Source organism: Ruegeria sp. PrR005 (genome assembly GCF_010500245.1).
GTDB lineage: Bacteria > Pseudomonadota > Alphaproteobacteria > Rhodobacterales > Rhodobacteraceae > Ruegeria_B > Ruegeria_B marisflavi.
On record NZ_JAAGOX010000015.1, the window covers coordinates 1 to 57,671 of the forward strand.

Annotated in this window: 51 protein-coding genes (1 of these 51 running past the window's edge); 35 read left to right on the forward strand and 16 right to left on the reverse strand. The window is 60.3% G+C overall.

Annotation, left to right across the window (positions count from 1 at the left end; all coding sequences use genetic code 11):
- Nucleotides 1–50 precede the first annotated feature (50 nt).
- Together G0P99_RS11100 and G0P99_RS11105 are read left to right on the forward strand one after the other, a co-directional pair.
- Nucleotides 51–458 (forward strand): aspartate dehydrogenase domain-containing protein, encoded by a 408-nt coding sequence (locus G0P99_RS11100; RefSeq protein WP_370462758.1) that lies wholly within the window; start codon nucleotides 51–53, stop codon nucleotides 456–458.
- Nucleotides 459–469: 11 nt separating this feature from the next.
- Nucleotides 470–1,951: an aldehyde dehydrogenase gene (locus G0P99_RS11105; protein ID WP_164129751.1), complete on the forward strand. Its 1,482-nt coding sequence runs from the start codon at nucleotides 470–472 to the stop codon at nucleotides 1,949–1,951.
- Between the two features lie 332 nt (nucleotides 1,952–2,283).
- Here the strand turns inward: G0P99_RS11105 and G0P99_RS11115 are convergent, their stop codons facing one another.
- Entirely contained in the window at nucleotides 2,284–2,553 is a 270-nt protein-coding gene (locus G0P99_RS11115; protein WP_164129755.1) for a hypothetical protein, read from the reverse strand.
- A 351-nt stretch (nucleotides 2,554–2,904) separates the two neighbouring features.
- Between G0P99_RS11115 and G0P99_RS11120 the strand changes: the two genes are divergently transcribed.
- Complete coding sequence (locus tag G0P99_RS11120; RefSeq protein WP_370462759.1) at nucleotides 2,905–5,091, forward strand: heavy metal translocating P-type ATPase; 2,187 nt, start codon at nucleotides 2,905–2,907, stop codon at nucleotides 5,089–5,091.
- Nucleotides 5,092–5,125: 34 nt separating this feature from the next.
- Nucleotides 5,126–5,422 carry a zf-TFIIB domain-containing protein gene (locus G0P99_RS11125; protein ID WP_164129845.1) on the forward strand — a complete coding sequence of 99 codons (297 nt, stop codon included), beginning with the start codon at nucleotides 5,126–5,128 and terminating at the stop codon, nucleotides 5,420–5,422.
- Nucleotides 5,423–5,582: 160 nt separating this feature from the next.
- Here the strand turns inward: G0P99_RS11125 and lspA are convergent, their stop codons facing one another.
- The 4 genes from lspA to G0P99_RS11145 are packed head-to-tail and all read right to left on the reverse strand — an operon-like array spanning nucleotide 5,583 to nucleotide 8,702.
- The gene (gene lspA / locus G0P99_RS11130; protein ID WP_164129759.1) at nucleotides 5,583–6,056 is read right to left on the reverse strand and encodes a signal peptidase II; all 474 of its coding nucleotides are present in this window, start codon (nucleotides 6,054–6,056) and stop codon (nucleotides 5,583–5,585) included.
- Nucleotides 6,057–6,060: 4 nt separating this feature from the next.
- On the reverse strand, nucleotides 6,061–6,843 hold the full coding sequence (locus G0P99_RS11135; RefSeq protein WP_164129761.1) for a ZIP family metal transporter: 783 nt from the start codon (nucleotides 6,841–6,843) through the stop codon (nucleotides 6,061–6,063).
- A gap of 23 nt (nucleotides 6,844–6,866) precedes the next feature.
- Nucleotides 6,867–7,325 carry a DUF411 domain-containing protein gene (locus G0P99_RS11140; RefSeq protein ID WP_164129763.1) on the reverse strand — a complete coding sequence of 153 codons (459 nt, stop codon included), beginning with the start codon at nucleotides 7,323–7,325 and terminating at the stop codon, nucleotides 6,867–6,869.
- Nucleotides 7,326–7,328: 3 nt separating this feature from the next.
- Nucleotides 7,329–8,702 (reverse strand): M23 family metallopeptidase, encoded by a 1,374-nt coding sequence (locus G0P99_RS11145; RefSeq protein ID WP_164129765.1) that lies wholly within the window; start codon nucleotides 8,700–8,702, stop codon nucleotides 7,329–7,331.
- Nucleotides 8,703–9,109: 407 nt separating this feature from the next.
- Here G0P99_RS11145 and G0P99_RS11150 point away from each other — a divergent pair, with 407 nt between their 5' ends.
- Entirely contained in the window at nucleotides 9,110–9,538 is a 429-nt protein-coding gene (locus tag G0P99_RS11150) for a helix-turn-helix domain-containing protein (RefSeq protein ID WP_164129766.1), read from the forward strand.
- A gap of 330 nt (nucleotides 9,539–9,868) precedes the next feature.
- Nucleotides 9,869–11,197 (forward strand): adenylate/guanylate cyclase domain-containing protein, encoded by a 1,329-nt coding sequence (locus G0P99_RS11155; RefSeq protein ID WP_164129769.1) that lies wholly within the window; start codon nucleotides 9,869–9,871, stop codon nucleotides 11,195–11,197.
- 103 nt (nucleotides 11,198–11,300) lie between these two features.
- Here G0P99_RS11155 and G0P99_RS11160 read toward each other — a convergent pair whose 3' ends face one another.
- Complete coding sequence (locus G0P99_RS11160) at nucleotides 11,301–11,948, reverse strand: TetR family transcriptional regulator C-terminal domain-containing protein (protein WP_164129771.1); 648 nt, start codon at nucleotides 11,946–11,948, stop codon at nucleotides 11,301–11,303.
- 144 nt (nucleotides 11,949–12,092) lie between these two features.
- Between G0P99_RS11160 and G0P99_RS11165 the strand changes: the two genes are divergently transcribed.
- The 5 genes from G0P99_RS11165 (at nucleotide 12,093) to G0P99_RS11185 (ending at nucleotide 19,107) form a co-directional block, all read left to right on the forward strand.
- Entirely contained in the window at nucleotides 12,093–13,730 is a 1,638-nt protein-coding gene (locus G0P99_RS11165) for an NAD(P)/FAD-dependent oxidoreductase (protein ID WP_164129773.1), read from the forward strand.
- An 11-nt stretch (nucleotides 13,731–13,741) separates the two neighbouring features.
- Nucleotides 13,742–15,280, forward strand: a complete 1,539-nt coding sequence (locus G0P99_RS11170; protein ID WP_164129775.1) for an NAD(P)/FAD-dependent oxidoreductase — start codon at nucleotides 13,742–13,744, stop codon at nucleotides 15,278–15,280.
- Nucleotides 15,277–16,476, forward strand: coding sequence for an aminomethyltransferase family protein (locus G0P99_RS11175; protein WP_164129776.1), 1,200 nt, complete (start codon nucleotides 15,277–15,279; stop codon nucleotides 16,474–16,476). The genes G0P99_RS11170 and G0P99_RS11175 overlap by 4 nt, the downstream gene beginning before the upstream one ends.
- Nucleotides 16,477–16,496: 20 nt before the next feature.
- Nucleotides 16,497–17,891 (forward strand): aminotransferase, encoded by a 1,395-nt coding sequence (locus G0P99_RS11180; RefSeq protein ID WP_164129778.1) that lies wholly within the window; start codon nucleotides 16,497–16,499, stop codon nucleotides 17,889–17,891.
- Between the two features lie 160 nt (nucleotides 17,892–18,051).
- Nucleotides 18,052–19,107: an ABC transporter substrate-binding protein gene (locus G0P99_RS11185; RefSeq protein WP_164129779.1), complete on the forward strand. Its 1,056-nt coding sequence runs from the start codon at nucleotides 18,052–18,054 to the stop codon at nucleotides 19,105–19,107.
- 51 nt (nucleotides 19,108–19,158) lie between these two features.
- Here the strand turns inward: G0P99_RS11185 and G0P99_RS11190 are convergent, their stop codons facing one another.
- The 5 genes from G0P99_RS11190 to G0P99_RS11210 form a co-directional block, all read right to left on the reverse strand.
- The gene (locus G0P99_RS11190) at nucleotides 19,159–20,385 is read right to left on the reverse strand and encodes an aromatic ring-hydroxylating dioxygenase subunit alpha (protein WP_164129780.1); all 1,227 of its coding nucleotides are present in this window, start codon (nucleotides 20,383–20,385) and stop codon (nucleotides 19,159–19,161) included.
- A gap of 44 nt (nucleotides 20,386–20,429) precedes the next feature.
- On the reverse strand, nucleotides 20,430–21,542 hold the full coding sequence (locus G0P99_RS11195) for an ABC transporter ATP-binding protein (protein ID WP_164129781.1): 1,113 nt from the start codon (nucleotides 21,540–21,542) through the stop codon (nucleotides 20,430–20,432).
- 2 nt (nucleotides 21,543–21,544) lie between these two features.
- On the reverse strand, nucleotides 21,545–22,372 hold the full coding sequence (locus tag G0P99_RS11200) for an ABC transporter permease (RefSeq protein ID WP_164129782.1): 828 nt from the start codon (nucleotides 22,370–22,372) through the stop codon (nucleotides 21,545–21,547).
- A gap of 2 nt (nucleotides 22,373–22,374) precedes the next feature.
- Nucleotides 22,375–23,148: an ABC transporter permease gene (locus G0P99_RS11205; protein ID WP_164129783.1), complete on the reverse strand. Its 774-nt coding sequence runs from the start codon at nucleotides 23,146–23,148 to the stop codon at nucleotides 22,375–22,377.
- 156 nt (nucleotides 23,149–23,304) lie between these two features.
- Nucleotides 23,305–24,537, reverse strand: a complete 1,233-nt coding sequence (locus G0P99_RS11210) for an SRPBCC family protein (protein WP_164129784.1) — start codon at nucleotides 24,535–24,537, stop codon at nucleotides 23,305–23,307.
- A 131-nt stretch (nucleotides 24,538–24,668) separates the two neighbouring features.
- On the opposite strand from G0P99_RS11210, the gene G0P99_RS11215 reads away from it, so the two are divergent.
- Nucleotides 24,669–25,463: a class I SAM-dependent methyltransferase gene (locus G0P99_RS11215; protein WP_164129786.1), complete on the forward strand. Its 795-nt coding sequence runs from the start codon at nucleotides 24,669–24,671 to the stop codon at nucleotides 25,461–25,463.
- Between the two features lie 255 nt (nucleotides 25,464–25,718).
- Here G0P99_RS11215 and G0P99_RS11220 read toward each other — a convergent pair whose 3' ends face one another.
- Nucleotides 25,719–26,843 carry an aromatic ring-hydroxylating dioxygenase subunit alpha gene (locus G0P99_RS11220; RefSeq protein WP_164129788.1) on the reverse strand — a complete coding sequence of 375 codons (1,125 nt, stop codon included), beginning with the start codon at nucleotides 26,841–26,843 and terminating at the stop codon, nucleotides 25,719–25,721.
- An 81-nt stretch (nucleotides 26,844–26,924) separates the two neighbouring features.
- Nucleotides 26,925–29,015, reverse strand: a complete 2,091-nt coding sequence (locus tag G0P99_RS11225) for a serine/threonine protein kinase (protein ID WP_164129790.1) — start codon at nucleotides 29,013–29,015, stop codon at nucleotides 26,925–26,927.
- A gap of 145 nt (nucleotides 29,016–29,160) precedes the next feature.
- On the opposite strand from G0P99_RS11225, the gene tssH reads away from it, so the two are divergent.
- Genes tssH through G0P99_RS11250 form a run of 5 tightly spaced genes read left to right on the forward strand, consistent with a single transcriptional unit; the run spans nucleotide 29,161 to nucleotide 35,887 of the window.
- A complete protein-coding gene (gene tssH / locus G0P99_RS11230; RefSeq protein WP_164129792.1) occupies nucleotides 29,161–31,890 on the forward strand; it encodes a type VI secretion system ATPase TssH in 2,730 nt (909 codons plus the stop codon).
- Nucleotides 31,891–31,910: 20 nt separating this feature from the next.
- On the forward strand, nucleotides 31,911–32,963 hold the full coding sequence (locus tag G0P99_RS11235) for a DUF2169 domain-containing protein (RefSeq protein ID WP_164129795.1): 1,053 nt from the start codon (nucleotides 31,911–31,913) through the stop codon (nucleotides 32,961–32,963).
- Nucleotides 32,963–34,024, forward strand: coding sequence for a beta-ketoacyl synthase N-terminal-like domain-containing protein (locus G0P99_RS11240; protein WP_164129847.1), 1,062 nt, complete (start codon nucleotides 32,963–32,965; stop codon nucleotides 34,022–34,024). Before G0P99_RS11235 ends, G0P99_RS11240 begins: the two co-directional genes overlap by 1 nt.
- A complete protein-coding gene (locus G0P99_RS11245; RefSeq protein WP_164129797.1) occupies nucleotides 34,017–34,952 on the forward strand; it encodes a DUF4150 domain-containing protein in 936 nt (311 codons plus the stop codon). The genes G0P99_RS11240 and G0P99_RS11245 overlap by 8 nt, the downstream gene beginning before the upstream one ends.
- Complete coding sequence (locus G0P99_RS11250; protein WP_164129800.1) at nucleotides 34,949–35,887, forward strand: type VI immunity family protein; 939 nt, start codon at nucleotides 34,949–34,951, stop codon at nucleotides 35,885–35,887. Before G0P99_RS11245 ends, G0P99_RS11250 begins: the two co-directional genes overlap by 4 nt.
- A 5-nt stretch (nucleotides 35,888–35,892) precedes the next feature.
- Here the strand turns inward: G0P99_RS11250 and G0P99_RS25050 are convergent, their stop codons facing one another.
- Together G0P99_RS25050 and G0P99_RS11260 are read right to left on the reverse strand one after the other, a co-directional pair.
- Nucleotides 35,893–36,930 carry a HEAT repeat domain-containing protein gene (locus G0P99_RS25050; RefSeq protein ID WP_164129802.1) on the reverse strand — a complete coding sequence of 346 codons (1,038 nt, stop codon included), beginning with the start codon at nucleotides 36,928–36,930 and terminating at the stop codon, nucleotides 35,893–35,895.
- A gap of 9 nt (nucleotides 36,931–36,939) precedes the next feature.
- Nucleotides 36,940–37,362 carry a DUF6484 domain-containing protein gene (locus G0P99_RS11260; protein WP_164129804.1) on the reverse strand — a complete coding sequence of 141 codons (423 nt, stop codon included), beginning with the start codon at nucleotides 37,360–37,362 and terminating at the stop codon, nucleotides 36,940–36,942.
- Between the two features lie 127 nt (nucleotides 37,363–37,489).
- Here G0P99_RS11260 and G0P99_RS11265 point away from each other — a divergent pair, with 127 nt between their 5' ends.
- From G0P99_RS11265 to tagF, 18 genes are all read left to right on the forward strand, one after another.
- Complete coding sequence (locus G0P99_RS11265) at nucleotides 37,490–37,903, forward strand: hypothetical protein (protein ID WP_164129806.1); 414 nt, start codon at nucleotides 37,490–37,492, stop codon at nucleotides 37,901–37,903.
- 2 nt (nucleotides 37,904–37,905) lie between these two features.
- Nucleotides 37,906–38,520 carry a MotA/TolQ/ExbB proton channel family protein gene (locus G0P99_RS11270; RefSeq protein WP_164129808.1) on the forward strand — a complete coding sequence of 205 codons (615 nt, stop codon included), beginning with the start codon at nucleotides 37,906–37,908 and terminating at the stop codon, nucleotides 38,518–38,520.
- Nucleotides 38,517–38,924, forward strand: a complete 408-nt coding sequence (locus G0P99_RS11275; RefSeq protein ID WP_164129809.1) for a biopolymer transporter ExbD — start codon at nucleotides 38,517–38,519, stop codon at nucleotides 38,922–38,924. Before G0P99_RS11270 ends, G0P99_RS11275 begins: the two co-directional genes overlap by 4 nt.
- 41 nt (nucleotides 38,925–38,965) lie before the next feature.
- Entirely contained in the window at nucleotides 38,966–39,325 is a 360-nt protein-coding gene (locus G0P99_RS11280; protein ID WP_370462761.1) for an ExbD/TolR family protein, read from the forward strand.
- Nucleotides 39,322–40,839, forward strand: coding sequence for a DUF4384 domain-containing protein (locus G0P99_RS25055; RefSeq protein ID WP_164129813.1), 1,518 nt, complete (start codon nucleotides 39,322–39,324; stop codon nucleotides 40,837–40,839). Before G0P99_RS11280 ends, G0P99_RS25055 begins: the two co-directional genes overlap by 4 nt.
- Before the next feature lie 74 nt (nucleotides 40,840–40,913).
- The gene (locus G0P99_RS11290; protein WP_164129815.1) at nucleotides 40,914–42,050 is read left to right on the forward strand and encodes an ImpA family type VI secretion system protein; all 1,137 of its coding nucleotides are present in this window, start codon (nucleotides 40,914–40,916) and stop codon (nucleotides 42,048–42,050) included.
- A 23-nt stretch (nucleotides 42,051–42,073) separates the two neighbouring features.
- Complete coding sequence (gene tssB, locus G0P99_RS11295) at nucleotides 42,074–42,613, forward strand: type VI secretion system contractile sheath small subunit (RefSeq protein WP_164129817.1); 540 nt, start codon at nucleotides 42,074–42,076, stop codon at nucleotides 42,611–42,613.
- A gap of 1 nt (nucleotide 42,614) precedes the next feature.
- Nucleotides 42,615–44,123, forward strand: coding sequence for a type VI secretion system contractile sheath large subunit (gene tssC, locus G0P99_RS11300; RefSeq protein ID WP_164129819.1), 1,509 nt, complete (start codon nucleotides 42,615–42,617; stop codon nucleotides 44,121–44,123).
- 37 nt (nucleotides 44,124–44,160) lie between these two features.
- Nucleotides 44,161–44,646, forward strand: a complete 486-nt coding sequence (locus G0P99_RS11305) for a type VI secretion system tube protein Hcp (protein WP_164129821.1) — start codon at nucleotides 44,161–44,163, stop codon at nucleotides 44,644–44,646.
- A gap of 23 nt (nucleotides 44,647–44,669) precedes the next feature.
- Nucleotides 44,670–45,392, forward strand: a complete 723-nt coding sequence (tssE, locus tag G0P99_RS11310) for a type VI secretion system baseplate subunit TssE (protein ID WP_203583073.1) — start codon at nucleotides 44,670–44,672, stop codon at nucleotides 45,390–45,392.
- Nucleotides 45,392–47,272, forward strand: coding sequence for a type VI secretion system baseplate subunit TssF (gene tssF, locus G0P99_RS11315; RefSeq protein ID WP_164129823.1), 1,881 nt, complete (start codon nucleotides 45,392–45,394; stop codon nucleotides 47,270–47,272). Before tssE ends, tssF begins: the two co-directional genes overlap by 1 nt.
- Entirely contained in the window at nucleotides 47,236–48,285 is a 1,050-nt protein-coding gene (gene tssG / locus G0P99_RS11320) for a type VI secretion system baseplate subunit TssG (RefSeq protein ID WP_164129825.1), read from the forward strand. The genes tssF and tssG overlap by 37 nt, the downstream gene beginning before the upstream one ends.
- Nucleotides 48,282–49,586, forward strand: a complete 1,305-nt coding sequence (gene tagH, locus G0P99_RS11325; RefSeq protein WP_164129826.1) for a type VI secretion system-associated FHA domain protein TagH — start codon at nucleotides 48,282–48,284, stop codon at nucleotides 49,584–49,586. The genes tssG and tagH overlap by 4 nt, the downstream gene beginning before the upstream one ends.
- Before the next feature lies 1 nt (nucleotide 49,587).
- Nucleotides 49,588–50,040 (forward strand): type VI secretion system lipoprotein TssJ, encoded by a 453-nt coding sequence (tssJ, locus tag G0P99_RS11330; RefSeq protein WP_164129827.1) that lies wholly within the window; start codon nucleotides 49,588–49,590, stop codon nucleotides 50,038–50,040.
- A gap of 23 nt (nucleotides 50,041–50,063) precedes the next feature.
- Complete coding sequence (gene tssK / locus G0P99_RS11335; protein WP_164129828.1) at nucleotides 50,064–51,398, forward strand: type VI secretion system baseplate subunit TssK; 1,335 nt, start codon at nucleotides 50,064–50,066, stop codon at nucleotides 51,396–51,398.
- Between the two features lie 4 nt (nucleotides 51,399–51,402).
- Complete coding sequence (gene icmH / locus G0P99_RS11340; protein ID WP_164129829.1) at nucleotides 51,403–52,773, forward strand: type IVB secretion system protein IcmH/DotU; 1,371 nt, start codon at nucleotides 51,403–51,405, stop codon at nucleotides 52,771–52,773.
- 3 nt (nucleotides 52,774–52,776) lie between these two features.
- Nucleotides 52,777–56,319: a type VI secretion system membrane subunit TssM gene (gene tssM / locus G0P99_RS11345; RefSeq protein ID WP_164129831.1), complete on the forward strand. Its 3,543-nt coding sequence runs from the start codon at nucleotides 52,777–52,779 to the stop codon at nucleotides 56,317–56,319.
- Nucleotide 56,320: 1 nt separating this feature from the next.
- Nucleotides 56,321–56,782 (forward strand): type VI secretion system-associated protein TagF, encoded by a 462-nt coding sequence (tagF, locus tag G0P99_RS25060; RefSeq protein WP_164129833.1) that lies wholly within the window; start codon nucleotides 56,321–56,323, stop codon nucleotides 56,780–56,782.
- Here the strand turns inward: tagF and G0P99_RS11355 are convergent.
- Nucleotides 56,779–57,671: the end of a type VI secretion system Vgr family protein gene (locus G0P99_RS11355; RefSeq protein WP_164129835.1), read on the reverse strand. 1,366 nt of this gene lie beyond the right edge of the window; 893 of the gene's 2,259 nt are visible here — the last part of the coding sequence; its start codon lies beyond the right edge, outside the window — the gene reads right to left on this strand; the stop codon is at nucleotides 56,779–56,781. The genes tagF and G0P99_RS11355 overlap by 4 nt on opposite strands.

Genomic DNA, 57,671 nt, shown 5'->3' on the forward strand with positions numbered 1-57,671 from the left:
CTTGTGCCGCTTGTTTGCCATTCTCTGTCCTCCGTTCCCTATACATAACGGTGGACCAATTCAGATGGGGCATTTCAGTGGTCTATACCGGTCGCAAACCGGCCGGGGCCTGGGTTGGCACCCCGGCAGAGAAAAAGCTGGACCTGGATACACTGACCGAACCAACCGTCATATTCGAAGGGTCGGCGCGCGAGGCCGCACAGGCCTATCCCAAGAACGCAAATGTCGCCGCCACGCTAGCGCTGGCGGGTATCGGCATGAATGAAACCCAGGTGCGTCTGATCGCCGATCCGTCAGCAACCCGGAACACGCATGAATATTCGGTCGTGTCCGAAGCGACGGAGTATTCGATGTGCCTGACCGGGAAAGCCTCGGCCTTGAACCCCAAGACCTCGATGACGACAGTCTACAGCCTGGCGCGCGCCGTTCTGAATAAATCCTCAGCGATCGTAATCTAAGGACCATTTCGATGTGTCAGGACTTCCCAGAAAACAAGATCTATGTCGGTGGCGAATGGCAAAAGGGCCGCGGCGCCGAAATCCGGTCGATTTTCGCCGCCGAGAACGCCGAGAACACGGTGATCAACGGCGCCTCGCAAGAGGACGTCCTTGTTGCGCTGGACCGCGCAAAAGCCGCGCAGGCCGATCCGGCCTGGGCAAAGCTGAAGCCGCATGAGCGCGCCACATATCTGTACAGAATTGCGGACGGGATAACCCGGAACATCGAGGAAATCTCGTGGCTACAGTCGCGCGATACCTCCAAAAGCCGGGGCGAAGCGCGGGCCTTGGCCGCGTCCGCGGCGGCCACGTTCCGATACTTCGGCGCCGTGCTCGAGACGTCGGACGACTTGCTGACAACGCCCCGGGGCGAATACCTGTCCGCCTCCGTCCACGAGCCCTTGGGATTGGTCGGCGCGATCACACCCTGGAACTCTCCGATTGCATCGGATGCGCAAAAACTGGCCCCGGCACTGGCGGGCGGCAATGCCGTCTTGCTGAAACCCGCAAGCTGGTCGCCGCTGGTCTCTCTGTATCTCGCCCGTATCGCAGAGGAGGCGGGCCTGCCAAAAGGTCTCTTGTCCGTTCTTCCCGGCTCTGGCCGGGACGTCGGCAACCTGCTGGTCGAACATCCTGATATCGACAAGGTAAGCTTTACCGGCGGAACCGCGACCGGGCGCAAGCTGGCGCATATAGCGGCCGAAAAACTGATGCCGATTTCTCTGGAACTTGGCGGAAAATCACCGACCATCGTGTTCGAGGACTGCGACATCGACCAGGCCATTGCGGGCATCATGTTCGGCATCTTCTCGTCGTCGGGCCAGTCCTGCATCGCGGGGTCGCGTCTTTTCGTTCAGCGTTCGATCTACGACGAATTCACCGCCCGTCTGGTTGCGGCGACCGGGGCGCTCAAAGTCGGTCATCCCTTTGACCCAGACACCCAAGTGTCGTCGCTGGTGCATCACGAACACCGCGCCTCGGTCGAGGATTATGTTGCGCTGGCCAGGGCCGAAGGCGGGGAAATCCTGACCGGAGGCACGCGGCCAGAGGATGCCGCGCTGGCAAAGGGGGCGTATTTGCTGCCGACGATCATTGCCGGTCTCGACAATACGGCACGAACCTGTCGGGAAGAGATCTTTGGTCCGGTTCTTGTGGTCATGCCGTTCGACGACGAGGCCGATGTCATCGCGCAGGGCAATGACAACGACTACGGGCTGGCCTGCGGAATATGGTCAAAGGATGCGCCGAAATGCTGGCGTGTCGCACGGGCCATTCGCGCAGGTACCGTCTGGATCAACACCTACAAGGTCTTTTCAATCTCCACCCCGTTCGGCGGCGACGGCGCCAGCGGTATGGGGCGCGAGAAAGGGCGCGACGGTTTGCGGGCCTATCAGCGGCAGAAGTCGATCTATCAGGACCTGACCGGGCTTCCACACCCCTGGGCGCGCATATAGGGGTACTGCAACCGGCTTCGGGTCAGGTCGGCAAATGCCGCAGCCAGGGCCGGATCGCTGTCATGTACCAATATACCAGACCGGTTTCCGCGGTTTTGTCACAGCGGATGGCGCCCCGGTGGGCTTTGTTCGGTTTGTTGAAACCGCCTTCGATCAGGTTGCGCTGCCGGTAAAGCGCGGCCCCCTGCCGGATCCTTCCGGCAGGGGGCGCCATGGGGCACCGGTGCGGTGATCCGGTAAACCCCATCGGAAACAAGGCTGTGGTCGGTGGGTTTGTTCTGTTCGTCGCGCGGACTGTCAGGATGACCTGCTCACGGCACGTCCGTTCCCTGTCAGGTCTTGCGCGAGACGCAGATGGGGTTGCCGCCTGTCGAGCGCAGCGGGAGCAGTGTAACCTCCACCGGGCCGCTGTGCTCGTACCAATAGCAGTTGTCTTCGGGAAGAAGGCGGGCCGTGGCGAGATCCTGGTTCGGCGCGGCGAGGGCAGCGACAGCTTCCGGAACAGCGCCGATTCCGGTCTGATTGCTGTCTTCCCTTGCAGGCACGCTGCATCCTGCAAGAGCCAGTATTGCGACCAGGATCACGGCGGGTCGTTGAAGCATGTCCATCTCACTTTTTAGCGGGTCAGCCGCGTTGTCCGGCGGTGGCGCCGCGTTTCAGGTTGCCGCAGGCCGGTTTCCCGGCCGGGCAAAGTTTCGGTTTTTCCCCCCTTGAAGCTCTAGTTGCTGTAGGGGCTATGTGAATGTGGAATCATTGAACCTTGAGGTCAATCCATGTCTTCCAATGGCCCTTGCCACGATCACAAACACGCTCACGACCAGTCAGACGGACATAAACACTCTCATGCAGACAGTGGCGCGTGCTGCGGTGCCGGGGCGAACACGGGGCCGGCTCTGCCCATTCCCACGAACGGGCGCAGCTTCCAGGTTTCCGGTCTGGACTGCGCCGAAGAGGTGGCAATCCTGAACAGGGTCATCGGCCCAAAGGTCGGCGGAACCGAGCATCTGGCGTTCGATGTCATAAACGGACGGATGACGATCCTCGACACCGCCGACAAGGTTGCGGATGACGAGGTTTTGCAGCTCGTGAAAAGCACGGGCATGAGCGCGAAACCGTGGGATGCCGGAAATGCAGCCGAGGACCAGGCGGCGCATCTGGCACGGCAGAAACGGTTTACCGCGCTGAGCGGCGGTTTCTGGGCGGCGGGTTTTCTCTATCATATCATCGAAACCGGATTGGCGGGCGCGCTCGGTCTGTTCGCGGGTCATGAAGAAACGGCCATGCCCCTGGCGGAAGCCGGGCTGTTCGCGGTTGCGATCCTCTTTGGTGTCTGGCTGGTTGCGCCCAAGGCCTGGTCCTCTGCGCGACGGCTGTCCCCCGACATGAACCTGTTGATGGTGGTGGCCGTGGCCGGTGCCATCGGGCTTGGCGAATTCTTCGAGGCCGCGACCGTCGCGTTCTTCTTCTCTCTCTCCCTCTATCTGGAAAGCTGGAGCGTCGGGCGGGCGCGCAACGCGGTTTCGGCCCTGCTGGACCTGGCGCCGCCCACGGCACGGGTGATCCGGCCAGACGGGACCGAGGCGGATGTTCCGGCGGCAGAGGTTGCCGTGGGCGACCGCTTTGTCGTGCGTGGCGGCGACCGCATCCCCCTCGACGGCGAGGTTGTCGAGGGGGCAGGGGCCGTCGATCAGGCCCCGATCACCGGCGAAAGCGCATTGGTACCCAAGGAAGCGGGCGACACGGTCTATGCCGGTACGATCAATGGCGAGGGCACGCTGACGATCCGCGCCACAAAGGCCGCATCGGACACGGTGCTGGCGAAAATCATCCGCATGGTCGGCGACGCCCACGCGCGCCGCGCGCCGGTCGAACAGTGGGTTGCCAAATTCGCGCGCATCTACACACCCATCGTCATGGTGCTGGCGATCGCCATAGCCTTGCTGCCCCCCCTCCTTCTGGGCGGGGACTGGGATTATTGGTTCTACAATGCGCTCGTGCTGCTGGTCATCGCCTGCCCCTGTGCGCTTGTCATCTCGACCCCGGTCTCCATCGTTGCCGCACTCACCGCGTCGGCACGCGCGGGGGTTCTGATCAAGGGGGGCGCCTATGTCGAAGCGCCGGGCCACACCACGGCGCTTGCAATGGATAAGACCGGAACGATCACCATGGGCGAACCCGAAGTGGCTGCGGTCTACCCGCTGGGCGATGCTTCGGCCACAGACCTGATCCGGCGTGCGGCGGCACTGGAGGCGCGGTCCTCGCACCCGCTGGCCCGTGCCATCCTGGCGCGCGCCGAAGCCGAGGGCGTCGACCTGTCCGCGGCCGACGACACACGCACGGTGCCCGGGCGGGGGTTGGAAGGGCGTGCTGACGGGCGCTCCATCTGGCTCGGCTCAGACCGGTTCGCCGAGGAAAAGGGCTTTGGCGGCGCCATCCCGGCGGATCTGCGTGACCGGATCGAAGGGGCCGGCAGCACGCTCGTTGTCGTCGGGGACGAAACCGGCGTGACCGGCATTCTGGAGCTGCGCGACCGTATCCGACCGGATGCCAAATGCATCGTGGCAGACCTGCATGCGAAAGGTGTCAAGACAATCGTCATGCTGACCGGCGACAATGAACGCACCGCCCGTGCGGTGGCCGCCGAGGTGGGCATCGATGAGGTGCGCGCCGAACTGCTGCCCGAGGACAAGGTTGCCGCCATCGAAGAGCTGGTCGCGACACATGACATGGTGGCCATGATCGGTGACGGCGTGAACGACGCGCCCGCGATGGCGCGGGCACATTACGGCATCGCGATGGGGGCCGTCGGGTCGGACGCCGCCATCGAGACGGCCGACATCGCGCTGATGACCGATGACATCGGTCGTGTGCCGTGGCTCATTGGCCATTCCCGCCGCGCCATGTCGATCATCCGCCAGAACATCGCCATCTCATTGGCCACCAAGGCGGCATTCGTCGGTCTGACCGCGTTTGGCATGGCCTCGATGTGGGGCGCGATCGCCGCCGATGTCGGCGTGTCCCTGCTGGTGGTGGCCAATGCGCTGCGGCTTCTGAACGGTCACCGGGTCAAGACTGGGCGTTCGGGCGGAGAGCCGGCAGGTCAGCACAGCAATAAAGGAGCTTTGGCGCATGGTCATTGAACTGAAAGAACCCGGAAAGGAGCCGCGAGAGAACATGAACAAGAAAGGCAGGATGATGTGCCCGGTCTGCGAGGTGCCGCTGAGCATGGCGGACCGGCAGGGCGTTGAGATAGACTTTTGCCCCGATTGCCGGGGGGTCTGGCTGGATCGGGGCGAACTGGACAAGATCATCGAACGGAGCGTCGATACTCTGGCGCCCAAAGCCCCCGAACGGCCCGGCTATCCCGATGACCGGTATGCCGAACAAGGACGGCACGGCGGCAAGCACGGCGGGTACGGCAAGCATGGCGGCTACCGCCGCAAATCCTGGCTGCAAGAGCTGTTCGATTAGGGCTGGCACCCCAGGTGTTAGCTCAAATGGCAGGCGGTCTTTCGGTCAAGGACCGCCTGCAAAAGATTTGGGGGTCTGCTGCGTTGATCGCAGTGCGCCATGGCTGCGGCAAGGGTGCGAACCCGCACGGTCGAGGTAATCCGTTGCGGTAAACCCGTGGTCAGGAGCGGGTCTGAAGCTTCGCGTCCAACCATGGCGCAACCAGCAACAGACATACGCCAGCGAACACAAACACATCGGCCATGTTGAAGACCGGCCAATGTGTCGACCCGATATAGACATCGAGGAAGTCCGTCACCGCACGGTGACGGATACGATCCAGGACATTGCCAAGCGCGCCGCCGATGATCGCGCCATAGGCAAGCGCCTCGACCCGGCACGTGGTGCGGGCCATCATGAGCGCCAACCAGACGCACACAGCCAGAGCCAGCACGACAAGGCTCCACCATGGCGCACCCCCAAGCAGCCCGAAGGACACTCCGTCATTGCGCAGGTAGATGAGATTGAAACCGGGAAAGACCGGAATGCCCGAGCTCAAGGCGGTCGCATTGGCGACGACCGCCGCCTTTGTCGCCTGATCGGCAGCAAAGGCGGTTCCGGCCGCGATGATACCCTGGACGAGGGATCGTTTCATCCGGTCATCCCAGCCACACGTCGAGGAACAACATGATGACCAGGCCAACGGCCAGGCCGAGCGTCGCCCTGTTCTGATGGCCGGACCGGTGCGTCTCGGGTATGATTTCGTGGCTGATGACATAAAGCATCGCACCGGCAGCAAAGGCGAGACCCCAGGGCAACAGCGGCTGCGAGATGCTGATGATCCCCGCACCCAGAAGCCCGCCCACCGGCTCGACAAGGCCGGTCAGGGCGGCGATGCCCCAGGCGCGGTGCCTGGAATAACCCTCACCAAGCAGCGAGACCGCCACCGCCAGGCCCTCGGGGGCGTTTTGCAGTCCGATGCCGATCGCAAGCGGCAAACCGCCCGAGAAGCCGTTGGCCCCGAACCCGACACCGACGGCCAGCCCTTCGGGGAAATTGTGGATGGTGATCGCGATGATGAAGAGCCAGACGCGGCGCAGCGACGCCGCGTCTGGCCCCTCCCGGCCCGTCTTGAAATGCTCATGCGGCAGCTTCTCGTTCATCAAAGCCACCGCGCCCATGCCCAGCAGGATCGAAACACAGACGATCGCCGCCGGAAGAGCGCCGTTGTCGAACTGCCCTTCGGCGGCGTCCAGGGCCGGGATGATCAGCGAGAAGAACGAGGCCGCCAGCATGACACCGGCCGCAAAGCCCAGCAGCAGATCGCGCGTGGCCCGCGACGGGATGCGCCCGAACAGAACCGGGATCGATCCGACTGCGGTCAGCGATCCGGCGGCCAGGCTTCCAAGGAAGCCAAGGGCGATGGGGGAAAGAGATTCCAATGCTCAGGTCCTTGCCATATTTGCTATATGGCTGCCGGATAGCTTGTGAAAATCTCGGTCGACCCATCTTTGAGGATGAGGAAGACGTCATAGGCTTCACGGTTTTCTTCCGGCCCCATGCCGGGCGATCCATAGGGCATTCCCGGAACCGCAAGGCCCACCGCCTCCGGGCGTTCCTCCAGCAGCCGCCGGATGTCGGCCGCTGGGACATGGCCCTCGATCACATAGCCCTCGATCAACGCCGTATGGCACGACATCATGCGCTGCGGCACGCCATTATCGAGTTTGAAGCGCGTCAGCGCCCCGCCGAACAGGTCCTCGGATATCGGCGAAAAACCATTCTCCTCCAGGTTCTTCATCCAGGACAGGCAGCACCCGCAACTATTGGTTTTTCGGACGTCAATCGGTGTCGCCTCGGCAAGGGCCTGCGCCGCAGGCAGTAGAGCGAACACGAGCGCAAGGGTGGAAGCTAGTCGTTTCATGGATCAAAGCCTTTCGGTTGTTGGTTGTTCAAGTTCGCTGGCAAAGCGTTCTGCCAAAAGCGCACGCGCCTCGCTCAGTCGCTCATGTGCGGCGGTGTCATCCGCTTCCCGATTGGCCGCTTGCGCAAGCCGGTCGTTCGAGAGCGGGTCGGTGGGGCGCCCGTCCACCAGCACTTCGTAATGCAGGTTGGGGCCGGTTGCGGTTCCGCTCGCGCCGACGCGGCCGATCACGTCGCCGGCCATCACGCGCTGCCCCGGTTCAAGCCCCTTCGGCACGGCGCTGAGATGCGCATAGCGTGTCAGCGTGTCAGACCCATGCGCGATCTCGACCACCCGTCCATAACCGCCGCGACGGCCGATGAAGCGGACGCGGCCAGGTGCGGTTGCTTGCACAGGCGTGCCGCGCGCCGCCGCGAAATCGACACCCGTGTGCATCCGCACATTGCCATAGACCGGGTGCGTGCGACGGCCGAAGACGGAACTCAGCCGCGCCCCTTCGACCGGTTGCGCAAAGACGCGCAACACCTCGCCGTCGACATAGATCGTTGCCTGACCGCTGCCGTCCTCCGGCCAGACGATCTCGTAGACCGATCCGCCAAGGTCCAGCGCGGCAAAGGCAAGCTCGGGCTGCCCGATTATCTCACCCCCGTCTCGTGCCTCGCGCCACAAGAGGCGCAGTGTCTCGCCGCCGGTAAGGTCGCGGCGAAAATCTACCGTTCCGCCCAGCATCTGTGCCAGATCGACCGCAAAGCGTGCGGGGATGTCCGCCCTTTCCAGCGCGGCGAAGATCGAGCTTTCGATCACCGCCTCTCCCGCCAGAGTTATCAGTTCGGGGTCTGGCTGCACCACGCGGGCGACAAGCTCCTCGCCAAAGATCGCTTCGATCCGCACGCCGTCGTCAACGGCCAGCTGCACACGCCGTGGTTTCCCGTCGGGTTGCGCGATCAAGGTTACCGCATGACCCGGGCGCAACCGGCGCAGGTCGTATTCCGCCCCAAACGCCAGTGCGATTTCGGCCCGATCGGGGGTAGCAATACCAGCGTCCGCCAGGACCGCATCCAGTGTCTCTCCCGCCGCGATTTCGCGCGACCAGCGGATCAGGGGCGGTTCCACCGCGGGCAAAGAGGTTTCGGTGAACGCTATCTGCAAGAGGGGGACGGGGCGCAGGGCCGGACCCCGGTTGACTTGTATCGCCTTGGGCGGGGTCACGTCGTCAGCGGCAAGTTGCGGTGCCGCGAGCGGATCGGGAATCCAGCGCATGGCTTCGGTTATCGCCGGGGGCGCCGGTTCCTTGGGCATACCTCCAGAGAGGGTGAGGCCGACAACCGATAATGCGCCTGCGACTGTCATGGCCGCCAGGGCGGATCCTCTCTTCATGTTACCCTCCTTGGCCCTTCGGTCAGTGCGCGCCGGATCAGCGGCATTTTGAAATCCGCTTCGCTTCGGATCGTTCGCGTCTGATCTGTCAGCGCAAACCTGGCCACAACCGCCGGACCACCCATGTTCCGCGCTCGCTTCGTCAGACCGTGGCAACAGCCAGGTGAAAACCAGCGCCGCCGCGCCCGCCAACACCCGCACTACGTTCTGAAAACCCGAATGCTTCACGCCGCTCCGCTCGATTTTGATTCGTTGTTTTCTCGGCGTATACGACCTCCAGCTACTGTAGGTTCAAGACGTTTTTTGACCGCGGAATAGGTGGCGGCAGATCTCCGCGCCGCTGGGCCAAAAACTTGTGTTATAAGATGATCAAAGCTACAGGTGATGTAGGTTAAGTGGAGACGGGCATGCTGACGATCGGCACCTTGGCTAAGAAGACGGGAACGAAGGTACAGACGATCCGCTACTATGAGCAGATTGGCCTCTTGCCCGAGCCTGGGCGTTCGTCTGGCGGTCAGCGACGCTATGGTGACGCCGAACTTGATCGATTGTCCTTTGTCCGGCACGCGCGGCAACTCGGGTTTTCGCTCGAAGCGATCCGCGAGCTTCTCGACCTCAGCGATCACCCGGACAAGTCCTGTGCCGAGGCCGATGCCATCGCCCGACGGCAGCTCAAGCAGGTCGAGCAACGCATTGCCCGGCTTGAAGCCCTTCAGACGGAATTGAAGAGGATGGTTCATGAATGCAGCGGCGGTCACACCGCCGATTGCCGCGTGCTGGAGGTGTTGCGCGACCACTCAGAGTGCTTGACCAACCACGAAGAAATCGGCGGCTGAAACAACTGTGGTCCATGCAGGACCACCCGCAATTCTAGCCGCACTCGCGGGCGGTTCGCCATTTGGCGGTGATGACGCCACGGGGCCGGTCTTCGCGCCCATCCCGGCCGGACGCTCCTTCAGAACGCTGCTGATCTGCTTTTGCTGAACCGGTTTCATTTCATCCCCTGTCTCCTCGATAGGTGAACAGGCAAACCTCAACACAAGAACATTTCAGACAAGCACACCCAAGGTGCCAGCCGCCGCTGATTATCTCGCCAAATCCAAAGGAAAACCTTATTGTGGGCCAACGCCACAACAGCTTTCGCAAAGGGCGACAAGGAAAGAGATGTGAGACCCGACACCCGGTACGCGCTCAGCGGAGATCTTAGCATCGCCTACCAGGTCTTTGGCGATGGCGACGAGGATCTTGTCGTCGTTCCGGGTTGGGTCTCCAATGTCGATCTGTTCTGGGATGAGCCGGTCGTTGCGCGCTTTCTCACCGAACTCTCAAGCTTTTGTCGCGTCATTCTGTTCGACAAACGCGGCACTGGTCTCTCGGACCGGGGCACCGGCGCCGCCACCCTCGAAGAGCGGATGGATGATGTCCGGGCCGTCATGGATGCGGTCGGTTCGCAAAGCGCCACGATCTTCGGCTATTCCGAAGGCGGGCCGATGAGCGTGTTGTTCGCCGCCACCTATCCGGACCGCACCCGCGCCCTTGTTCTGGCGGGCAGTTACGCCAACCGGCGCGCGCGCGCGAATTACCCCCACGGCTTGTCCGAGGCCGATGTCGACAGGCTGGTCGAAAGGGTGCGCGCCGATTGGGGCACCCCGCTGGACATCGAGCGGCGCATTCCCAGCCTTGCGGATAACCCCAGGTTCCGGAATTGGTGGGCCCGGTTTCTGCGCGGCGGCGCTTCGCCCGCGGCGGCCCTGGCTTTGCTACGGATGAACCTTGATATCGACGTGCGGCCTATCCTTGCTTCGGTGCAGGCGCCCAGTTTGATTCTGCACGCGGTACGGGATCGGGTCGTTGCCTGTTCGAACGGGCGCTATCTGGCCGCGAACATCCCGAATGCCCGGATGGTCGAGATCGACGCCGACGATCATGTTCCCTTTACCGAGACCTCGGAATGCGTCTTGTCCGAGATCCGGCAATTCGTCACCGGGCAGGCGAGACGCCAGATCGAGGAACGGGTTCTGGGAACCATCATGTTCACCGACATCGTCGGGTCGACCAGCCTCGCGCACAAGGTCGGAGACAGGGCCTGGACCGACACGTTGGCAGCGCATCATGACGAGATCAGAAACCAGCTTGAGATTTTTGGCGGGCGCGAGGTCAAGACCACCGGCGACGGGTTTCTTGCGATGTTCGACGGCCCGGCACGGGCGGTCCGCTGCGGGCATTCCATTCAATCCGCCGTGGAGGCGATCGGCCTCAAGGTCCGCATCGGCCTGCATACCGGCGAGTGCACCATCTCCGGCGATGACGTCGCCGGAATAGCGGTTCACATCGCGGCCCGCATCGGTGGCATGGCCGAATCCGGACAGGTCCTTGTGTCACAAACCGTGCGCGATCTGGTGGCCGGGTCCGGCCTGATCTTCGACAATCTGGGCGTGCAGGAATTGCGGGGCGTTGACGGCCAGTGGTCGATCTGCGCCGCAAGATCGAAGTAGGCCCGAACCGGGCAACCGGTGCGGAATGGGCTCTCAGGGCCTGTACAAAACGGTCAATCCCCCCTTGGACCCCGGTACAAAACGGTCAAAACAACGGTTTGCCTCAGTCCGCGAAGGTGGTCTTGTGGGCAGGAAAGACCATGCGCAGATGCGCCATGGTCAGGCGCAACCCTTCCTCGATCGAGAAGCTTTCGGGGGTCAGGTACAATTTTTGCCAGAACCCGTCGGTCAGTGAATCGATGCAGAACGCCACGTCGCGGGCCTCTGTTTCCGAGGCATTCGGTAACAGTTCGCGGCACAATTCATAGAGCGCCGCGCCTCTCTGGACATCGAAATCCCGCGCACTTTCGGCATAGCGAGGGCGGAAACTCGCCTCGCCCCAGAACGAGAACCAGACCGCCAGCGCCTCGCGGTTGCACACCACCGGCGAGAAGTCGGCGCGGATCAGTGCCGCCAGCCGTTCCGCCGGCTCGGCTCCGGCCTCTGCCACCGCGTTGCGCCAGGTGTCGGCATAGATCGAATACTGGTACTCCAGCGCGGCGGCTAACAACATGTCTTTGCTTTTAAAGTAAAAAACAGCGACACCCTGGGACAGCCCGGCCGCATTCGCAACCGTTGCCAGCGTGGTCCGGGACAACCCGTTCTCAACGACCGAGCGCAGCGTCGCCTCGATCAGCTGCTTCCGGCGGCGGTCGGCATTGTCCTTGCGTTCCTTGCGTTGCCGGGGCGGCGGCGGGGCTTTTGTGGTCATCCTGGCGGCTCCCGGTTTTCCATGTCGCATCTCTATCCTGTCCGTTCGCATGAATAAAGTAGCCTAAAATTTATTTGAGCGCTCAAAAAACTTTACGAAACCCGCGCGCCGGGGTATTCCTTGATCAACAAGAGGGAGCACGCGATGGGGCGTCACGACCGATATGATGCAATAATCGCCGGGGCAGGCCACAATGGCCTGACCACGGCCTGCTACCTGGCCAAGGCCGGGCTCAAGGTTCTGGTGGTCGAGAAAAACGACTGGATCGGCGGCGCTGCCGTCAGCCGCTCGCTGCATCCCGGCTGGACCTATTCGAACTGTTCCTATGTCTGTTCTCTGTTGCGGCGCGAGATCGTGCGCGACCTTGAATTGCCGCGCTTCGGGCTTCAGGTCATCCCTTACGAGGGCGGCGCGACCTTTACCCCCGACGGCGACTATTTCGCCTATTATTCCGACCACGATGCCCTACGGCGCGAGATCGCCCGGCACGAACCGCGCGATGTAGATGCCTATGAGCGGTTCAGCCAGACGGTGATGCGGCAATGCCGGTTCATCCGGCCGTTCCTGCTCAGAACCGCGCCCGATCCGGTGCGGATGCGTCCGCGTGATGTTTCAGAGCTGGCCTATCTGGTGCGCAAGGTACACGGGCTGGGCGCGCGCGAGATCGGCGAGACGCTGCGGTTCTGGACCATGTCGATCGGCGATTTCCTGGACGAGCATTTCGAGAATGACCTGATCAAGGCGCATCTGGCCGGATCGGGGATCATAGGAACCGGGCTGGGTGTCTATTCGCCAGGGTCCGCCTATGTGCTGCTGCATCATTATATGGGGGATGTCGACGGAACCATCGGCGCCTGGGGGTTTGCCCGGGGTGGCATGGGGTCGATCAGCCGCGCGCTGGGATTGGCGTTTGAAGAGGCGGGCGGCACCATCGTGACCGGCTCAGGTATCGACAAGTTCCTGACCAAGGGCGGCAAGGTAACCGGTGTCGCGCTGGAGAACGGCGATACCTACGAGGCGCCGGTTGTCGCCTCGAACATGGATGTCAAACGGACCTTTCTGGAACACACCGACCGCGATGACTTGCCGGGCGATTTCCTGCGTGCGGTCGAGCGGTTCAAGATCCGCGGTTCGTCGGGCAAGCTGAACATCGCGCTGGATCGCATGCCCGAGTTTCCGGCCGCACCCGCCGGTGCGCCGTTCCTGCGGGGCGACATGCATTGTTCGACCTCACTGGCCGAGCTTGAGCGTGCCTATGACGACTGGAAGGACGGCCGCTGGTCGCAAAGCCCCTATTTCGACATGCTGATCCCCAGTCAGATCGACCCGACCATTGCGCCGCCGGGCAGCCATATGATGACCGTCTTTGTACAATACGCGCCCTATGATCTTGAGGTCGACGGCGTGCGCGACGCCGCCAACTGGACCGAGGAACGCCGCCGCGCCTTTGCCGATTGCGTGCTGGACAAGATGTCGATTGCCTGCCCCGACATCAAAGAGCGCGTGCAGCACGTGGAAATCCGCTCGCCGCTGGAGATCGAAAACGAGGTCGGGCTGACCGAGGGCAATATCTTCCAGGGCGAGTTGACCTTTGACCAGTTGCTCTTCAACCGGCCGGTGCCGGGCTATGCCGACTATCGCTCGCCGATCCGGGGTCTCTATCTGGTGGGATCGTCCGCGCATCCCGGTGGTGGGGTCATGGCCGCACCCGGGGCGAATGCCGCGCGCGAAATCCTGATCGACCTGGGCCGCCGCAGCGGGCTGCCGGCCGAAGCCGCGTGAGGAGACGAGCGATGGAACAGTTCGATGCGATCGTGATCGGGGCGGGGCACAATGGCCTGACGGCGGCGGCGGTTCTGGCGGGCAAGGGCAAAAAGGTCCTTGTGCTGGAGCGCAGTACCTCGCTGGGCGGCATGATGGCGACAGGAATGCTGAACGGAGTTCAGCTGCCCCGTCTGGCCCATCTTCTTTACAACCTGAATCCGGCCGTGGTCAGGGATCTGGGTCTGAAACTGGATGCAAAACCTATGCCCACGGTTGCCTTGTCCGAGGATGGTCGGCACGTGGTGATGAAAGGGGCCGAGGCCCGGTTCGCCGATGGCACAGCACACCCGGATGCCGCGGCCTTTGCGACCTTGTACCAAAGGCTCGTGCGGTTTGGTACCTTGCTGGGCCAGCTTGCACAGGCAGCGCCGCCGGACCTGTCCGGGTCGCTGAGTCTGGCACAGGCGGGTGAACTGGGCGCGCTGGCGCGTCTTGGTTTGCGGTTGCGTCTGATGGGCAAGGCCGAGATGCGCGAGTTCCTGCGGATCGTACTGTCCAACGCGCAGGATCTGATCCTGGACGAATTGGCTGACGGGCCACTGGCCGGTGCGCTGGCAGCGGATGCAGTGCGCGGGGCCTGGGCGGGGCCGTCGGCGCCGGGAACGGTGTTTTCGTTGATCTACCGTTTGGCGCAGGGCGGTGGCGCCGCCCTACCGGCGGGCGGAATGGTCGCGGTGATTTCCGCGTTTGCCAAGGCAGCAGAGGTCCGGGGCGCAACGATCCGGACCGGGGCCGCCGTCCAGCGGATCGTTATCGAAGGGGATCGGGTTACGGGCGTCGAGTTGGCCGATGGCACGCGGGTATCGGCGGCGACGGTGCTGTCGACGGCGGGTGCGGCGCAAAGCATGATGCTGGCCGGTCACGAGAGCTACGACATCGAAGCTGTCCGCAGGTTGCGCAATTTCCGCACCAAGGGCACCGCAGCCAAGGTGAACCTGGTTCTGAGCGGCGCGCCCGAGTTCAACGGCCTCTCGCGTGAACAGGCGTCCGGGCGACTGTTGATTGCACCGTCCGTGCGCGCGGTTGAAAGGGCCTTTAATCCGGTAAAATACGGCGAGATTACTCAGATGCCGATCATCGAGGCGGTGGTTCCGACGCTGACCGCGCCGGATGCGTCCGGCAAACATGTGGTATCGGCGGTTGTTCAATATGTCCCTTATGCCCCCGACGGTGGCTGGACCGGTACCGCGCGCCAGATTGTGATCGATCAAGTCGTCGGCGCCCTGGACCGGTTCGCGCCGGGACTTGCCGGTATGGTCACGGCCAGCGAATTGCTGACACCTGGCGATATCGAGTCTGAGACCGGTGCGCCGGGTGGGCATTGGCATCATGGCGAGATGAGTTTCGACCAACTCATGTCGGTGCGCCCCGCCAATGGGCTGGCCCACTACGGATTCGGGCCGGCGGGACTGTACCTTGCGGGGGCTGCGGCGCATCCGGGTGGCGATGTCACAGGCGCACCGGGCCGGAACGCCGCGCTGAAGGCATTGAAGGAGATGGCGGCATGAAGGATACACGCCACGATTTGCCCCCCGAACATATCCCGCTGGGCCTGATCCCGACACCGTTCCAACCCCGGCTGGAGCTGTTAAGTCGGACCAAGGACTGGATGAACTGGGCGGGTTACATCTCGCCCGCCGTGCTGGACACGATGGAGTTCGAGTATTTCGCGATCCGAAATCAAGCGACGCTGTTCGATATCTCGCCCATGCACAAATACCGGATCTCGGGTCCCGAGGCGCTGGCGATGCTCAACCGGCTTGTGACCCGAGATGTGCGGAAACTGGCGCCGGGGCGCGTCGCCTATGTGATGTGGTGCGACGAGGATGGCATGGTGATCGACGACGGAACACTCTTCCGGCTGTCGGAAACCGAGTTCCGCCTGTGTTGCCAGGAACCGCAGTTCTCGTGGCTGTTGGATGCGGCCTGGGGCTATGATGCTCAGATCGAGGACGAGTCTCACAATGTTGCGGGTCTGTCGTTACAAGGGCCGACCTCGGCCTCGGTGTTGCGCGGCGCCGGGTTCGAGATCGACACTCTCCGCCCGTTTGACCTGGCCGAGGTCGAGCCGGGGTTGGTGATCTCGCGTACCGGGTTTACCGGCGATCTTGGATATGAACTGTGGATCTCGCCAGACCGCGCATTGGCGCTGTGGGATCGGCTGTGGGATGCGGGGCAGATCTGGGGCATTCGCGCCATTGGCTACCATGCGCTGAACATGGCCCGGATCGAAGCCGGCTTCATTGCCGCCGGCGTCGAGTTTCAACCGATCCATCATACATTGCGGCTGCATCGTGGGCGGACCCCCTTGGAACTGGGTTTTGCCTGGCTGGTCGATTTCGACAAGGGGCATTTCAACGGTCGCCGTGCGCTGGCGGCCCACGCGAAACGCGGCCCACGTTCCATGATCGTCAAGCTCGACATCGGCGGGTTCAAACCAGCTGCGGATGCGCTGATCTATCACCGAAAGAAACGCGAAGTCGGGCACGTCACCTCGGCCATGTGGTCGCCGACGCTCAAGCGCAATATCGCGCTGGCCGAGATCCGTGCGCCCTTTGGTACCGACAGAACCAGTGACCTCTGGGTCGAAATCTATCTCAATCAGGAAGGCGTCTGGCAGCGCCGCATGGCGCGCGCGACTGTTTTGTCGCAGCCGTTCTTCCGCAACCCCCGCGCCCGGGCGACGCCGCCGGCCGCATTTTGAAGAAGCAAGAAGATCAAATCATGTCTGGAGCTCATTTGAAACCCATCAGCAACAGCCCCTCTGTAGAAGAGCTGCACGAGTGGGACCGCCTGCACAATCTCAAACCCTGGTCGATGATGAACACCTGGCGCGAGGAAGACGGGCAGATCATCGACCGCGGTGATGGCATCTATATGTGGGACAGCCACGGCCGCCGGATGATTGACGGCCCTGGTGGCATGTGGTGCGTGCAGATCGGTCATGGCAGGCACGAAATGGCGGATGCCATCGCCGATCAGGTGATGAAACTGGCCTATTCCTCGCCTTTTTCGACGGGGACAGAGCCGGCCGCGATCCTGGCGCGCAAACTGGCTGAATTCGCGCCGGGTGATCTGAACACCGTATTCTTTACCACCGGCGGGTCGACGGCGGTCGATACGGCGCTGCGCGCGATGCATTTCCTGAACAACCGGCGCGGCATGCCGGACAAGAAGATCGTGATATCCCGCGAACGCGCCTATCACGGTTCGACCTATCTGTCGGCGACCGTTTCCGGCAAGGAACGCAACCGCACCCGGTTCGACAAGGAGAACCGGCTGGTGCATTTTCTGCCAGACGTCGACCCTTATCGCCGCCCAGAAGGCATGAGCATCGAGACGTTCTGCGATCAGAAGGTCGACGATCTGGAACAGGCAATCCTGGAGCTTGGCCCCGAGAACGTCGGCGCGTTCATCGCTGAACCTATCCTGTGTTCCGGCGGCGTGATCGTACCGCCGCCGGGGTATCACAAGCGCACGCTGGAAATCTGCCGCAAGCATGACGTGCTCTATATCTCTGACGAGGTGGTGACCGGTTTCGGGCGGCTGGGGCACTGGTTCGCTTCGGAACCCGTGTTTGACATCGTGCCCGACATGATCACCTGCGCCAAGGGGCTGACCTCAGGCTACCTGCCGCTTGGCGCCTGCATCATTTCGGATCGGATCATGGAACAGATGACCGGTCCCGAGGAGGTTCTGTTCTCGAACGGGTATACCTATTCGGCGCATCCCGTTAGCTGCGCCGCCGCGCTGAAGAATATCGAGATCATGGAGCGCGAGGATATCCTGGGCCACGTGCGCGAGGTCACGCCCTATTTCCAGGAACGGCTGCGCAGTTTCGAGAAATTCCCGATCGTGGGCGACCTGCGTGGTATGGGGCTGTTGGGATGTATCGAGGGAAAGGTGACCGAAGGCCGGTCTTCGTTGGCTCAGGACAGCGATTTCGGCACCCGGTTAGACACGATCTGTGAAGAGAACGGTCTGCTGCTGCGACCGCTTATCAACATGGCTGTATTCTCGCCGCCATTGATCATCTCGAAACCTCAGATTGACACCATGTTCGACATCATCGAGGGCGCGCTGGAACAGGTTTCGCGAGAAATGGGGATTGATGGTTGATCCGCTTGGATTTCGCTTTTGCTCGGACTGCTCAAAAAGCTTGTCTGGGCGCCGCGCCACCCCGTTAAATCGGGGCTGCGGGTCCTTGATACGCGATTCGGGAAACACTCGAATGAGGCAATACAGACTATAACAAAAGGACCAAACAGGGAGATAATGGATGAAACACCTCAGAAATGCGTTGCTGATTTCGGCCAGTCTGGTGGCGGGTGCCGCTTTTGCCGAAGACGCCGAACTGGTCGTGTTCGACTGGGCCGGTTATGAAGATCCCGAGTTCTACGTCGACTTCACCGAGAAACATGGTGACGGCCCGACCTTCGCCTTTTTCTCGGATGAAGAGGAAGCCTTTCAGAAGCTGCGTGCAGGTTTCAAGGCGGATGCCGTACATCCCTGCTCGCAATCGGTTCCGAAATGGATAGAAGCCGGACTGCTTGCGCCGCTCGATACTTCGAAAATCACCGAGTGGGACAATCTTGAGCCCGGGTTCCGCGATATCAAGGCCTATTGGCAAGACGGCAAGCCGTACTTCGTGCCTGTGGATTGGGGCAATACTGCGCTGACCTACAACACCGAACTGCTGAAACCCGAGGACGTGCAATCGCTCAAGGCGTTTATCGACCCTAAGCACGCCGGTCGGGTATCGATTCCGGACAACGTCGATGACGCCTATGCGCTTGGCTTCCTGGCGACGGGTGTGCGGGATTGGACCAACGTGACGGACGAGCAGGTTCAGGCGGCCTCTGATTTCCTGCGGCAGGTTCACCAGAACATGCGGGCCTATTGGACCGATGGCGCCTCGTTGGCGCAGATGATGCAGAGCGGCGAGGTCTACCTGGCCTGGGCCTGGAACGAGACCTTCTCGACGATGAGCGCCGAAGGTCATCCGATCGCAATGAAGCGGGACACCGACGAAGGGTCGTCGAGCTGGGTCTGCGGCTATTCGAAACTGGCCGACGCGCCGGGCAACGAAGACAAGTTCTATGATTTCGTGAACGCCTGGCTGGCGCCGCGAACCGCCGACTATATCGTTTCTGCCTGGGGCTATGGCCATTCAAACGCAGCAGCGATGAGCAAGATGAGCGCCGAAGATCTGGCGGCCGTGGGTCTGGAAACCTCGGACAAACTGCGTGCCGGTACCCTGTGGCAGGCACCGACCAGTTCCGATCTGCGCGAGAAACTGATCGCCGATTTCGAGAAGATCAAGGCCGGGTTCTGACCCGTTCGAAATTTGAAAAGGCCGCCCGGACACGTTCCGGGCGGCCTTGTTTCATGCAATCGACCGAAGGTAGGTTTCAACGAACCACTGGGTATAGCTTTCCATCGGGGCAAAGGGACCGGGTTCGTAGAACCGCGAATTCACCCCTTCCTGGTTCTTTTCGATGATCAGCTTGTCGCTTTCGGTGGTCACATCCCACAGCCAGGTCAGGCGATCCTTGTCATAATCGCGCCCTTCGACCGCGTCCTCGTGCACCAGCCAGATGATCTCCTGAATCGAGTTGTCCTTGTCCACGGGAACAAAGCGATAGAGAACGGCGTGATCGGCATAGACCAGCATCGGGTTCAGGATGCCGACATAGATGTCCGACGCCGCGTCATCCCACCCGGTGAGATCCCCCAGCAAGGGAGCCAGGGGTTTGCCGTCTTCGCTACCGGTTTGGTATCCGTCGAACAAGGCATACCGGCGATAGTAGGTGTCGATCGACCCTTTCGGTTTGTTCGGCCCGGTCGCGTCAAGCAGTTCCGCCGGGGCACCTGTTTCCGCCGCTCTTGCGCCGACCTCGGCATTAAGCGGTTCGTGCAATCGGTCGGGCAGATGGATCACGTGGCTGCGCGAGAACTCGGGATGGGCCGATGTGCAGTGGTAGCACTCGTTGTAATTCTCAACGAGCAGCTTCCAGTTGGCGGCCACCGGATAAGAGGCCCGCGCCGCGATCTTTGTTTGGGCCAGACCAAAGGGAGCAACCATCGGTTCCAGCAACGTGCGGGTGGTCGAGAAATCCTCGGGCGTGTCCGACAAGGACACGTAGATCAGCCCGTGGAAGACCTCGACCGAGAACCGCTTCAACCCCAGATCGGCCTTCTTCGTCTCGGCCCCCATCAGGCGGGCTGAAAACAGGCTGCCATCCAGGTTATAGACCCAGGCATGATAAGGGCACGAAAAGCGGCTGACATTCCCGCGGGGCTCCAGACAGACGCGCGATCCGCGATGGCGGCAGACGTTTGCAAGGGCGTGGAACGCCCCTTCGCGGTCACGAACCACGATCACGCTTTCACCCAATAGGTCGAACAACAGATAGTCGCCCGGATCCGGCAATTCGCTGATGTGCCCGGCAAGATGCCATTCCAGCAAAAAGACGCGTTCGACATCACGCTGGAAGACGGCGTCAGAGGTGTAAAAGGGCTGCTCCAGTGCGTAGCCGGGCCTGTATGCCGCGATCAGATCGGTGACCTCATCCTGCCACGGAGTAAGATGCAGTGAGGGTTTTCCAGTCATGCTGAACCTCCTTTGTAGCGGGACGTTGGAAATCTGCCATCGTTTCAGCGAAAAACGATGATGGAGTCGGTAGCGAAACCGACGCGTGCGGTCTCGCCCGGGCGAAGGACCGCCCGGCCTGCCGTGTTGCGCATGGAAATCGTGACCGGCGTTTCCAGACCGTTCAGCCTGACCGAATAATAGGTCATGTCACCGTAATAGGATGTCTCGGTCACTTCGCCCTCGACGATGCGCTCGGCGCTTGGGGCGCCGTCGATCAGGATGGTCATCATCTCGGGCCGCACGCCCACGCGGTGTATATCCTCGGGTTTCATGCCCTTGGGCAGGCCCGAGTGGGGAATGTCGATCTTTCCCAATGCCTGGACGTCGAGCGAAACATGGGTATCGGTCGATCCTGTGGCCTGTGCCCCGAGAAAGTTCATCACTCCGATAAAGGACGCAACCCTTTGGTTTACGGGGCGGCGGTAGAGCTCTTCGGGCGTGGCCAGCTGTTCGATCTGCCCGTCAAACATCACGGCGATACGGTCAGACATGATCAGGGCCTCCTCCTGGTCATGGGTCACCAGGATAAAGGTGATGCCGACCGAGCGCTGCAACTGCCGCAGTTCCAGCTGCATCTGATCGCGCAGTTTCTTGTCCAGCGCGGATAGCGGCTCGTCCAGCAGAACGACCTTGGGTTTCATGATCAGGGCGCGGGCGAGGGCGACCCGCTGGCGTTGACCACCCGAGAGCGTATGGGCTGCGCGCGGGCCGTATCCACCAAGATCGACCATCGCGAGCGCCTGTTCCACCTCGCGCTTGTAATCGGCCTTTGGTAGGCGGCGTTTCTTCAGCCCGTAGCCGACATTGTCGGCCACGCTGAGATGCGGGAAGATCGCATAACTCTGGAACACCATGTTGGTGGGCCGGTGGTTGGCGGCGATCCCGGCCATCGGTTTGTCATCTATGGTGATGGTTCCGGTCGTTGGGTCCTCGAACCCCGCGATCATCCGGAGAAGGGTCGTCTTGCCGCAGCCCGAGGGACCCAACAGCGAGAAGAACTCGCCCTCGCGAATGGTTGCCGTGATCCCCTTGAGGGCCTGGACGGAACCGAAACTCTTTGTGACGCCGTCCAGGTCGATGATCGTGCGTGCGTGCGGTTTTTCAGTATCGAGCATTTTCAGATCAGCCCTTCGGTTGTCGAGGCATCAAGACCGCGGCGTGTGGCCGAACGGCGGCGGAAGAATTCGGCAAGGATGAGCAGGACCACGGTCAGAGCCAGAAGGATGGTCCCCAGCGCCATGATGCTGGGCAGTTTTGCCGGAAAGCGCAGCTGGCTCCAGATGTACACGGGCAGGGTGACATCGGTGCCGGTCAGGAAGAAGGCGATGATGAACTCGTCCAGCGAGATCGTGAAAGTGATCAGCAGGCTCGAGATTACACCTGGCATGACCAGTGGAAAGGTCACGCGGCGGAAGGTGCCCCAATGTGTCTCGCCAAGATCGAAAGACGCCTCTTCCATACTTGGATCAAGGCCGCGAAAGGCGGAACTGAGGACCGCGATCGAGAACGGCGTGCAGATCAGGACATGCCCCAGAACGACCGTCCACAATGACAGGCTGAGGCCAAGCTGGATAAGAACGATCAGCAGGGACACAGCGATGATGATTTCGGGCAGGACGAGGGGAAGCATGACCAGCCCCATGATCCCCCGTTGAAAAGGGAACGTGTACCGGGCGACGGCACGGGCGGCGAAAAGCCCCAGAACCGTACTGATGATCGCGGTTGAGACCGAAACCAGCATACTGTTCCGAACCGCATTGTGCAGCGCCTCGGTCGTCCACAGGACCCCGAACCATTCGGTCGTGAAACCGCTGAGCGGAAAGGCGATGATGGTAGAGCTGTTGAAGGCGAAAATTGGCAGCAGAACGACCGGTGCATAAAGAAACACCATATAGACGACCGCGTAGACATTCAGCCAGTTCAATTTGTTCCGACGGTTCGACATGGTCAGTCTGCGCCTCCGCGCCCGATTTTGCGTGTCGCGAAGAAGATCAGCAGGCTGATCCCGCCAACGATGAACATCGAGGATACGGCAAGCGCTGCTCCGAGCGGGGCGTTGTTTGCCTTGCCGAACTGCACCTGGATCATGTTCGAGATCATCAGCCCCTCGGTTCCGCCAACGAGGCGCGGGGTGATGTAATCGCCCACGGTCGGGATCAGGACGATGATGGTGGCCGCGACGACACCGGGCATCGCCAGCGGCAATGTCACGCGAAAGAAGCTGCGTACCGGTCCGTCGCCAAGATCCTTGGCCGCCTCCAGCAACGAACGGTCGATCCGCTCCAACGCCACAAAGATCGGCAGGATCGCAAAAGGAGCCCAGGCATGGGCGAGCGTGATCACCACGGCGTTCGCGTTGTAGAGGATGAAGGAAAGCGGCTCGTCGATCAGGCCAAGCCCAAGCAGCGCCGAATTCAGAACCCCGTTGTACCCCAGGATCACCTTCCACAAGAATACCCGCAGCAGATAGCTGGTCCAGAACGGCACGGTGATCAGGAAAAGCCACAGCGCCTTGCGCTGATGTACGTGAAACGAGACGTGATAGGCGATGGGAAAGGCCAGCAGCACTGTCACAATGGTGACGATCAGCGATATCCTGAGTGACCGCAGCATGAGTTCGCGATACAGCGGATCGGTCCAGGCTTCGCGGTAGTTGGCGAGGGTAAAGGACGTGTCGAGATCCAGATAGTTCTGGGTCCAAAAGCTGAAGGTTACCACCATCGCCAGCGGAGCGGCGAGGAGCAGAAGAGCGTAGGCAAATGGTGGGCCGACGAGTATCAGGCCTTGCCTTTGGTCACGGTCGATCAGTTGCGCAACTCCCTGTTTGTCAGTCCGGCCTTGTTCCGGGGCACGGTTCCGACAGATTATCGTGTTTACTTATGTCGGCAATTCCCAGGATTGCCCGGCCTTCGCCCGCAAGACATCATTGCGTTCCTTTAATGTCCCGGGCTCGGGCTCTGCCTCTGTCAGCACGGGAAAGACGTCTCGCAACTGGTCATGATAACTCATGACCCCAAGCTCGAGATCCGACAAAAGAACGCCGTCATACGCAGATGAAAACGCGGCCTCCCAGGTCCATTTCGTCAGCATCTCGTCCTCGCGAGATGTGATGCGGTCGATCCGGCCAGAGAGATACCGTGCCGCTCGCATGCGGCGGTCTTCTTCCGGATGGCGATAGACAGCGCCGCGCTGGATGGTACGGCCAACCGCAACAGGGATCTCCTGATAGAAATAGATCGAGTCCGGATAGAGCCCGAAAACGAAGTTCGGGAATACGCCGATATAGAGCCAGGCTCGCTTGTGGTCGGCATCCAGCTCCGGAACATCCGGCAGGATCTTCTTGTAGTTCCGAACGCTCCAGAGACGGCCGTCACCCGCCCGGAAGCCAGAAAAGGAGCGTGACGTCCCATCTCGGAAAGGCTCGTCGAAGTAGTTTCGGCCGAACAGGTCATCGAGCCCGGGATGCGCCATCGGAACATGATAGCCTTCGTTGTCCACGTCTCGAATGCACTTCCAGTTCACTTCGACTTCGGTCGACCAGGCGCCATTTCCATCTGGCACCATCCGGTCCATCCTGTATTGGGCCAGTTCCTGCTCCCACCGGCCAAGCAGCTCTGCCACCGAGGGCTGCGGACCTGGTTGAAAACGGACAAAGACAAAGCCGTTCCAGATTTCGAACTCCAAGGGTTTCAGGCCCCATTCGACCGGGTCCAAGTCGGGCAGGCTGTCGGGTTGCGCAGGGCTTCTAAGGGTGCCGTCCAGATTGTAGACCCAGCCGTGAAACGGACAGACAATCGAATTGCGGCAGTTTCCATGTTCGTCACCCAATACCCGACTGCCGCGATGGCGGCACAGATTGTGGAAGGCGCGAACAGTACCCTGGGAATCGCGAACTATAAGCGCGCGGTCGCCAACGATATCACAGGTAAAGAAGTCGCCCGGTTCGGGTATGTCGTTGACATGGCAGATCACCTGCCAATGGCGTCGGAAAAGGTCTTCTTTTTCCTGCTCCAACAGATCCTGGCTGAAGTATCCCCATGCCGGCAAACCACCGCGATCCCAGGTGGTCTCGGCACTTTGCGGCCGGTTCTCACTACGCTCCGTTGTCATGTTCCTGTCCAATATTTTTTTGAGCGGTCAAATAAATTTTAGTCTAGACTCGCGACGCAAGCAAGATGAAAGCTGGCGTGAAGTGATGAGCCGCGGCTAGCATTGCCGCAGGTCAGCAAAGGATCAGAGCCATGGCCCAGACAGCGGAAGAAGCGCAAAAACCCGATTACGACGAACACGCGATCACATTCCTTGAGCTTCTATGGGGCAAAGGACATTTGTCCCCGGGCGGCACCGACGAGGTGGATCGGATTGTTGCAGATATCGATTTTGCCGGTCTGCGGGTGCTGGATATCGGGTGCGGATCAGGCGGCAACGCCTTGCATCTGGCACGAACGAGGTCCCTGAAAACCATCGTAGGCTTTGATGTCGAGGGGACTGTGGTCGAGGTCGCGACCCGCCGCGCGAGAGAGGAGGGGTTTGGCGATCGCGCCAGTTTCGTCCGGGCCGATCCCGGGCGTTTGCCGTTCGATGACGGTGTTTTCGATCTGGTCTTCTCCAAGGACTCTTTGCTGCACGTTCCCGACAAGGATGCGCTTGCTGCCGAGATCTATCGTGTCCTTGCCCCTTGCGGGCAGGTTGCTGTTGGCGACTGGATGATCGGCCATGATGGCCCCATGTCGCCTGAGATGGCAGCCTATGTCGCGGCCGAGGATCTGGGTTTCGCGATGGGGTCGCCGGACCGCTATCGTACCGCCATGGAAGGCGCTGGGTTCACCGACGTCCGGGTCATTTCCCGCAACCCGTGGTATCTGGAGCGCGCAAGGGCCGAGTTGAAGGAGTTGAAACATACTCGGTACGCCGAGTTCTGTGCCGCCTGTGGCAAGGATTACATCGACTATCAGATCAACACCTGGACATTGATGATCAGCGTTCTCGAAACTGGCGAGCATTGCCCATCGCATCTGTTTGCGCGGAAACCATGATGCGCTTTGAGGATCTTTCCGAATTGTAGGACTAACTGACCCGTCATCCGCAGACGTGTTATCTTGACACGTTTGTGATCGACCAGGGCGGGAATGCGATCGGTAAGAGACTGCCGGTTGCGCAATTGGCCGGAATCCTTGAACGGGGCACTCTGGTATTTGGCGCAATGCAACTGGTCGATGTCATGGGCACCACGACCGATCCGATGGGGCATGTCAGCGACTCGCAGGCCGGACATAAGGCCCGGCCAATGTTCAATCGCCCAACCTAGCCAGAACCCAGTCGTGAAACCGCTTGATGTCAAACTCTTGCGGCATCAGGCGGCCGCCCTGGAATCGGGAAACACGAAGCCCCCTTTGGTTCATCTCGCAGGCGGCACCGTCCTCTTCCAACACGGCGGCCGCAAAATCGACGACATTGTCCAGATCGAAGCCGGGAGCGGCCAGGGTCTCGGGCAAGAAAAGCCATTCCGCCTTCAGCCGCGTGCGTTCGGGTGAAACCGGCGTCAGCGAGACGATGCGCACGTAATCGACGTGCGCGACGATGAACGCGGTTGGATAGATCGTGACAAAGGTGTGTCCGGCCGCGCGTTCCACCGCGGACAGGTCGGGAAACACAGGCCCGCAGGGTTGACCATTGATCGTCCAGGTTTCTGTGCCGGGCTCCAGAATCGGACCGTCGTAGGGTGTTCCGCTGGCTTCCTCGGCGGACATTATTCCTTGCTTGTAGACCGGAACCCGCTTGCTGAGCGAAGGGTGAATGCCTGGGCAATGCAGGCATTCATTGTAGTTTTCCCAAAAGACTTTCCAGTTGCAGGCCAGTTCGATGTCTCGGGAATGACCGGTTCCCAGCTGCTCCATTGGCCAGTTGTCCAGGGCGGCAAGGCCCAGATCCGGTGCGAATTCGGGTGGTGTTTCGTCAAGGCACAGGAACAGGCAACCGTTCCAGACCTTGTGCGAGACCGGGATCAACCCGTGTGCGTCCCTGTCGAAATCATCCGTAGGGGTTGCATATGCGGTCGACCTGAGGCGGCCCTCCATGTCAAAGGACCAGGCGTGATAGGGGCAGGAGATGAGCTTGCCGTTATAGGCCCTGTCCTGCACTCCGCAAAGCTCTGACCCGCGATGAGGACAGACGTTCAGAAACGCGGAAATATCGTTGCCTTGACCGCGCGCGACCATGACCGGCTGACCGGCGATCTCGACCCGGCGCAGAGTGTTTTCCGGAAGGTCTGAAAGACGCCCGGCATAGGCCCATTCCCTGTGCCAGATCTTCTCCCGTTCTCTCTCAAACCAGGTCTGTTCGTAATACGCGGTCGGAGGCAGCGAAGCCGGGCAATTCTTTAGCAATGGTGATGAGAACACGGGCGGATGAGACATGGTTTACCCCTAGATTGCTCTCCACAGCGTAAGACCCTGCGCCATTCGGCGGCAAGAAAAACCGTGCCTAATCTGTCCGGCCTACTGCCGCGCCTCGATGATCCGGCTGGCAAAGCCAATGATATCAGTTTCGCGACCTTGCAACGCTTCGGCCAAGGCTTCGGACACAGAAGAAACGCTTTCATCTCTTGGACGGCGCATGTCGAAGAGAGGCGTCCGGCTGAGGATGGCGATGACTTCGCTCTTGCCATAGTCCCCTTCGGTGACTTGCATGGCCAGGCGGCTGTTGTCCTGTTGAAACTCGGGGATAGACCAAAGAACACGGATGTCTCTCAGCCCATTGTTGATCGTTCCAAGCCCGCTCAGATCGTGTTCGGTTCGCGATATGTTGGGTAACACGTGAAAGACCTTGCCTGTGTTGTCCACCACCATCACCCACAGCGAGCCCTCGGTTGAGGCGGGGATCCGAATGTCGACCACGGGGTTCTCGCCGGTATGAAAAACCCCGGACAAGGATGTCTCCCCGCTGGCCCCATCGGCGAGGCGAATTGACAAGGCTTCGGCCGGAGTCGGAGGAAGAACCGCGCGGATGGCGCACAGGTCGGGATTGAGAACGGTGATGTCCAGACGCAAATCCCGGTCCCCGATCTGGGGTTTCAGGAACTCTCGGATGATAGTGCTATCCTCTGGCTGTTCCACATCGCCGGAAAGAGTAATCGGGTCGCCCAGCTTATATGTGGCCTCCAGGCCGGCCGCTTGGTTCAGCGGGCCACAAGTGGTCAGGGGTGCGATCAGTTCCTGTATCTGTTGCGCAGTCAGGGTCACTGGGCCGGCTGTCAAATCGGTGCGGACCGAAAAACCCGACATCTGCTGCCATTCATTGATCCGCGTTTGCAGGTCGTCCCGGAGCGATGTATTGGGCGCAAGGCCCGTCAGCGATGCCTGGGTGTCTTCGACCTTGAGCTGCCATTCCTCAAGACGGGCGGAAAGCGCCAGCAACTCTTCGATTTTCCCGGGCCAGTCCGGTGAAGGCATCCCTTGGGCCAATTCGATTTCGCTGGTTTTGAGCGCTGTCCCGGCGATCCGACTGGCCGCTGTGTTGAGGGCGTTTCCCGTTTCGGCATCCGGGGCGTTCGCCGCAAGGGTCAACTCGCCACCCGTGAAACTGGCGGCCACGCTGTAGGGCGAGGCAATCGGCAATGGCGGCGGGAACAGACGATCCTTGTACAAAATGTATCCCACTGCCACCGCACCCGCGGTCAGGCCCAGTACAAGGGTGGTGATCAGCCCTTTGGCGCGCTTGCCGCCGTTTTCGTCACGGTCCTTTCTGGCCTTGGTTTCCGGCTTCAGAACCGCATCCAGGCGCTTGAGTGCGTCGCGGGCCGAGGCAGGGCGGTCCTCCAGCTTCGGAGCGCTCAGCCAGTCGATCACCCCCTTGAGCGGCTCTTGCAGCCGCGAGGTGTCCAGCGGTTGCTGCTTGCGTCTGATGATCTCGCCCGGAGTCGTGCCGACATCGGGGATTTCACCTTTGGCCGCTGCCAGGATCGAGGCTCCCAGGGCATAGAAATCGGTCCGGAATTCGGACCTCCCGTCCAATTGTTCCGGAGCCGCAAACTCGTATTTTCCGGCGAAGTCGTTGCCGACGATGGTGCGGGCGTCGGCAGAGGTGTCCTTGGCAATCCCGAAGTCGATAATGGTGGCACGTTCGGCTTCACCGCCGCGCAGGATGATGTTGTCCGGTGACAGGTCTCGATGAACGATGCCCTGCGCGTGCGTGGCTTCGAGCCCTTCCAGAACCCGATGCACGATGATCATCAATTCGCGATCAGTGGGGCGGCGTTCGAACATCACATCATTCAGCGACGGTCCGTCAATGTAGTCCATCACCAAGAAGACCTGGCCAGTGTCCGCCTTTGAACAATCGGCATAACGAACCACCGCGTCATTCACGATGCTGCGCATCTCTTCTTCGCGCTTCATCAGTTCCAGATAATCGTCATTGCCCGAAAACCGGGCATTCAGCGCCTTGATGGCGAAACTGCGTCCGGTGATCTGGTTCCGAGCAAGATAGACCTCGCCCGTTCCGCCACGCCCCAGGACGCCCTGGATCTCGTAAGTATTGTTCAGAACCTGCCCTGGGCGGAACATGTCGGAGGGCAGCGGATCGATCATCTGAGAGACTCCGTAAGCTGAGGCAGGTTCCAAGAAAAAATGTCGATTCAATCGGAAATCCGGCTTACACTTACCGGAATAGCAATGTGTCGATTATTTCACCGGAACTTGGTTCCAACAACATTTTTCAGAAACGAGGTCTGGCATGGCGGCACGCGCTGCGCAGGGGACAGTCAAGCGCAAGGAACTTGTGGGCAAACTTAACCCGGTTTGTCTGAAAGCGTTTTCAGCTGCGGCACAAGCGGCCAAGAGACGCGGCAATCCCTATGTCGAACTGGTGCATTTTGTTACCGCGCTGGCCGATAGCGAAAGATCCGATTTTGCCCTGTTGCTGGAAGCGGCGGGTGTGGACCGTGGCAAGCTCGAAGGCGATATGCTGCGGGCAACAGATGCGCTGCCGCATGGTGCGGGATCGGTCGAAGAATTTTCCGATCATATCTTCCGCGCCATTCAAGAGGCCTGGAACTTTGGCTCGCTGGAGTTCGGAGACGACCAGATTCGCTCTGCCTACATCCTGCTCGCGGCCTTGCAGACGCCCGTCCTCGAAGGGTTGCTGTTCAAGATCAGTCTGGAGTTCGATAAGCTGGATGCCAGCGCCATGTCCGGGCAACTCGACGATCTGCTGGCGGCGTCATTGGAAAGAACCGGCGATGCCGCAGGCGATGCACCCAAGGCGAAACCAAAACCGGGCGGGCAGACGGCGTTGTCGCAATATGCTGTCAACCTGACAGAGCGCGCGCGCGGCGGCAAGATGGACCCGGTGGTGGGCCGAGACGCCGAAATTCGCCAGATCATCGACATCCTGATGCGGCGCAAGCAGAACAACCCGATCCTGACCGGCGAGGCGGGGGTGGGCAAGACCGCTGTGGTCGAAGGATTCGCCCAGCGTCTGGCCAAGGGTGACGTGCCGCCGCAATTGAAAAACGTCGAATTGCAGATGCTGGATATAGGGCTGATGCAGGCCGGTGCCTCGGTCAAGGGCGAATTCGAAAAGCGTCTGAAATCGGTTATTGAAGAGGTGCAGAGTTCAGACGTCCCGATCATCCTGTTCATCGACGAGGCGCATACGCTGATCGGGGCAGGTGGGGCGGCTGGTACCGGGGATGCTGCCAACCTGCTGAAACCGCCGCTGGCACGGGGCGAGTTGCGGACCATCGCGGCAACCACTTGGGCCGAGTACAAGCAACATATCGAACCTGATCCGGCCTTGACCCGTCGTTTCCAGGTCGTGAAGGTCGAAGAGCCTTCCGAGGCCAATGCGGTGCTGATGTGTCGGGGTGTGGCGGGTGTTCTGGAAAAACACCATCAGGTCGAGGTTCTGGACGAGGCGATCGAGGCCGCCGTTGCCATGTCGCATCGCTACATCCCAAGCCGACAATTGCCGGACAAGGCGATCAGCCTGCTCGATACCGCCTGTGCCCGGGTTGCGGTTTCGCAGCATGCGACACCGGCCGAGGTTGAGGATATCGACCGCCGGCTTGCCGCGCTGGAGATCGAACAGGGCATTATCGAACGCGAAGAGGCCATCGGGATTGACGTGAGCGAACGCAAGTCGGATGTCGAAGCCGCGCTCGAAGCCGCACGGGCGGACATGGATGCCGCGAATGCGCGCTGGGAGGCGGAAAAGGGGTTGGTTGCCGATATCCTCGACCTGCGCGCCCAACTGCGTCGGGCTGGTGCGGCATTGGATGACACCGGCGTGGTTGGCGATGCGCCGGTTGTTGAGGCATCGGGACCCGAGGCCGAAGACGAAGTGACGGAAGCAACGGAAGAAACCCCATTCGACCGCGAGGAAACGCTGACCACCTTGCGGGAACGGATGGTCGAGCTTGCCAAGGCGCAGGGTGAAAACCCGTTGATCCTGCCTTCGGTAGACAGGATGGCGGTTGCCTCGGTGGTGCAGGATTGGACCGGCATTCCGATGGGTCGGATGCTGGCCAGCCAGGCCGAGCGCGCTCTGAATCTGGCTGCGGCCCTGACCGAACGGGTCGTCGGGCAGGATCACGCGATGGAGATGATCGCAAACCGCATCCAGACCTCCTCTGCCGGGCTGAAGGCGCCCGAAAAACCGGTTGGCGTGTTCCTGCTGTGCGGGCCGTCGGGTGTGGGCAAGACCGAGACCGCGCTGGCAATTGCCGAGCAAATGTTTGGCGGAGAAGACAACCTTATCTCGATCAACATGAGCGAGTATCAGGAGGCGCATACTGTCAGCACCCTGAAAGGGGCGCCGCCGGGATATGTCGGATATGGAAAAGGCGGGGTGTTGACCGAAGCAGTGCGTCGCAGACCCTATTCCGTCGTTTTGCTGGATGAGGTTGAGAAAGCGCATCCGGATGTGCACGAGATCTTTTTCCAGGTCTTCGACAAGGGGATGATGGACGACAGCGAGGGTCGCCGGATCGACTTCAAAAACACCCTGATCCTTTTGACTTCGAATGTCGGGTCTGAAGAGATCATGGCGATGACAGAGGATGGGGCCAAGACCGCAGATCAAGAGGAGTTGACCGCCTCCTTGCGGGCGCCCTTGCTCAAGGTTTTCCCGGCGGCTTTGCTGGGGCGGGTCGTCACAATCCCCTATTATCCACTGTCGGATGCGATGATCGAGGCAATCGCAGGACACAAGCTGCGCTCGATCGCTAATCGGCTCGAGGCGGGCTACGATGCCGAACTTGTGCTAGGCGAGGGCGCAATGGATCTGATCAAGGCACGCTGTACCGAGATTGAAAGTGGCGGCCGGATGATCGACGCCATCCTGACCAATACGTTGATGCCGGAATTGAGCCGTCGCTTGTTGCAGGGACGGTTGAGCGGCGAGAGCTTTTCCAAGGTCACGGTCACCGGAGGTGAAAACGGTTTCGATTACGTTTTCGAATAGGATTGGGTGCTGAGACCCTCATGTGGTTGTTGTTCAACAATACCCCGTTTGCAGCCGACCGTGGCTGGACCCGCGATGAAAGCGGAGCTGAAACTTGGCTGGTGGTGATCAAGGGGACTTTTGAGGTAGCGCCGGACGGCGTGCAGTTTCCCGCAAACGACCAGCGTCAGGTCGCGTTATCCCCGGTCTATGAGGGGTCAGGCCCCACCGCGGAGTTGATAGAGGAAACCGATCTGAACATCTTCAAACCGCGCACGGACGTCTTTGTTGCAGGGCATGCTTATGCCCCCGGCGGCAGGGCGAAAGAGAGCGAATTGCGGTTGAAAGTTGCCGATATCGACAAGCGGGTCCGGGTGCTGGGCGATCGCAGCATGGGTGTCGGGCCAGTCGGATTGGCAATGAGTGCGCCACGGGAATTCGACAAGATTCCGCTTAGCTGGCGGCGGGCCTATGGCGGTTGGGACCAGGACCCCGATAATCCGGGTTGGGAACCGGCGAATACCATTGGTACCGGGTTCGCAACCGACGTAAACCGTCTGGCCGGAGGGAACGCGCCGAATTTTGAATACCCTGATGCGCCGTATACTGGACCTGAACGCGGCCGACCCGCCGGATTTGGCCCTGTTGCGCGGCACTGGATACCCAGGCTGAAATATGCCGGGACTTATGATGCGGTCTGGGAAAAAACCCGCGATCCGCTTCCGCCGGTTGATTTCGACCGGCAGTTCTATCAGGCGGCCCCGCGCGATCAGCAAAGCGAACAACCACTCGTTGGCTACGAACATGTTCGCATGGGGAACTTCACCTCGGACGGTTTCTGGCAATTTCTGTTGCCGCGCCTCAGTTTTGACATCGTGACCGAGTTCTACAATCGGCCCACCCGGCGCAGCGACGTCCAGATACATACTGTATGGCTTTACCCCGACGAACGGCGTTTCTCTGTAGTTTGGTTATCTGCACTACCGGTTCCCTATGATGAGGAACGGTTGAAATCGACAACGGTATCCTTGCGCACCCGAGTCGGCGTTCCCGACTCGATCCGGCGGACCGGCGTCTGGCTGGGGGCGGCATGATGGCCGGCGAAGTCGTCATCATCTCGGCCGGGGCGCGGACACCATTGGGGTTTTCACTGCCGGCCAGCGCTGCGGCTGTCCGGGCCGGTATCTCGGTGATTGGCGACCATCCGTTCATGATAGACCGGTTCGGCCAGCCGATGAAGGTGACGCGGGATACCGCGCTCGAACCTTTCGCGTCGGGAATTGACCGTGAAGTTGAACTGGCCTGCTCGGCAGCTCTGGAGGCTCTGAAACCGGTTCTTGAAAACCCAAGTAAGCCCGATATGACGATCATGATGTCGACCGGGGAAAACCGACCTGGAAAATCGCTTTCCCATACGGATTTGGTTTACAAAGGTTTGTGTGACCGACTTACCGCATATGTCGGACCGTCCCGCGGCGGTTCCATCGACGAAGGGCATTCCGGAGGTCTGATCGCGATGCATCACGCTGCACACGCCTTGGCTTCACGACAAGCGGAACTTTGTCTGGTCGGTGGAATTGACAGCTATCTGGTTCCGGAAACGCTGGAATGGTTGGATGAAGGCGAGCGGCTGCATTCCGAAGGGAACAAATATGGGTTTTGCCCGGGCGAGGGGGCCGGTTTCTGCTTGATGGCGCGAAAGGACACCGCAGACAGGTTGGGGTTGCGTCCAATGTTGACGGTCGTGGCAACGGCAACAGCCAAGGAGGAAAACCTGGTCGGCACCGAAACCATCTGCCTGGGCGAAGGGCTTGGGTCCGTGCTGGCCGCGCTTCGGACATCTTTGCCAGACCCAGAGCAACCGGTTGATCGCATTCTCTGCGACATGAACGGCGAACGCTACAGGGGCAATGAATACGGTTTTGCGGTGATGCGGAGTTCAGGGCTGTTCCGTGATGCGGCCGGGTTCGAAACCCCAGCGGATTGCTGGGGTGATCTTGGGGCGGCAACCGGGCCAGCCTGCGTCGGGTTGGTCATGCAGGCGCACCAGCGAGGCTATGCTGGTGGGCCGCTGTCCGTGGTCTGGGGCAGTTCCGACAATGGCAGCCGGGCGGCTGTCATGCTGGCTTCGACGACGGGAGGGGCCAATGCCTAGCCATGTGTTAGTCAACGGTCTGGGGCTGACTTACAAGTCGACGATCGGTATTTCGATCGCGACGATACCGGATGTCTGCAAGACGCCTTCGCCCGGTGGCCCGATCCCGATCCCTTACCCGAATATCGCCAACCAGGGTACGCTGGGCAGCGGCACGACGACGGTCAAGGCCAAGGGCAAGATGATCGCGATTAAGGGCTCGCAATACAAGTCCTCGAACGGGGACGAGCCCGGAACGGCCGGCGGCGTCAAATCCAACGTCAACATGAAGGCGACGGATTGGATCACCTATTCCTTTGACGTCAAGATGGACGGCAAGAACGCCTGTCGCCACACAGACAAGAAGTTTCACAACAATCAGAATACAGTGGATTTGGGCGGCAACTTGGATCCCGCACTGGTGGGACAATTTGGAAAATGGCTGTGCGTGGCGCTTCAGGATTGTACTGCTCAAGCCGATGGCAAGAACCCTTCGCCATTAACGGGGGCGTGGTGCAAAAAAAAAGGCTCGGGCGATTTTCCCTCAAAAGCGGCTGAACGCGGAGCGGAAATTGATGCCTGTGTCGAAAAGAAGATTTCTGATGAAAAAGCGAAGGGACCCGACCCGGTGTTTGACGAGGTCAAGACGCAAGAATGGGTCAATGTTCCCGTTTTGGGCGGTGCTTGTCGGCCGGACATCATTGTGGGAAAGCCACGCAACTGCGATGCCGTCTTTGATGTGAAAACAAGCTGCCCGCCGCTTCCGAAAGGAGCCCCGCCCCCAAAATGGCCAGTTTACGGCGATGGCGGATTTTCCGCGAAGCAAGGCTGTTATACACGAAAGGCCAGCCGCAAAAGTTGGCATGGCTACTCGCAAAAAGACATAGCACATCTAGCTTGCGGTGCAGAGCCGCAAATGGTCCATGAAAACAGTGAGACTTGCAAATGAACGCCAGTGTTATGCCGCCAATCGAAAGTTTGCCGCTGACGTTGCGCGCCGTCTTCTTTATCGCCGAAAACCACCACGAAATTCTGAGTCGGGCGAGACAGGCCATCGAAAACTATACCCGCTTTGCCGGGTTGCACAACTTGAAGTATTTTTTTGATCTCGAAGGTCAGCCACAAGAGCTAACATCCGAGACTTTTGACGAGCTTTTGGACATGTGGTTCGTCGATGAATTTGCCGATTGGCCGAACGCCACTATCGAAATTCAGGGAGACGGAGGGACCGCGCCCGGATACGGGTTGCAATACTGGGGCCGTGACATATCGGTTTATCCGCCAAACACACGAATGAGCTTTCTCCATTTCTGGTTACCTTTCCAAGAGTTGGAGCAGGACACGAGTTCCCTCCAGCGGTTATTCGCGCGAACAACCGATCTTTTAGGGGCTTCGTTTGCGTTCGTTAGCCCGTCAATCGCGGCGACACAAAGTGTCGAGGCAACATTGCGCGCCCGTCGTTACTGGGGGCTAGATATCTCCAACCCGGAATGCGTCTGCATCGACCTTGGGCGTCGGGCCGCAGGCGTTTACTGGATAATGTACTGTGGTGCTGATTTGGGTTTGCCAAGAGATACCTTCTTAGCTTTCCCCGGTTCCGACACGGGGTTGATTTTGGACCATGATGCAAAGGGCGGAACGTTTGTTCGCCTTAGTGAGTATCCGCAAATACTGGACATGAACCGCCGTCCGGACATCAGGCTTCAGACTGAACTGGCGCTTCGTCTGAACTCTGCCGGTCTTCTACACACTCCGCAGGAGGTAGTTCATTTCAAAGGACACGATCTCCTCGCTGACGCGGTTGCCCAAGAGAGTTGGTATACGCGTTTCTTGCCGGAGTCGCCGGGATACCCAGATTGGGCACGGGAACAATTCGGTTTTTGACCGGATTACGCTTTCTCGAAAAATTCGGCGATCCTGACCGCAATCGGCAGAACCTCCATCTCGTCGCCAAAAGCTTCGACGAATGCCGGGCCGTGGTCCTTGGGGTCGAGCGAAGTCAAGTCGTCCCAGGCCTCCCAAGCTTCGGGAAACAGGTCGAGAAATGCACGGCCAGCGGCGTCGGCCAATGCCGGCTCGCGCATCTGTTCGACAAGCCAGGGCACGATCGTCTTGTCCCCCAGCAGCCCCGCACCTCGGACGGCGATTGGGGCCGTTTCGCTGTCTTGCAGCAGCATTGCGAACCAAGCGCGGATATCTTTCGCGGGGCTTGCGCGGACCAGTTTTCTCAAAAGCGGCACATTGCCAGGAGCGGCCAGTACGGCCCGCCGGAGTGGCGTGGTCAGAGTGTCGTCCGGGGGGTGCCCCAACTCAAGCAAACCAGTTGCCGCCGCAAGTTCCACTTCGGCCCTGGACGTCTCCAGAAGTTCGCGCAATCGCGGCACCGTGTCGTCGCGGTGGGCTTTGGCCGCAGCCGTGCAAGCCAGCGCGCGCACCTTGTCGTCGGGATCGGATAACAAGCGCTCCAGCCGCGTGCCCGGGTCGGCACTGCGATCAACAAATGCCGCGACCGCCAACCATCGCAATGCCGGTGTCGGGGAATCGAGCCATTTGCGAACGTATGGTGCGGTCAGTTCCGGAGCGGCCCATGCGATCGCACCGCGCAGGCCCTCCCGGCCTTCGTCTGTTTCGGCAAGGCTCAGAACTTGTAGCAGACGGCGTTCATTCGACTGTTCAAAGGCAAGGATCGCGGCGGCAAAGATCTCACCCCGCTCTTCGTATGTTTCAAGTTGGTCGATCAGGATGGGCCAGGCGGCGGTGCCGGCAATACGCAGACCGTCCAGATGCGCCTCCGTCTCGGTACGACGCCGATTAATCACGACCTGGTCAACCGGATCGGTCTGAAGGGCCAAGCTGAATTGCGCCCAGCAGAAAGCCGCACCTTCGGCGTGGGCTCGGATGACATCTTCGACGATCCGGACCTCCACCTTTTTCTCTCAATTCAAATGTATAGACCCGCCACGCAAGCGGTTGGCCGCGCTGGCCTGGGTGGTAACATTGGTACCCCTGATCGTGACACGACCGTCCTGTTCAAGAATGATGGAGGCTTTGCCAACCCTCAGCTCAAGACGTTTTTCTGCGCTGACGCGAACGGTCTCGCCGTCGTGGATGACTGTCGGCTCGACAGTTTTGCGCACCTCTCTCTGAATTCTACCCAGTATCAAGGGCCGCCGCAGGTCGCCATCTTCGAACATCAACGCGACTTCGCCGCCCACATCGTTGTCCGTCAAGCGCGCCAGACTGCGTGCGGTTACTGCGTGGTCGCATGGATTGCCGGGAAAGACGACAAGGGGCGAATTCTCTTCGAAGCCCAACAGCAGTCCAATGGACACGCCATCTATCTGACGGGTTTCATCCATGGCAATCTCCTCAACAATCATTGTCACTATCTCACAGCCCCAGCAAATCGCCAAACACCAAGGTTGGCGACCGCGACCCGAATCTCTGGTAATCTTGCGGCAGAAGGGAACCGGAGGGACAAGAACAGTGATCAAACGGATTGTTACTGCTATACTGCTGGCACCGACCTGTGTCGCCGCCCAGGCGTCTGGTCCGCTAACCGTCGAACTGAACAAACTGGAATCGGGCGAAGGCAGCGGCTGTCGCGCGTATTTCTTGTTTCGAAATCAATCCGGCATGAGTTTCGAGGCGCTGGAAATTTCTCTGGCATTGTTGGGAACGAACGGTGTCATTGACCGCTTGGTGACCGTCGATGCATCGCCCTTGCCAGCGGCCCGTACAACGCTGAAACTGTTTGAGTTTCCGGAAACAGACTGCAACGGGCTAAGTGAAATTCTTTTGCACGAGATCGGAAGCTGCAAGCCGCAAAACCGGGATGAGACGGATTGTTTCGAGTTGATCGAGCTTGACAGCAAAGCCGCCGTTCCGCTGGTCAAATAGCCATGGCTTCTTTCGACCTTTCGGCGCTCGGGATATCGGGGCCGATCCTGTTGTTGCTTGGGCTTCTTTCACTGGCGTCAGTTTCTGTTCTTGTTGCGCGACTTCTGGCGCTTTGGACCATAGGTACAGGACGGGCGAAAAGAGACGAAGCACTTGAAAAGCTGGCGCGAGGTGAAGCCGTCACTGTATCGGACCAAGGTCCTGCGGACCGCGTTCTGCTGCGGGCGACTGCCCTGATTGAAACCGGTGTTTCTGTCGAGGTTCTGACATCAGAACTTGAGCAACGCGGAAATGCGGAATCCCATGCGCTATATCGCGGGGTCCGGTTTCTGGAACTTGTCGGCATGATTGCGCCGCTTCTGGGTCTGCTGGGTACGGTTCTGGGCATGATACAATCGTTCCGATCGCTGGAACTGGCTGAGGGCGCGGCTAATGCCTCGATCCTTGCAGGGGGAATTTGGCAGGCGCTGTTGACAACCGCTGCTGGCCTTGTTGTTGCCATTCCGGCCTTGGTGGGCGCCGCGATCTTGACGGCGCGGGCCGAGGCGGGATCGGAAGAGATCGAACGCACGATGGTCGGCGCCCTGTCATCGGCGAGCCAACGGATGAAGAAATGAAAGCGGTCCGGCGTGGCGGTGTCTTGCCAAAGGTCACCCTGGTGCCGCTGATCGACGTGCTTTTCATACTGTTGTTCTATTTCATGGTGACGTCCGTCTACCTCGATCTCGATATGATCCCGGTTTCGCAGGTCACCGAAGATTCCGGGGTTGCCGCTGACGACCCCCCCGGCGGCTCGATACTGCTGCGTATCGACACCGAAGGCAGGACCGTGATCAGGGGCGTGGTGGTCCCGGCCGCAGAGCTTGGCGATTGGTTTCAAACCGAAGATCTCAGCGCGCATACCGTCTTGATCCTGCCGTCGGGAGAGGCGCCGGTTCAGGCTTTGGCTACAGTAATGGACACGTTGACCCGTGCCGGTGTCACGCGGACCCGTCTTGTCCGGCTTGAGGCGCGGCCATGAAGTTACGAAGACGACCCACCAACCCTCGTGCAGAACCTGTCGTGGCCCTGGTTGATGTCGTCTTCTTTCTGCTGGTCTTCTTCATGCTGGTTGCCCGGCTGGATGCTTCAGCGCCGTTTAGGGTCACTCCGCCGAAAGCGGTCACGGGAACAGATATGCCCGGCGGAGGCGTTACCGTTTCGATCGCGGAGGATGGAGCGCTGGCTGTGAATGGTCAGGCGACTGGTGCAGACTGGGTCGAACATGTCCGGCGTGCCGCACTGGCTGAAGACGTTGAACTGGTACGTGTCAACGCAGACGCCGCGACGCCGCTTCGCCATGTGTTGCCGGTTTTTACCGCGCTGGAGGCACAAGGAATAGCCGACGTCGTTCTGGTTGTCACGCCGGAGAAAGGGTGGTGACCCGGCTTGCTCATGCGGCGGCCGGCAGCATGGTTTCGCTGGCGCTGCATGGTGGGTTTGTGCTGGTTATCGCTGCGTTCCTGTTGCCGCGTCCCATGCCCCAACAGGCCATCGCGCGGTCCGAACTGACAATGGCCGTGGTGCGCGTTCCCGAAGTTCAGGGTGCGTCCGTTAGGCCGGACGCATCCGACGCTCTGGCCGCGCGGCCCGGAGGACACCGGACCAATGCTGCGGTCGTGCCATCCGGTGTCGCGCGCCCAGTCGCTCTGCAAGGTTCGACGTTGCGGCCTCAGTCGACGATGCAGGGCGTCCTTGCCAAATCTGATAGACCAGATTTCCAGGAGATTGCCGCTGTAAACCCGCAGGTTCAGGTTTTGTCTGAACACACTGGCCTGGGGGAGGCAGTGTCTACGCTGATCGCCAATCCCTCAGCAGCCACTTTGGTCGCCAAGACGGAAATAAGGGTCGCATCGTCGGAACCAACTCTCTCTCCAGCGAAAACCGCCCGGCCGCAAACAGTCGATCTGGACCGGGTTTCCGTCCTTGGCACGCCCTTGTCCGACGAGCGCCCGGCGGTGGAACTTGCGGCCGAAAAACCGGCGCCAGCACGCAATGTTGATGACCTAGTGCTGGCCGGTCAACCGGCACGGATCTCTGTTCCACCGGCCGATGTTGCGACTGTCTTCGCGTTGGCCCAGACCCGGTTGACTCCGTCATTGGACTGGAGCCCGGACGGGGTCGGCGAGCTGGACGCCGCCGCCCTGTTGGCGGTTGAGGCGTTCCTGGTTCCCTCTGGCGCCGCCGAGGTGCGCGATGGTATCCGAACCGCGATGGCCGCTGTAGATTGTGCCCGATTGCGAACCGAATTCGATCCCGTCACGGGCCGTGTGCACTTGCTGGGTCACGTTCCGGCAGACGATTTTCGTGCAACGGCTATTTCTGCTGTGCGGTCCCAGCTCGGATCTGTGCTCCCGGTCGATGACGGGCTGCGCATTCTCCCCCGCCCGCAATGCGACGTGCTGGGGCAGATCGAGGCAAGCGGTTTACCGCAATCGGAGGAACAGTACAAAGACGCGGCGATGATCGGCGCGCAAGGGTTCGCGCGGGAATATGCGTTTACGCAAGGAGAGTTGCTGCGCATAGATCTGACAGCGCCGGATTATGATGCGTATGTCTATGTCGACTATTTCGACGCAGAAGGGCAGGTCCTGCATCTCGGTGCCATTGGCGGTACTCCACGGTTGCGATCAGCGGGCGAGGTTTTCTCTGTACCCGGGTCACAGGACGGCGAACCGCCGGTGAAGTTCGAGATCGCGCCGCCGTTTGGGCAGGACATCGTTCTGACCATTGCCGTGAATGCGCCGCTGTACAATTCGCCCAGACCCCTAGTCGAAACCGCTCAAGCATACTTGAGTTTTTTGCAGGAGCGGATGCGCTTTCTGAAATCCGAACCGGGATTCAAGGGAGAGTGGGCATACCTCTTTGTAACTACCTCTGCCGCCGACAAACCATGAATGTTGCAAGAATCGGTATCATCTGAAAGACTATATGCATTGATTTTGCATTATTTTTGTTGGGGTTGGATGAGATGGAGTTCGGCACGCTCCTTGCGGGTCCGGAAGGTGGAGGTCCCGCGGGCATCGAGTTGAGAAACGAGCCTGCCTTTCATGCGATCGAGCGGCTTCTTCAGCCTGCCGCCCGCTCCGAACGTTTGAACCCGGATGGGTCCCCCAACGAAAGCGCTTCACAGGTCGATTGGCAGGACGTCTGGGACCAGGTTCAGGATTTGGCGAGTCTTGGGCGTGACTTGCGACTTATTGTGATTGCCACCCGTGCTGCCGCCAATCTGGAAGGTTTCCAGGGACTTGCGCAAGGCTTGCAGATGATGGCGCAGATCATTGCGAACCATTGGGACGCGCTACACCCGGCATTGCGTGATAGGGATGATCCAAAGGCAGCGGCGCTTCCCCGAATGAACGCTCTGCGGCAACTTGAAAATGACGACAATGGGCTTCTGGGAGATCTGAAGTTCAATGTCGTACTGAACCCGCGGGGTATCGGAAAGATTTCCGGCAACGATCTGGCTCTGGGTCTTTTGACCGATTTCGAGGTGCTCAACCGGGCGGCGTCCGGGCTGAACCAGGCGGAAAAGGATGCTATCCTGGCCAGTCATTCCACACGGCGCAGCCGGGTAACGGCGGCAGTGCGGGCGCTGGCGGCTGAAGAACCGGAACGGGCCGCGACCTTGAGTGAAGAATTGTCTGCGGCCTTGGGGGGCATTGCAGCGATAAGTGCAACCTTGACGGAAAAGGGAAATGGTGCCGGCGACCTTGGCTTTTCGGTGCCCGGGCTGACGGAGTTTCTTGATCAGTGCAAGGCCGCCATTGAGTCCGGCATTGCCCATGCCGCTGGCCAAACCCCGCCGTCCGTTGAAACAGCAGATCCGGCACCCAGCCCTGCTGCGCCGCCAAATACACCTGCTGCGGCAAGACCGGCTACAGCGCCGCCGGGAACCATCGGGTCACGTGCGGATGTCGAAAAAAGCCTGGACGCCATCATTGCGTTCTACGAGCGGACCGAACCTTCGAGTCCGATCCCGCATCTGGCCCGGCGTCTTCACCGGATGGTGGCGATGGATTTCGTGCAACTGATGGAAGAAGTTGCACCATCGGGTTTGAAGGAGTTCAGGATGGTCGCAGGTTTGGAAGAGTCCAAGAAAAAATAGGGAAGTCAGGAGAGGTCACTAGAATGAGCGAAAGCAAGCAGAAGGTCATAGAACGCAATCGCGCGCCTCGGGTGCAAATTGCTTATGACGTCGAACACTACGGCAGCCCCACAACGATCGAGCTTCCGTTTGTGATGGGTGTGATGGCTGATCTCGCCGGAGAATCTGAGACACGGGAAGCCAAGAAAGCTGTCGTTGATCGGGCGTTTGTCGAAACGGATGCCGGCCGGTTTAACAAGTTCATGGAAGCGCTTGCTCCACGTGTAAAGGCCCGGGTCCCCAACAAGCTGCCTGCCGCTGAGGGCGAGGAGGCGGATGAAGAAATGTTCGTCGATCTGTCGTTCAAGAGCATGAGCGATTTTGCCCCGGACAAGGTGGCGGAACAGGTCCCCGCACTTGCCGAATTGCTGAAGATGCGTCGACAACTCGAAGAGCTGCTCAGCTACATGGACGGCAAGGTCGATGCCGAGAAACGAATTGCCCAATTGTTGAACAACGAACCGCTCTTGGCCCAGGTCGCTGAAGAAGCGGTCAAGACAAACGCTGGCGGAAGCGAGGACTGAGATGGCCGAAGAACAGAAACAAGGCGCCGCTGGCGCTGCCGAAGCCGAAGCGCTTGATCTGGGTGAATTCAGCGACCTTCTGGAGAAGGATTTCCGGGTCAAGGACAGCGAAGGCGACAAGATCAAGTCGCTGGTTCACAATCTGGCGGTTGCCGCCAAGGAGCGTTCCGGAACAGCAACGATTTCGGGTAATGCGGTCAAGTCGATCAAATCGTTGATTTCCGGTATCGACAGTCTGCTCAGCACACAGATGAACGAGATTCTGCACTGCGAAGAAGTCCGCCAGATAGAAGGGACCTGGCGCGGGCTGCATTATCTGGTGAACAACACGGAAACGGATCAGAAGCTCAAGATAAGGGTTCTGAACATCAAGAAAGAGGACTTGGCGGACCATCTGGAAGACTACGAAGGCCAGATGTGGGACCAGTCGCCGATTTTCAAGAAGGTCTACAGCGACGAATACTCGATGTTCGGCGGCGAGCCGTTTGGCGCCATCGTCGGGGCCTACGAGTTCAGCCACAAGCCCAAGGATGTGGGCCTGTTGCGCAATCTTTCGGGGATATGTGCGTCAGCTCACGCGCCGTTCATCGCGGCCGCCGCGCCGCAACTGTTCCGCATGGAAAGCTGGCAGGAACTGCCCAATCCGCAGGATCTGGAACAGATCGTGTCCAGCCCGGATTATGCCAGCTGGCAGTCCCTGCGCGAAAGCGAGGATGCCCGCTACATCGGTCTGACCATGCCGCGGGTCCTGGCACGCCTGCCCTATGGGGCCGATACCGTGCCGGTAAAAGGGTTCGATTTCGAAGAGCAGCTCGACGGAAAACACGATCACTACGTCTGGATGAATGCCGCGTTTGCAATGGGCGTGAACATCAACCGCAGCCACAAGCTGTATGGATGGGGCACCCAAATTCGTGGTGTCGAATCCGGTGGCACCGTTACCAACCTGCCGGTTCACACCTTCCCGACTGATGATGGATCCGTGGCGATGAAGTGCCCGACCGAGATTGCCATCGACGACCGGCGCGAGGCGGAACTGGCCAAGCTCGGCATGATGCCGATCCTCCATCGCAAGAACACCGATGTCGCGGCGTTTATCGGGGCGCACAGCCTTCAGGATGACGAAGCGCGCGCCGGTCGTCTGGTTGACCCGGACGCACAGGCGAACGAGCGGCTTTCGGCGAACCTGCCCTATCTGTTCCCGGTCAGCCGATTTGCACATTACTTGAAGGCAATCGCGCGCGACAAGGTCGGGACATTCAAGGAACGCTCGGACATGCAGGTCTGGCTTAGCGAGTGGATCAACCGCTACGTGCTGGCCAACCCCGCCATGGCCGACGACAAGGCCAAGGCCAAGCGCCCCCTCGCTGCGGCCGAGGTACAGGTGGACAGCGTCGAAGGACGACCGGGGTACTACAATGCCCGGTTCTTTCTGCGGCCCCATTACCAGCTGGAAGGTATCAACGCGAGCCTGCGGCTGGTTTCGGAGCTGCCATCTGTAAAGAGCTGATTATTTTACTCCAACTTGAGAACAGGGAGACAATACTATGCCGTTGACCGGTTATCTAAAAATCCCCGACATTGATGGGGAATCCCAGCGTGCCGAGCATGAGGATGAAATTGACATCCATGATGTCGAATGGGCTATCGAACAGGCCGCCGTCGCGCAGATTGGCCGGGGTCGATCGCAGTCCCGGGCGCGAGTGGACGCACTGAAGTTCCGCAAGTTCTATGACGCGTCTTCGCCCTATCTGGCACTGGCCTGCATGCAGGCCCGGTCGTTTGACGAAGTTGTTCTGACCGTGCGCAAGGATTCGGGAGAAGTCCATCTCGACTATCTGACCATCACGATGACGAATGTCGTCCTTTCGAGCTATCATGTTCTTGGCAATAACAGTGACCTTCACGACATGATAGAGGAACAGGGCGGCTTCTCCTTCGAGCAAGTGAACGTCAAGTATATTGTTCAGGCCGACGACCATTCGGCTGGTGACGAACACGAAATCGAATTCGACATCGCCAAGGGCGTATGAGTTGAAGAATCGGACGGCGGCGCATGGCTGAGGCCAACGACATAAGAACGTCGAGGCACGAGGCGGTGCAACCGTCCCTCTGGGATCGGCTGGTTGACGACCTGCCGGGACTGGTTGCCGAAACAGAGGGAATGCGCGCCGAACTCGCGCGCATTCTCGAAAGCTTGGCAGACGTCGACACATTGGTTTCTGGTGGTCCACGTGCCATTGAAAAACGGACGGACTTGCCGGAAAAGACCAGGCTTCTGCTGCATCGCCTGCAACAGAAACTCTCGCATCGGATGCGCCTCGAGGATCGCGGGATTGTCGTTTCTGCAAATGTATTGCGCGAAGCTGTTCGCCGCGACATCGAGATGCTGTTCAACGTCGAGCGGCTGGAAGCGGATTTCCTGATGACCGAGCGCGAAAGCCTGTCGGTCGAAACACCGGCGGCCAAGCTTGCGCGTTTTCCAGAGGTCCGGCGCAGCGTGTTGAATTTCGGTGTTCCATCTTTCGCGGGACGAATGTCGGGTACGGATTTCGACAAGGACGCGTTGGCCCGGGAAATCCGAGAAGTGCTTCAGGTGTACGAACCACGGCTGCGAAAGGAGAGTATCAAGGTCAAAGTCAAAGTCGGTGACAAGACCGGAATGCGCATAGATGTAGACGGCATCTTGATGCTGTCCCCCGTCCCCGAGAGATTGAGGTTGTCGACAACAGTGGATCTGGACAACGGGCAGGCGCGGACCCAGCTTGAGGATATGTGATGGATCAGGCGTTCCTGGAATATTATGAGGAAGAGCTGATCCAGCTGAGAGCCCTGGCACAGGAATTCTCGGCCCTGCATCCAAACGTGGCGCGTAACCTGTCCTTGGACAGCGTACCTTGCCCCGACCCATATGTTGAACGCCTGCTCGAAGGGGTCGCCTTTCTGGCGGCGCGAACACGTCTGAAGGTCGATGGTGAAGCGAGCCGGTATGTGCGCAATCTGTTGGACATGCTCTATCCGGATTTGGCCGGACCGGGGCCGGCCATGTCGATGGCGCAATTGAATCCCGGACCGCAAGTGGAAAGCATGCTTGGCGGTCACAAGGTCAAGCGCGGTACGCGGCTTGTTGCCGGTCTGAAACCGGGCCTCAGCACCCGCGCCGTCTACACAACCGCACAAGACATTCATCTGTGGCCCATCAAGATCAAATCCGCTCGGTACCTTCAGGATCCCGGCGCCTTGTCCGAAGCGGGCGTGCCCGAAGGATTGACCCGGTCGGCTGCCGCGGGCATCAGGCTGGTGTTGACCAGAACCGGCCCGGGTCCACTGTCGGACCTGGCCCTAGATCGTTTGGATCTTTACTTCGGTTCGGCCGGACGAGGAACGCAGCTGTTTGACGCAATCTTTGGATTTGGTGGGCCGGTAGTTTCCCGACCAGCGCGGCCCGGTGCGACGTTCACCAAATGCGAACCACCCGCGATGGTAGGTGTTTCCGACGAGCAGGCACTATTGCCACGCGTCCGGCCCGCGTTCGAAGGATACCGGTTGCTCAGGGAATACTTCCTGATGCCTGAAAGGTTTCTAGGCCTGACATTGTCAGGACTCTCGCCAACGGTCCGGATGGCGAAAGAAACCGATGTTGAAGTGGTTTTGCTTTTGAACGAACCGTTCGACAATTTGCGGGATCTCGTGGCAGATGATTTCCGCCTCTTTGTCGCGCCGCTCGTCAATTTGTTCGAACACGAATGCAATCTGGTTGGTCTAGATGCCTATCGGCCCGCACATATCGTCCATGCGGATCGCACACGGCCTCGGGATTTCGAAATCTACAGGCTTTTGCGAGTTGAAGATGCCGATATCGACGGTCCCGAAGCTGTTGTCCCGCCACTGTTCTCTTTCGAGGACAAGGCTGATAGCGGCTATGTCTACACCACTGACCGGCGGCCTCGGCGCCCTGGCGATGACGAGATCAGGCGTGGTCAGACCCGGACCAGCTATACTGGTGACGATCTTTTCATTTCGGTCGCCCGGCCGGCCGGTGCGCGTGCTGGGGCATCCCGGCCGACCCGGTTGGATATTCGGGCGCTTTGCACCAATCGCGATCTGCCGATACTGGATGACACTCCGGTCCTGACCCTTGAAACCGGTGACCCGGTCGGAAGCGTCAATTTGCTGCAACCGTTTCGTCGGCCACGCCCCTCGCTTCGCAGCGCGCGCCCGGGAGGGCCTGGCGGTGAGGAGCGGATGAACGATCTGATTTGGCGTTGGATTGCTCAACTGAACATGGGCTTTGTTTCACTGGCCGAAGACAGCGCAGGCGCCGAACCGTTGCGGGCGATGATAAACTTGTACGCAGACCGGGGCGACCCGGTGCTGGCCCGGCATGGGCGCTCGATCGCTGCATTGAGATCGCGACCGCTGATCGAGCGGTTGCAGGTGCCCGGGCCGATTTGCTTCGGCAATGGAATGGAGATCACGCTTGATGTCGACGAAAGCCAGCTTTCCGGGGGGAGCTCACTTTTGTTGTCAGCGCTGCTGGCCCAGATTCTGACCCGGGCCGCTGCTACGAACTCCTTTGTCCGGACAAAAACCCGGCTGCTGCAACAACAACAGGAGGTGACATGGCCGATGAAGCCGGGCAGCCGGGTTCTGATCTGACCAGGCAAGCCGAAACTGTGCGTCAAATGAACTTCTTCCAGCTGCTGCGCCTGCTGGAACGGGATGGCGCACGGTTTGGCAGGGCGGGTGGTCCCGGGACCGAGCCCGCGCGGCTTGGTCAGTCTCCGCGCCTGGTGTTTGCAGCGTCTGATGTGGCGGAGATGGTGCCGGGAACGGCGGAAAAGCCGCCCCAGGTTGCCGTCAATGTCCTTGGGTTGATTGGCCCTGAAGGCCCGTTGCCGCTTCATCTCACACGCTGGATCATGGAGCGGATGTCCAATCGCTGGTTCGCAGGCGATACCGCGGGTGCAACCGCGGATACGTCGTTCCTGAACTTCATCAACTTGCTGCAACACCGTCACATCGCCCTTTTCTGGCGCGCCTGGGCGGATGCACGGGCGGATGTTCAGGTGGGCCACACCGGCGGTGGCAATGTCAGCGCCATGATGCGGGCGCTGGCGGGTATAGGCCTTCCCGGAACGCCCAGTGGAGACGGTCGTCTGGACAACGGAAAACTGCGGCAGGCGACGGCACTTGTGCAACAAGTCCAAAGCCCCGGTCGACTGGCGGCTTTCCTGTCCACGGTTCTGGAACTGCCGGTGGCCGTGCGTGAGTTCGTGGGCCATTGGATCGTCTTGCCGGATCATCTTCAGACAAGGTTGGGAACCGCCCATTCCGGCCTTGGACAAGGTGCCGTCGCCGGAGCGCGGGTTTTCGACCGCCAGTCCCGGGCCGAAATCCGAATTGGGCCGCTGACGCTTCCTGAGTTCTCTGCCTTTCTGGACGATGCCGCCACATGGCGGCGCTTACAGCACGCAGTGGTGTTCGCCCATGGAAAAGCCATCGAATTTGATCTGCGTTTGATCCTGGCAGCGGGCGAGGTTCCCGCGGCGCGGCTCGGGACCTCGCGTTTGGGGCGGACATCGTGGTTGTCACCTGATGAAAGCCAAGGCGCGGAGGATATGTGTTTTGTCCATTTCACCGCCCGTGACCGGCAGAGGGCTTCGGCATGATGTTGCGACTGGTTCTGGAAAACGCGCCAAGACCGCAGGAGTTCACGGAGATCCCGTATTCTGGCGGGCAAGTGATCATCGGGCGCAGTGACGAAGCCGACTGGCGTCTTGAAGATCCGGACATGTTCGTGTCCCGGCGTCATGCGATCCTGAGTGAAGAGAACGGTACTGTCATGGTGACCGATGCATCGAGTGGGGGGCTGTATATAGACAACTCGGCCAATCCGCTGGGTGCGGGCAACTCTGTGCCATTGGATCAAGGCATGCGCTTGCGTCTGGGTGATTTTGTGTTCCGTGTCGAGACGTCCTTGGGCGAGAGCGCTGCGGCCAAACCGGCACCGCCCGACAGTCCATTCGATTTTGGTGCAGTTGAAAAGGTCGAAGAACCTGTTGCGCGGCCCGAAAGTCTGCCGGATCCGTTTGGCATGCGCCGCGAAGACCGCTTTTCCGTGCGTCGGGAAACTCCGGCAGCGCCGCGCCCATTTGCGCAGGAAGATCCGTTCGGAATGGACATGCGAAAGGCGCAGCAGGCGCCCAAAGCGGATGATCTGCCATCAAGTTCGCCACCAAAGCGCGGTGGTTACTTTGACACACCTGCACCTGCGCCCAAACCTGTGGAACCGGTGGTGACCCCGGATCCGGTAAAACCGGCGCCACCCGCTGAGCGGCTTGTTTCGGACCACAAGAGCGAGCCCAGCCTGCCGCAAGTAAACACCGGAGATGCGGACATGATCCGGGCCGCGCTCTATCGCGGCCTAGGTCTTGACCCGGATCTGGTTCCAGTGGGCGATCTGGCCGTCGAGGTTGAAGAGGTCGGTTCCCGTCTCCGCGAACTGGTCGACGGGCTGATGCTGCTGCTGCGCACGCGGGCGCAAGAAAAACAAAAGGTGCGCGTGGCGCAAACCCTGATTTCCAACGCCGACGTCAACCCGTTAAAGTTCCTGGCATCGACGGACGAAGCCGTCGCTGCGCTGATCCATCCGCGCGGTGCCGGGTATCTGCCGCCCGGCAGGGCTGTGGCAGAGGCTTACAGCGACCTTGTGGATCATCAGCTAAGGACCTGGACGGCGCTGCAAACATCGCTGAGGCGGATGATCGACAGGTTTGATCCCGAAGAGATCGAGAAGGACCTGGACGAAACCGGTCTGTTGGAAAAGCTGATCGCAGGTGGGCGCAGCGCCAAGATGTGGCAACTCTACCAGGATCGGTATCGCGAAATCGCGCGATCTGCCGAAGAGCAGTTTCTTGGAGAAATCGGGCAGGATTTCAGAGACGCTTATGAAAACCAACGGAGGAACTGACATGGCACTTGCACGCAGAGAATTCGTGATATTGGGCGGTATAACCGCTGCGGTTGGACTTTCGGGATGTCTGGGCCCTTCGGCTGCGAACCTGACGGTAAAAGCTGTCGGAACACCTGGCATGAACCCGGGCCCCGACGGCGCGGATCGGCCGCTGACCCTGACAATCGTACAGATGACCGGCACAGGGGCCTTTGACAGCGCGGACTATTTTGCGTTGCAGAACCCCTCGGCCGCGCTTGGCACCGATTTCGTACGCGCGGATCAGATCGTCGTTTCGGGGGCGACCCCGGTGACCAAGGTCATTTCCGTTCAGCCGGGGGTTGCTGCAATCGGCGTGGTTGCCGGGTTCCGCTCTCCGGCGGGTAAATCGTTTCGAAGCCGCGTCCCGGCCCCAAAAAGCAGTGGTGGCATGACCATCACGGTCGGCTCCAGCGGGATTTCTGTGGCCTGAAGACAAAGAAGGGAACGGCAGGCATGTCGAATTCGAACAGGGTGGTTTGGTCCGAGGGGTTGTTTCTCAGGACCCAGCACTTTCAACAACAAGATCGACATGGCGAATGGCTGGTCCGGGCAGCACTCGGGGCCATGCCGCGGCAAGGCTTCGGTTTCACGAAACTGGAGCTTGACCCAGCCGCCCTTTCGGCGGGTATGGTCAGCCTCTTGTCGGCGCAGGGCGTCTTTCCCGACGGAACGGTGTTTTCCCTGCCTGAAACAACTGCCGACGTGGAACCAATGCCGGTGACTGCCGGAATGAAATCCGGCCTTGTTTCCCTTGCAATTCCGGCGGAACGGACCGGGGCGGCGCAAATCGACCCGGCCCACGCCGCCCCGTCAGGGGCGCGATATCGCGGCGAGATCCACGAAGCGCGAGATGTGATCCGCGACGGGGCTGACCCCGCCGAGATCGAGACCGCGCGGCTGGCACCGCGTTTGCTGCGCCCTGAAGAAGAAACCAAGGGATTCGTTGTGCTTCCGATCGCCCGCATCGAAGGGTTGGGTGCCGACGGTGGGGTGGCCCTTGTGCCTGGGTTCTTGCCGCCGGCTCTGCGGTTGTCGGCGGTTTCGTGGTATCGCGATTTCTTGCGAGAGCTGGTGACTGGCCTTGATCGCATCGCCGAAGCCCATGCCAGCTTGGTTGTCGGTGGGGCAGGGGCCTCGATGGAGAACCTGTTGATCCTGGAACTGTCAAACTCGGCGCGACCCAAGATCGCCCACCTGCTGGGCCAGAACGATATTCATCCCTCCGAGCTATACTGCGAGCTTGCGGAATTGGCGGGGCGAATGTCGACCTATGGTGCCTCCGCACGGCGCATGGCCGTGCTGCCAGAATACGACCATATCGACCCACAGCCCGCCTTTGACGAGCTGGCAAACACGCTCCGCTCGCTGGTTTTGTCCTTGCGGCATGTCGAGCCCAAGACAAGGGCGCTGAGGGTTGCGCGCCACTCGGACAATATCTGGACCGTCAGGATCGATAATCCCGAGATACTGAGCTCGTCCCGGATTGTCCTCCGGATCGGTGGCGACATGTCCGAGGCGATGCTGCGCAAGATATTCGTCGATCAGGCAACGGTTGGGGCGGCAGACGAGTTTGACGCGCTCTGGAAATCACGCTTGCCCGGTATCCCCTTGCGACCACTGCATTCGCAACCGCGTGAAATTCCATATGACGGCGAGCGCCTCTGCCTGGAACTGGATCGCGGGTCTGAACACTGGGCAGCGCTGCGCGATGCGCCTGGTTTTGTGCTTGGGGTGGCCGGAAAGCTGGACCGCGAGCCGGAAATCGACTGCTATGCCGTAACACGGTGAGAATATGACCAAGGATGATCCATTTGGGTTGAAGAACGACGCGGGTCGCACACGGGTGCGGCCGGTCAGGCGCGGCGCGTCTGGCCCGTCTGATCGACAACCGCAACAACCGGCGGGCGGACAGCCAGCAGCCGATCCGGGCTATTCGCCCAGATTGCGGGAAAGCCGTGCGGGTCAGAATCCCCTGATAAACGCGTTTGCAGCGCTCCTGGGCTTGGCGCCGGAACTCGAACGGGCCAATGCCCCGGAAAACCCAGAAACCCTGCGCACGCGACTGCTCGACAATCTCACTTATGCCCGTGACAGCGCGGTTGCGGCCGGGGTGCCGTTGAGCCGGGCGGACCAGGGCGCGTGGTTCGTTGCAGCCCTGCTTGATGATATTGCCATCAATACGCCGTGGGGCGGCTCTTCGGGGTGGCCGCGTTTACCCCTGGTCGTATCGCTCTATGGCAACGTGGACGTGGGCGACCGGTACTTCGAGTTGGTCGAAGAGTTGATGCGTCACCCGGAACGTGACCCCGACATGCTGGAACTGGCTCAGGTCTGCACTGCACTTGGGTTTCGTGGAAAATACCGCGTCCAAGGTAGCAATGGAGAAGCCGCATTGATGCAGCTTCGGGCGCAACTGGACCGGCTCAACCGCGATCGCGAGGCCCTAGAACGCCCCTTGTCGCCGCACTGGCAGGGTGTCCTGGCACAGGACGAGGACAAGGGTTTCATCCTGCCAATTTGGGCAATATTGCTTATTGCGGTCGCGGTGATCGCGGCGACTTATGTCGCTTTGAGCGTTCGCCTTTCCGCCCGGGGCGAAAATCTGTTTACGCTGGCCGCTGTCCTTCCGCCGCCAGAACGCGCGGATATCTACCGGCCGATCATTGAGACGACCCAACCGGAACCGGTGCTGTTGGAACCCGTGATGATTGAACTGCTGCCGCTTGTCGCCGAGGCTGCGCCCAAGGACCGGGTGGCGGCCCTGTCAGGACGTGAGGATGTGTCAGTCGCCGTAGTGGTCGTACAATCAACCAACCCCGAGGTGTTCAAGTCTGCAAAGGCGGACCTGAACACCGAATATGACGAGTTGATGCGCTCAATCGCCAAGGTGATCCTGGACAACATCGAGTTCGTTGGTGCGGTAAAGGTCATAGGTCACACCGACAGTGTTCCGGTTCAACGATCGAACCCATTTCAATCGAACCAGGGGCTCAGCGAAGCGCGAGCAAGAACGATTGCCGATTTCCTGACCGAAGCAGGCGTTCCTCCCGAACTGATCACTTCCGAAGGCCGTGCGGCGACCGAGCCGATAGGTGACAACAAGACCCGCGACGGGCGCGCCAGAAATCGCCGTGTTGAAATCATCCTGCAAAAGAAGGTTTAGGAGATGAAAGCACTGAAGTCCGTCTTTCGCTTCTTCCTGTCCCGCCTCTTCTGGACCGCGGTTGGTTTGTTGACCCTTTGTGCCTTGATCTGGTTCTTTGGGCCTTTGATCAGCATCGGCGATGCCGATCCGTTGGCCAGTGAAATGGTCAGGTTGATCGTGATTGGTGTCATTCTGGTTCTGTGGTTGCTTTCGCTGTTGATCGGTCAATTGCGCGCCGCGCGCGCAAACCGGGACTTCGTTGCCGACCTGTCTGCGGCTGAACCTGAATCACGCCCAGGCGAAGAGAATGTGGCCGAAGTTCAGGCGAAGTTCCGCAATATCCTCGACCAGATGAAACGGTCGAAACTGGGCGGTCGAAAGTTTCTTCGGGACATGCCCTGGTACGTGATCATTGGCCCCCCGGGTACTGGTAAGACGACCGCCTTGCGACAATCGGGGCTACACTTTCCCATTGATCTGTCGGACGATATCAAGGGCGTGGGCGGTACCCGGAACTGCGATTGGTTCTTTACCGAGGATGCAGTTCTTGTCGATACGGCCGGCCGTTATGTCCAACAGATGAGCGATCCGGAAGTCGACGCAGCAGAATGGAGGGGCTTCCTCGCCCTGTTGAAAAAACACAGGGGGCGCCGGGCGCTGAACGGCGTGATCCTGACGTTGTCGGTACAGGAACTGTCAATGAACGACGCGGCCATTCGCGACTATGGCCGCGAAATCCGCAAGCGACTGGCCGAACTGCGCGACGAGCTTGGCATCAAGCTGCCGGTCTACCTGATGATCACCAAGACCGACCTTGTTCCGGGGTTCGAGGATTTCTTTGGCGATTTGTCGTCGCGCGGTCGTGAACAGGTCTGGGGCGCAACTCTGGGCATCGAAGACCGGGTGGATGGGGTCACCGTCGAGCGCGAAATGCGCGCTTTGCAAGAGGCACTGGAATCCCGACTGGTGGCTCGTTTGGCTGCCGATCTGCCTTTGTCCAAACGGGCGGAACTGTTCCGGTTCCCGGGGCAATTCGCGGCGCTGACGGGACCTATGAAGTCACTCATAGACGCCGTGTTCGGCGAAAGCAGGTACGAAGACAGCCCTTGGTTGCGGGGGTTTTACTTTACTTCAGGCACACAAGAAGGCTCGCCGATTGATCGCATGCTGTCCGGCATGGCCCAATCCCTGGGATTGGCTCCGCCCCCGCCCGAACGCCGCGCACATGGGGAAAGCCGTTCTTACTTCCTGCGCAACCTACTGACCGAATTGATCTTTCCCGAGGCCGGGATCGGCCGGTTCGATCCACGGGCCGAAGATCGCAGGCGTTGGATCTGGCGGGGAACACTTGCAACCTCGGCATTGGTGGCCGTGGTCGCGGGGATCTTCTTCCTGTTTTCCTTCATCCGCTATTCGGCGGGTATTCGCGCGCAAGAGACCGAACTGACGCAATTGTCGGCGCGCCTGTCAAACGTGGCCTCACGACAGGCGCCAACCGACCCTCTGGATCTGAATCTGGCATTGGAAGCCGCCAACGAGACATTGAACGCGGCCTCTGTGGTGCCAGAGAGCTTCTTTACGGTTCTGGGACCAACCGCCGAGGCTGAACTGGAACGTGCGCAGGCAATCGCATATGACCGCACGCTGCGGAACATCCTCGAACCGCGTATGGTGGCGACACTCGAAGCAACCATGTGGCGCCACTCGCGCGATCCTGACTTTCTGATGGGCGCGCTCAAGGCCTATCTCATGCTTACCGGGCGTTCGCCATATGACAGCGAATACATTGCTGAATGGTGGCAATTGGCGCTACCGGAATACGCCCCGATCGACCCGTTCCCGACCGAAGAGGCGCTGGTTCACCAACTCGCCGCGATCGAGCGGGCAGGGTCGGAAACCGACCGGATCGCGCCCGATCCGGAACTGGTCAGCATCGCCCTGGAAAGTATCTGCACCATTCCTCTTGCAGTGCGCGCCTATCGCAACCTGGTGACCCTGCCGGACATCAGCGGTCTGCCCGAATGGATACCCGCAGAACACACAGGTCCTAACGGAGCGCGTGTCCTGACGCGCCTGTCGGAAAAAACCCTCCGGATAGGATTGCCCGGTGCGTTCACATTTGACGGGTTCCACCAGACTGTTCTGCCGCTTGTACCCGAGGTCGCAGCGCAGGCTGTGCTTGACCGGGAAGTGTTCGCCGGCGGGTGCGCCGAAAGTGCCGAGGCCTCGGTTGCGGTGCTCGAAGCCGATATACTGAAACTCTACTACGATGACTTCATCGCCCAATGGGACGGATTCCTGCGCGATGTGCGGCTTGCCCCTATCTCGGATTTGCCGCAAGCGCGACAGAACCTCAAAGACCTGTCCTCGACCGATAGCGCGCTGAAACGGCTGATCCTGGCCGTGGTGGCGGAAACGCACCTGACCCGGGTTCCCGAAGAAGGCAGCGGCGGCGGCAATGATGCTGCCAAGAAAGGGGCGTTGAAAGCTGCGCAAAAGAAGCTGGGTAAGATCGGAGGGTTGCTTAAGAAAGGCTCCAAGATCGCAGGCAAATCCGGCGGCTCCGATGCGCCCGAAGCTCTGCCAGGTGAACCTGTGGCACTGCATTTCGCACCGATCCGCGCCACGGTGCAGGAGGTCGACGGTGTGCCACCGCTGCTTGACGATGCGGTCGCCGCGTTGACTGCTCTGTCCAACGAATTGCAGACCGTCGCGGCCAGCCCCGATCCGGAACAGGCCCTGTTGGCCCGTGGCGGTCTGCCCTTGCTGACCGGTGCAATCGTCAACGAGGCCGCCGGATTGCCCGACCCGATCGACGATTGGATCGGTGGAATTGCGGGGGATACGATCGCGGTCACCCGGGACGCCATCGTTGACCAGTTGAACGCGCGGTGGAAAGCTGATGTCTTGCCCTTCTGCCTGTCGGCGACGGCCGGACGTTATCCGTTTGATCAGCGCAGCGCGATTGACGTGAACACCCAGGACTTTGCCCGGCTGTTTGGTGCGGGCGGTCTGATCGACAGCTTTACCAACGATCACTTGCAGACCTATATCGACAATTCCGTGCGGCCGTGGCGGTGGCGTGCGGATCTGGGATTGGATGATGCGCTGCTCAAACCGTTCGAAAATGCGCGCATGCTCCGTAACGCGCTGTTCCCGGGCGGATCGGGTCCGGTCATGGCGTTCAACCTGATGCCCCTGGATCTGAGCGCATCGGCCGTTCGGGTGACGCTCAACGTGGATGGGCAGGTGCTGAGTTACTTCAACGCAGCGGCCCGGCCGATGCCGATGACCTGGCCAGGTCCGGATGGCACCAACATGATCACGATCAGTTTCACTCCCGTGGACGGCACCGGCGATCAGATAACTTCGCAAACCGGGGCCTGGGCGTTTCTCAGGTTGATCCGGTCGGGCAGGCTCCAATCTACAAACCTGCCAGAGGTGTTCAAACTGGGGCTTGCGGCGGGCGGTCACAGTGCACGGTTCGAACTGCGAGCCAATTCCGTCGAAAACCCGTTCGACCTGACGGTCTTCTCCGGCTTTGCCTGCCCCCGAGGGTTCTGAGTTGACCGGTTTTTTTGGCAAACTTCCCAGTCATGGGGATTTTGTCGCGCGCAGCCTTGTTTCCGGCGTGCGGGGATATCTGGACCGTTGGCTTAGCCAGGGATTGGCTTTGGCGCTGCGTGACGGTGTCCCTTGGCCGCAACGCGGAGCGCGAGGTCTGCTTCAGAGCCCGGCGGGCCCCCTTGCAATCCTGGTGTTGCCCAGTCGCGACACCCCTGGCCGGGTCTTTCCCCTTACTGCTTGCGCTATGGGAGTTTCAGACAGGCAGGGTGTCGATGAATGGGCCGACCAAGTGTTTCCCTTGCTGTCTCAAGCAGCCAGCAACGGGGCCAATCTGGAAGAACTGGCGGCCAACCTTGGCCCGATAACGCTGCCACCTTCGGCGACCCCACTGGATCCTCCGCTGCTGTGGAGCGACGAGCGACAGCCCGGGCATCCGGACAGCTATTTCAGCGCGTCTTAGTTCTGGTCTATTTTCGACCCTTTCATCTTGATGCTGCTCGACGCCTTGATGTCGATCTTGCCGCTGCCTTGCACCTTGATGTCCTTGCCCTTGATCTGGATCGTACCGTCCTTTTTCATAAGAATGGACGCCGATCCGGTTTTGATCAGGATCTCGTCGCCTGCGTCGATGGCCAGCTTCTTGCCGACATTCAGTGTCATGCTGTCGCCGACGGTATAACCGGCCTTCTTGCCGACAGACTGCGTCAGATCCTTGCCGACCTGAACGGAACGGTTGCCGCCAACGGTCCAGCTATCATCGCTACTGACAGAGTGGGTCTGACTTGCGCCGACCGAGACCGAGCGCGTCGCGCCGATGTCATTGGATTGGGGTCCACCGACGGTTCGTTGCTCGGCCGCGCCGACCGTGTCCACACGTACTGCTCCGACGCTGATCGTCTGAATCGCACCAACCGTCTGGGTGTGGTTGACCCCGATGGTTTCCGTCGAGTTTGTGCCAACACTGATGGTTTCATTGGAACCGACCGTCAGCGATCTGTTGACGCCGACGGTTTCGGTGTCGTTTTTTCCAATCGTTACGGTCCGATTAACGTCGACCGTCGTATCCTTGTTGTTGGCGACATACTCGCTTCGGTCATGATTGATTTCCTGTCTCGCGTCGTGCCCGACCGATTCATAGAAGTCGTTGCCGATGGTGCGGCTTTCGTTGTTCTTGACCAGTTCGTTATGGTCTTTCTCGGCTTGGAAATAGACCTCTTCACTGCCTTTGGCGTCTTCGAAGCGAAGTTCGTTAAACCCGCCACCGCCCGGCGAGCTGTTGGATTTCCAACCAGACTGGGTTGCGTTCGAAGGCAGGGCATAGGGCGGCATCTGCTCAGCATTATAGACAC

Excerpts from the sequence above, each read along its gene's own strand:
- G0P99_RS11290 (WP_164129815.1), top strand. The coding sequence starts at position 40,914 with ATGGAGTTCGGCACGCTCCTTGCGGGTCCGGAAGGTGGAGGTCCCGCG.
- G0P99_RS11215 (WP_164129786.1), top strand. The coding sequence starts at position 24,669 with ATGGCCCAGACAGCGGAAGAAGCGCAAAAACCCGATTACGACGAACAC.
- G0P99_RS11115 (WP_164129755.1), bottom strand. The coding sequence starts at position 2,553 with ATGCTTCAACGACCCGCCGTGATCCTGGTCGCAATACTGGCTCTTGCA.
- G0P99_RS11170 (WP_164129775.1), top strand. The coding sequence starts at position 13,742 with ATGGAACAGTTCGATGCGATCGTGATCGGGGCGGGGCACAATGGCCTG.
- G0P99_RS11145 (WP_164129765.1), bottom strand. The coding sequence starts at position 8,702 with ATGAAGAGAGGATCCGCCCTGGCGGCCATGACAGTCGCAGGCGCATTA.
- G0P99_RS11275 (WP_164129809.1), top strand. The coding sequence starts at position 38,517 with ATGAAAGCGGTCCGGCGTGGCGGTGTCTTGCCAAAGGTCACCCTGGTG.
- G0P99_RS11180 (WP_164129778.1), top strand. The coding sequence starts at position 16,497 with ATGTCTGGAGCTCATTTGAAACCCATCAGCAACAGCCCCTCTGTAGAA.
- G0P99_RS11225 (WP_164129790.1), bottom strand. The coding sequence starts at position 29,015 with ATGATCGATCCGCTGCCCTCCGACATGTTCCGCCCAGGGCAGGTTCTG.
- tssJ (WP_164129827.1), top strand. The coding sequence starts at position 49,588 with ATGGCACTTGCACGCAGAGAATTCGTGATATTGGGCGGTATAACCGCT.
- G0P99_RS11150 (WP_164129766.1), top strand. The coding sequence starts at position 9,110 with ATGCTGACGATCGGCACCTTGGCTAAGAAGACGGGAACGAAGGTACAG.
- G0P99_RS11220 (WP_164129788.1), bottom strand. The coding sequence starts at position 26,843 with ATGTCTCATCCGCCCGTGTTCTCATCACCATTGCTAAAGAATTGCCCG.
- tssB (WP_164129817.1), top strand. The coding sequence starts at position 42,074 with ATGAGCGAAAGCAAGCAGAAGGTCATAGAACGCAATCGCGCGCCTCGG.
- G0P99_RS11175 (WP_164129776.1), top strand. The coding sequence starts at position 15,277 with ATGAAGGATACACGCCACGATTTGCCCCCCGAACATATCCCGCTGGGC.
- lspA (WP_164129759.1), bottom strand. The coding sequence starts at position 6,056 with ATGAAACGATCCCTCGTCCAGGGTATCATCGCGGCCGGAACCGCCTTT.
- tssE (WP_203583073.1), top strand. The coding sequence starts at position 44,670 with ATGGCTGAGGCCAACGACATAAGAACGTCGAGGCACGAGGCGGTGCAA.
- G0P99_RS11140 (WP_164129763.1), bottom strand. The coding sequence starts at position 7,325 with ATGAAACGACTAGCTTCCACCCTTGCGCTCGTGTTCGCTCTACTGCCT.
- G0P99_RS11250 (WP_164129800.1), top strand. The coding sequence starts at position 34,949 with ATGAACGCCAGTGTTATGCCGCCAATCGAAAGTTTGCCGCTGACGTTG.
- G0P99_RS11165 (WP_164129773.1), top strand. The coding sequence starts at position 12,093 with ATGGGGCGTCACGACCGATATGATGCAATAATCGCCGGGGCAGGCCAC.
- tagH (WP_164129826.1), top strand. The coding sequence starts at position 48,282 with ATGATGTTGCGACTGGTTCTGGAAAACGCGCCAAGACCGCAGGAGTTC.
- G0P99_RS11105 (WP_164129751.1), top strand. The coding sequence starts at position 470 with ATGTGTCAGGACTTCCCAGAAAACAAGATCTATGTCGGTGGCGAATGG.
- G0P99_RS11270 (WP_164129808.1), top strand. The coding sequence starts at position 37,906 with ATGGCTTCTTTCGACCTTTCGGCGCTCGGGATATCGGGGCCGATCCTG.
- G0P99_RS11235 (WP_164129795.1), top strand. The coding sequence starts at position 31,911 with ATGTGGTTGTTGTTCAACAATACCCCGTTTGCAGCCGACCGTGGCTGG.
- tssF (WP_164129823.1), top strand. The coding sequence starts at position 45,392 with ATGGATCAGGCGTTCCTGGAATATTATGAGGAAGAGCTGATCCAGCTG.
- G0P99_RS11160 (WP_164129771.1), bottom strand. The coding sequence starts at position 11,948 with ATGACCACAAAAGCCCCGCCGCCGCCCCGGCAACGCAAGGAACGCAAG.
- G0P99_RS11200 (WP_164129782.1), bottom strand. The coding sequence starts at position 22,372 with ATGTCGAACCGTCGGAACAAATTGAACTGGCTGAATGTCTACGCGGTC.
- tssM (WP_164129831.1), top strand. The coding sequence starts at position 52,777 with ATGAAAGCACTGAAGTCCGTCTTTCGCTTCTTCCTGTCCCGCCTCTTC.
- icmH (WP_164129829.1), top strand. The coding sequence starts at position 51,403 with ATGACCAAGGATGATCCATTTGGGTTGAAGAACGACGCGGGTCGCACA.
- G0P99_RS11185 (WP_164129779.1), top strand. The coding sequence starts at position 18,052 with ATGAAACACCTCAGAAATGCGTTGCTGATTTCGGCCAGTCTGGTGGCG.
- tssK (WP_164129828.1), top strand. The coding sequence starts at position 50,064 with ATGTCGAATTCGAACAGGGTGGTTTGGTCCGAGGGGTTGTTTCTCAGG.
- G0P99_RS11195 (WP_164129781.1), bottom strand. The coding sequence starts at position 21,542 with ATGCTCGATACTGAAAAACCGCACGCACGCACGATCATCGACCTGGAC.
- tssG (WP_164129825.1), top strand. The coding sequence starts at position 47,236 with ATGGCCGATGAAGCCGGGCAGCCGGGTTCTGATCTGACCAGGCAAGCC.
- G0P99_RS11190 (WP_164129780.1), bottom strand. The coding sequence starts at position 20,385 with ATGACTGGAAAACCCTCACTGCATCTTACTCCGTGGCAGGATGAGGTC.
- G0P99_RS11305 (WP_164129821.1), top strand. The coding sequence starts at position 44,161 with ATGCCGTTGACCGGTTATCTAAAAATCCCCGACATTGATGGGGAATCC.
- tssC (WP_164129819.1), top strand. The coding sequence starts at position 42,615 with ATGGCCGAAGAACAGAAACAAGGCGCCGCTGGCGCTGCCGAAGCCGAA.
- G0P99_RS11205 (WP_164129783.1), bottom strand. The coding sequence starts at position 23,148 with ATGGTGGTAACCTTCAGCTTTTGGACCCAGAACTATCTGGATCTCGAC.
- tssH (WP_164129792.1), top strand. The coding sequence starts at position 29,161 with ATGGCGGCACGCGCTGCGCAGGGGACAGTCAAGCGCAAGGAACTTGTG.
- G0P99_RS11260 (WP_164129804.1), bottom strand. The coding sequence starts at position 37,362 with ATGGATGAAACCCGTCAGATAGATGGCGTGTCCATTGGACTGCTGTTG.
- G0P99_RS11210 (WP_164129784.1), bottom strand. The coding sequence starts at position 24,537 with ATGACAACGGAGCGTAGTGAGAACCGGCCGCAAAGTGCCGAGACCACC.
- G0P99_RS11125 (WP_164129845.1), top strand. The coding sequence starts at position 5,126 with ATGAACAAGAAAGGCAGGATGATGTGCCCGGTCTGCGAGGTGCCGCTG.
- G0P99_RS11240 (WP_164129847.1), top strand. The coding sequence starts at position 32,963 with ATGGCCGGCGAAGTCGTCATCATCTCGGCCGGGGCGCGGACACCATTG.
- G0P99_RS11245 (WP_164129797.1), top strand. The coding sequence starts at position 34,017 with ATGCCTAGCCATGTGTTAGTCAACGGTCTGGGGCTGACTTACAAGTCG.